Here is a 54,993-nt window from a genome sequence, read left to right as displayed (position 1 = left end):
GCGTTCACAGCCGGGTGTTCTCACCGGGAAAAGATTGCATCGATGGTTTGTCAAAAGCAGGGCGCATCAGCGCGCCGCGTGGGCCGCGTGTTCGCAAACAGGGGGTGCGATGAAAAAAGCTTCGTCCGCCAGAAAGACTGCGCGGACGAAGCAAGGTGCCTCAGTCGAGGGAGGGAGAAACGCAGGGGCCGGGAACTTCAAGACGGAAGTTGGCGGCGCTGCGCAGTCATTCAGAGACCAGGACTGAGGGAGCCAATCACGCTCGCATACGCGTAGCTTGCAGAGGCGGCGGCATCGCCGCGACTGTCTCGGGGCCGGGTCCGGGCTCGCTGGCACTGATCGAGGCCAGCGAGCGGATAGGGCATGGCGAACGTCCGACCGCCTTGCTCAGGCGGCCTTGTTAGGCAGCCTTGGCTTTGGCGACGTGGGTCGCGATCGCGTCCATCAGCGCCGGTGACAGGCAATCATAGGGCTCGAGCCCGATTTCCTTCAGCCGCGAACGGATGCCCGCCATCTGCTCCGGCTTCACGCCCGCTTCGATCACCGAGGAGACGAAGGCGGCGAATTGCGGCGCCTGCGAGCCCTGCTCCTGGAACAGCTCGGGATGAATGAAGTCGAGACCGTAGAACGGGTGGCCCTTGTTCTCGATGCGGCCGTACATGTGGGTGCCGCACGCCTTGCAGGCGTAGCGCTGGATCACCGCGGACGGATCGACGATCTGGAGCTTGTCGCCGTTCTCGAGCACGGTGACGTTCTGGCGCGGCACCACGGCGACGACGGAGAACGTCGCGCCCTGCGGCTTCCAGCACTTGGTGCAGCCGCAGGCGTGATTGTGGGCGACGTCGCCCTTGATGCCGACCTTGACCTGGTGGTCCTTGCATTTGCAAGCCAGCGTGCCGCCGGCGAAGCTGCCGCTGCCCTGTTTGAGGCCGTTGTCGATCGATGGATGGAGTGCAACAGTCATGGGTCGATCCTCCTTGGGGTGACGCTTTCGAGCTAGTAGACGACGACTGAACGGATGGATTTGCCCTCGTGCATGAGGTCGAAGCCCTTATTGATCTCTTCGAGCTTGAGCACGTGGGTGATCATCGGATCGATCTGGATCTTTCCGTTCATGTACCAGTCGACGATCTTCGGCACGTCGGTGCGGCCGCGGGCGCCGCCGAAGGCCGTGCCGCGCCAGTTGCGCCCGGTGACGAGCTGGAACGGGCGGGTGGCGATCTCCTTGCCGGATTCGGCAACGCCAATGATGATCGAGGTGCCCCAGCCGCGATGGCAGGCTTCCAGCGCCTGGCGCATCACCGTGGTGTTGCCGGTGCAATCGAAAGTGTAGTCGGCGCCGCCATCGGTGAGGCCGACGAGGTGCTGGACGATGTCGCCGGTGATCTTCTTGGGGTTGACGAACTCGGTCATGCCGAACCTGCGGCCCCAATCCTCCTTGGAGTCGTTGATGTCGACGCCGATGATCTTGTCCGCGCCGGCCATCTTGGCGCCCTGGATCACGTTGAGGCCGATCCCGCCGAGGCCGAACACGACCACGTTGGAGCCGGGCGTGACCTTCGCGGTGTTGACGACGGCGCCGACGCCGGTGGTGACGCCGCAGCCGATGTAGCAGCTCTTGTCGAAGGGGGCGTCCTCGCGGATCTTGGCGACCGCGATCTCCGGCAGCACGGTGAAGTTCGAGAAGGTCGAGCAGCCCATGTAGTGATAGACCGGCTTGCCCTTGTAGGAAAAGCGGCTGGTGCCGTCGGGCATCACGCCCTTGCCTTGCGTCGCGCGGATCGCGGTGCAGAGATTGGTCTTCTGGCTGAGGCAGCTTTTGCACTGCCGGCATTCCGGCGTGTAGAGCGGGATGACGTGGTCACCCGGTTTCACCGAGGTCACGCCAGGGCCGATCTCGCGGATGATGCCCGCACCCTCATGCCCCAGGACCGACGGGAAAATTCCCTCGCTGTCGAAGCCGTCGAGCGTATAGGCGTCGGTATGGCAGATGCCCGTCGCCTTGATCTCGACCAGGACTTCGCCGGCCTTCGGTCCTTCCAGATCGAGCTCGACGATCTCGAGCGGCTTCTTGGCTTCGAAAGCGACGGCGGCACGTGTCTTCATTGGTAGCTCCTCAAATTCTCGCAAGGTGCCAAGAGGTAGTCTCGGCAGCCTCAGCAACGTTCATTTATGGCCCATGCAGGCGTCTTCCGCCTTGGTGTAGGCCTCCGTTTTCTCCTCCTTCTTGGAGGGACGCTGCCGACCCCATGCTTCGGTGGAGCGGGCGCGCAGATAGACGTACAGATCGTCCATGTAGCAGGCGACGTTCGGATTATCGCCGAAGGCGGGCATGACGTTCTCCTGCGCGGTCGAGATGTTCTTGCGACCGGAGGCGACAACGCCGAGGAAGTCGCCATAGCTCATGGACTTGACGGAATCCTTGAGCGCCGGCGCGTAGGTCGAGCCCATGCCGTCGGGTCCATGGCAGACGTGGCAGTCGGAGTGATAGCGCCGGTATCCGGAATAGGTGAACCAGTCCACGGTGCCGTCGGAAATCTTGTAGGTCGGAGTGCCTTCCTTATCGAGCCACTTTCCGTCGTCTTCCTTCTTCACGGCGGTCGGATCGCCCGGACCGTCCGCGACCGCAATTCCTCCGGACGCAACCAAGATCATCGCAGCAATGACAGAGCAGATTTTACGCAAGAGATTCATCCTCGAAGGAGCCCGGGGGAGACGAGCCGGCGCGTGGAGTTTATTCCACGCGCCGGAGCGATGCTGATGGGCCTAGTTCGGCAGCGCGAACACGGTCAGCGTACCGCCGAGTGCCGTGTAGTTGCTGAGAGCCGCGTAGCCACCGACCGCGCCGAGACCTGCGGTCGGATCGGTCAGGCCTGCCGCCAGACCGATGCCGGCCCAGCCGCCGACGCCGGAGAGCACTGCGACATACTGCTTGCCGCCGTTCTCATAGGTGGTGACGTTGCCGATGATGCCGGAGGGAGTCTTGAACTTGTAGAGCTCCTTGCCGGACTTGGCGTCGACCGCCTTCAGGTAGCCTTCGAGCGTGCCGTAGAACACCACGCCGCCGGCGGTTGCGAGCGCACCCGACCAGACCGAGAACTGCTCCTTGTTCGACCAGACGATCTTGCCGGTCTTGCCGTCCCAGGCGATGAAGTTGCCCATGTGGGTTTCACCCGCCGGCGGATACATCGAGAGCGTCGCACCCACATAGGGCTGGCCCGCGGTGTAGCTCACCTTGAACGGCTCGTAGTCCATGCAGACGTGGTTGGTCGGAACGTAGAACAGCTGCGTGTCCGGCGAGTAGGCTGCCGGCTGCTCGTCCTTGGTGCCGAGCGCGGCCGGGCAGATGCCCTTCACGTTGACGTCCTCGCCCGCCTTGTCGGTCGAAGCTGCGTCGAGCACCTTCGGACGGCCGTAGGTCGGCGAGTTCTTGTCCATGTCGACGCCGGAGGTCCAGTTCACCTTCGGATCGTACTTTTCGGCGACCAGGAGTTCGCCGTTGGTGCGGTCCATGGTGTAGGCGAGGCCGTTACGGTCGAAATGCGTCAGCAGCTTGCGCGGCTGACCGTTGATCGACTGGTCCGAGAGGATCATCTCGTTGACGCCGTCATAGTCCCATTCGTCGTGGGGCGTCATTTGATAGACCCACTTGGCGACGCCGGTATCCGGGTTACGCGCCCAGATCGTCATCGACCATTTGTTGTCGCCGGGACGCTGCTTCGGATTCCAGGTCGAGGGGTTGCCCGATCCGTAGTAGACGAGGTTCAGCTCGGGATCGTAGGAGATCCAGCCCCAGGTGGCACCGCCGCCGATCTTCCACTGATCGCCTTGCCAGGTCTTCAGGCTGGAATCCTTGCCGATCGGCTTGCCGAGCGCGGTGGTCTTGTCGTCGACCAGGAGCTGGTTGTCCGGTCCTTCCGAATATCCGCGCCATGCCAGCTTGCCGGTCTTGATATCGTAAGCCGACATATGGGCCTGGACGCCGAACTCGCCGCCGGAGATGCCGATCAGCACCTTGTCCTTGACGACCATGGGGGCCGACGTGCCGGTCTCGCCCTTGCTCGGATCGCCATTCTTGGCGGTCCACGCAACTTGACCGGTCTTGACATCGAGCGCGACGAGGGTGGTGTCGGCTTGATGCAGGAAGATCTTGCCGTCGCCGTAGGCCAGGCCGCGGTTGACGGTGTCGCAGCACATCACCGGGATGACGTTCGGATCCTGCTTCGGCTCGTACTTCCAGACGATCTTGTTCTCCTGCGAAAGGTCAATGGCATAGACCTTGTTCGGGAACGGCGTGTGGACGTACATCATGTTGCCGATGATCAGCGGGCCGCCTTCATGGCCGCGCAGCACGCCGGTCGAGAAGGTCCAGGCCACCTGGAGCTTGCCTACGTTCTGTGCGTTGATCTGGTTGAGCTTGGAATAGCGGGTATTGGCGTAGTCGCCGGTCGGCATCACCCAGTCTTTCGGGTTCTGCGACATCTTGACCAGCTCGTCATTGGCTGAGGCGCCCCCGACGGCGAGCGCCGCCGCGGAGCCAAGAAAGGTCGCCAGTAGCACCTTGCGCATAGTTATTCCTCCGTTGGTCTCGTTTATTGTTTCCGAAGCAATACTGATTCACCGGGCTTCTCGTCCGGCGTCTGCTCGTGCAGGGCGGTCACGATTGGGACCAGAAACGATGCTGTGCTGTTTCCTCCTCCTGATGAGAGCCACGGGTCCACGTGCAGGAGCGGCCCGTTCTTGTTGTTCCTGCCGCAATCCCTAACGACTTCGTCATCGGGAAACTTGCCCAAGAGAGAAGGCGGTTTGCTTGATAGCGCACGGACGCGAAGATTTTGATTTTGCAGTAGCGAATTCAGCGGCTTCCGCATCGCTTTGACAGTGCCTTCAACGCTCAGGTTCCCCTTGACGGCGCTGCAACTAAGGCGGAGGATTAAGTTTCAAGGGTGGCAATGGAACGATGGCGCTCGTGCCAAAAGACCGCTCAAATTCGAGGTAAACGTCACGCAATCACGGCTGAGGGCTCCGGCAGCGCTGGTTGCGATTCGCGTCTCTCCGGATCAAACCAGTGGCTGGATTAATGTCCGACACCATTCACACGCTCTCGACGACCGGCATGACGCCGAAGCGCCAGATCCAAAGCTGGATCGACGGGCTGACGAGTCTGTGTGGGCATTTCGACGTCGATCCGCTGGAGGCGTCCTCGCTCGAGGGCCGCATCGACTACACCAGCGTCTCGCGCCTGAAGCTCTGCCAGATCGAAGTGAGTCAGCATCGCATCGCCCATACGCTGGCGCGCGCCAAGGCCAACGAGCATCCGTACATCAAGATTCACTTCCAGACTTACGGCGTGTCTTATTTCGAACAAGAAGGCCGCCACATCGAAATCAACCCGGGCGACATCATCGCCTATGACGTCTCCTGCCCGCATTCGATCATCAGCCCGGCCTTCACCCGTCACGACGTCGTGATCGTGCCGAAGGCGCTGCTGCGCGATCGCGGATTCCCCTCGCAGCGGATGCCCGCCTGCAAGCTGTCGTCGAAGACAGGGACGGGGCGGATCGCGCACGATTTCGTTCATGCGACCTTCGACGAGGCGGCAAAGCTGTCGGCAAACAGCGCGGTCGGCGTCGCCGATTCGCTGATCGACCTGTTGCTGCTGCCGCTGCGCGAAGCCGACACGATGTTCGACCGTGTCGGGCCCGAAGCGATGTATGTGCGCGCGCAGTTCTTCATCCGCGAGCACCTGCGCGATCCGGATCTGTGCATCGACCAGATCTCGACCGAGCTCGGCTGTTCCAAGCGCTATCTACACATGCTGTTCTCGGAGCGCGGCACCACGGTGAGCGACTACATCTGGCAGGCGCGCCTGCAGAACTGCCGCCAGGAGCTCGAGGCCCACGCCGGCAAGACCATCACCGACGTCGCGTTCTCCTGGGGCTTCTCCAGCTCATCGCATTTCAGCCGGGTGTTCCGGAAATATTTCGGCGTGGTGCCGTCCTCGATCCACAAGGCGCAGCAGGCCACCGCGAGTTCGGGCGAGCACTAGGCCGGACGCAAGGGGCTGTCAGCGATTGCGATCTCGCTTACGCCGACGTCGCAATATAGGGAATGCTGACCACGAGAGCGACGAGCAGCACCGCGTTGCCCAGCATTCCGCTCCAATGTAGCCTGCGCAACCGACGCGGGGCTTCGGCATCGCCGGCGTCCCTTGCGCTGAGCTGGTCGTCCATCCGCCGCATGAACCAGCTGCGCCCCCAGATTGCCAGGGCAGCGATCATGCCGACGCCCATCGCAGCCGCCAGGCGGCCGTCGAGGAGGAAGGCCACCGTTCCAATCACGGCGGCGATGCGCATCACCAGAAAATGGGCGTTGAACATTCCGCGCAGCAGCTGGGCGACGGGCTGGATATCGAGCTTCACCAGCAGGAAGGCGGGCGATGCCAGCGTGAAATAGCCCATCGGAAAGAGCAGGATGACCATGACGGCGACAGCGACTCCATCCGGTGTCATGCAATCGGCCTTTCCCGTTCCGCCCCGATGAAGGCTCTCGGCGGTGGCGCACAATCATAGCGTGAAATTGCGTTTCCGACACTAGGGCTTTGGTCGGAAGCCGGCCCGGGAAGGACGGCGGGCGCGCTCCGCCGTCCCTCGATCCTCAAGCCGGCTCGAGGCCGAGAGACTTCGCGCTCTCGATCCAGATCGGCAGTTCGCGCTGATACAGGGCGTTGCTCTCCTTGAAGCCGATTGCGGGTTCGAGCACGAAGGTCGTGAGAACTTCCTTCACTTTCGGATCGTTGTTGGCGGCAACGCACAGCTCAGCCAGGCGGTCGACGACCGCTTGCGGCGTCGCCTTCGGCACGGCCCAGCCCGAGAAGCCGCTCACGGTGAAGAATTTCGAGGTCGCGCCCTGCTCCGGGAGGGTCTTGATAGCAGGGATCGCATCGACCTTCTTCGAATGCACCGCGAACACGGTGCCGCGGTCGCTTTGCAGGACCGACTGCGCCGCCGTGTAGCTGCCCATCGCGGCATCCAGCGTGCCTTCGAGCATCCCCGTCCACATCGGGGCTTCGCCGCGGTAATGGACCGGCTCGATGGACAGGCCATACTGCTTGTTGAGCTCGTTGATCGTCATGTGCGGGGCCGAGCCGGCGCTATAGGTGCCGAAGTTCACCTTGCCGCTCTTGCGTGCGAACGCGACGAAATCCTCCAGCGTCTTGACCCCGGTCTTGGGGTTCGCGACCAGCAACAGGCCGGCACCCGGAATGACGCTGACGAGCGCCAAATCCTTGTCCATGTCGTAGCCGGGATTCTTCATCACCACCCGGTTCATGATGTAGGTGGTCGAGATCGAGCACAGCATGGTGTGGCCGTCGGGCTCGGCGCGGGCGACTTCGGCGGTGCCGATCGCGCCGGAGGCGCCGGGCTTGTTCTCGACGACGACAGTCTTGCCGACCTGCTTGGAGATGAACTCACCATAGGCGCGCGCGAGCAGGTCGGTCTGCCCGCCGGCGGGATAGCTGCAAATCATGCGAATCTGCCGCGACGGCCACGCGGCTTGCGCCGAGGCGTTGCGCATGAGGAAGGGCATCGCAAGTGCGGTGGTACCGGCGGCGACGAAGTGGCGGCGATCGAATTTGGCGGACATGATTCCCTCCTGATTTTGGCCGAACCTACTGCATCAGGCTGGCGCCGCCATGGCCGGCGAGCGAGACAGATTGGCGCATTCGACACAGCGGCGAGGTGCCCATTCGCGCCTCACCCGGGGGGCGACCGCGCCTTACGCATGATGCGCAGCCACACGATCTCGGTCAGGGCCACGGCAATGAGGCCAAAGCTGCCGCCGATCAGCACGTTGACGATGCGCTCCTCCGCGATGCCACTGGCGCCGCCGGCAAAGGAGGCCGCCAGCGCGATGAAGAAGCAGCGCAGGCCGAAGCCGAGGATGTAGCGGGAAAACGAGATCAGCGTGAGGGTCGCCGCCAGCACCGCGAGCGCATAGCCGACGCGGCTCTGCGGCAATACGATGCCGGCGAGGAAGCCCAGCGGCACGCCGACGAAGGCGCCGATCGTACGCTGCTTCAGCTTGTCGGTGGACGTCGAGAGATCGCCGACCACGACGCTCGCGGCCGACCACATCACCCATTGCCCCTGCGCAAGGTTCAGGATCTCGACCAGCGCCGCCGCCGCGAACACCGCCATGGCGGTTGCCAGCGCGGGCAGCAACCACTCGGGCGCGGGCGGCCCGAACGAGGTTGCGGCATCGCCTTGCCGCCGCTGGTCGTAAATCCGGATGGCGCAGACCAGCGCCAGCGCGATCGGCGAGGAGGCGATGATCACGCCGGCATGCCGCAGCGCTTCGGCGGCGCTCACGCCCTCGCGCACCTCGCAGGCGAGATAGATGGCGGGGATGAATACCCAATTGCCCAGCGTGCGGAAATGCTCGCCATAGCGGGTCCCTGCCACCGCCAGAAAACCGGCAAGCGCCGTCAGCACCGCGAATAGCGGCTTGATCGGGGCTGCCAGGAAGAGTGCGGCAAAGGTCACGAGGATGGCGAGGTAGTGCCAGACGATGACTTTCGGCGGAAAGTGCTGCCTGAGCGCGGGAATGAGCAACGAGACCGCGACCAGCCCGAGATTGAGCAGCGCCGTTTCGCGCGCGATGAAATAGGCGGCCACCATGGGTCCGACGACAATCAGCGCGCGCAGCAGCTCGGCGGTTTTGATTTCGCGGGAGAGCAGGTCGCGCAGGTTGGTGGCGGACGGGCTGATGGGCGAATTCACGGAGCACCAAAGGGGCGAATGAAAAAGCCAAGCATAGCACGGAATGATGCAGAACTTTGCGTAGGGCCCGACGGCCTCGCCACACCCTCGTTGTCATCGCCCGCCTTGTGCGCAATTGCGCACTGGGGCGGGCGATCCAGTACTCCGTGACGGTTGTGATTGACCCGTTGGGCCGCGGCGTACTGGATGCCCGCCTTCGCGGGCATGACAGCGGAGCGCTCGGAGGTGCTGCCGCTCGCCGCGACCAGCTCTACCGCTGAATGATCTTCATCCAGACATCGCCCAGAATCGCAGGCTCGCGCGGTGGCAGATAGGTGAGCCCTGCCTGCTTGCCGAGTTCTGCGATCCTGCCTTCGGCCGCGAGCCCCGTCAGCGCCTTGTTGACGGCGTCGATCAGCGCGCCATCGCTGCCCAGTCCGACATAGCCGCGATTGGCGCCGATCGGATAATAGTAGCCCGACGCGGTGATCGTCGTGTCCGGATGCGCGGCGCGATGGGCGTCGAAGCGGCCGAGGTCGATCAGCGTCGCGTCATGGTCGCCGCGCTGGAGTGCGCCCAGCAGATCGTCGCGGCCGGGGACGAGATGGGTGATGTTGTCGATCAGCCGCCCCTTGTCGAAGGTCATCAGGATGGCGTCGCCGAGCGAGCCGCTTTCGATGACGAGACGAAGGCCGGCGAGATCGCCGATGTCGCCGATCTTGCGGCCGCTTGCCTTCGGACCGAGCACGACCGTCATCGGCGAATAGACGTAAGGCTGGCTCGGCGCGAGCACGCCGAGTGCGACGCGGCGCCGCCGATCGTCGCGCGTGGCCCCGGCGAAGTCAGGCAAGCGCGCCGTCTTCATCCCGGGGGCGACGAGCGAATCCTTCGTCAGCGCGTAGCCGCCGACGAGCGAGCAGCGGCCATCCGAGAGCAACGCATTGGCCTCGAGCTGGGGACTCGAATCCTCGTCCAGCTTGCTCTCGAACCACTGGATCGTCAGCTTCCGTCCGAGCCGCTCCGCCATTGCCTGCGCCAGCAGCACGTCGAAGCCGGCATCCGGCTTGCCGCGGTGGTGCATCGAGAACGGCGGCCGGTCCTCGTCGAGACAGATCTTCAGGGGATCGTCGGCCGCAAGGGCGACCGACGCCATCGTCGAAAGGAGGGCCGCAATGCTCCATGCAGCACGCCGGCCCCTCATGGCTTCCTCCGGCTGGAGATGAAGGCCCAGAGGGAGCCGATCTCCTCGTCGTTGAGGATATCGCCCCACGGCGGCATCTTGTTGTTCTTGCCGTTCTTCACTGTGGTGATGAAGCGGGTCTTGTCGTCGGGGATGGCACGCAGGTCCGGCGTGATCGTGCCGGAGTTCATCAGATTGGGGCCGTGGCAGTGCGAGCATTTCGAAGCATAGGTCGACTTGCCGTGGTCGATCTGTGCCTGCATGGGATTGCCGGTTGCGTCGTCCGCGGCGCGAACGGTCGCCGCAAGCGCGACCGTCAACCCCGCGACGGCGGCGAGGACCGCCGCCGTCTTGTGAGATGGTTTTCTCAGCATCATGCCGTGGATTACTGCTTGACCGCAAAGACCCACAGCGAGCCGCCGGGCGGCACGTTGGCAAGCCGCTCGTCGCCCGAGAACAGCGAGTAGACGCCGCCATAGCCGCTGGTCACCGCGACATACTGCACGCCATCCTGCTGCCAGGTCACCGGCTGGCCCTCGATGCCGGACCCGGTCTGGAACTGCCAGAGCTTCTTGCCGGTGTCCGCATCGAAGGCCTCGAACTCGCCGGTCAGGGCACCCGAGAACACGACGCCGCCCGCGGTCGACAGCACGCCCGAGAAGCGTGGAATGTCGCTCGGCGCTTCCCATTTCGACTTGCCGGTCATGGGATCGATCGCCTTGAGATGACCGCGCGGCCCGTCGCCGTACTCCCAGAGGTCGGTCAGGTCCATCCCGAGATACCATTCACCCTGCTTGAAGGTGACGGGCTCAGTCTTGTACCTGCCGCCGAAGGCGAGTGTGTTGGCATAGGCAAGGCCGGTCTGCGGGTTGAAGGACATCGGCTCCCAGTTCTTGCCGCCGAGGATCGACGGATAGACCGTGACCTTCTTGCCCTCGCGCGCGTCCTTCGACACGTCGGTCTCGATCGGACGTCCCGTCTTCATGTCGATGCCGGTTGCCCAGTTGACCTTCACGTAAGGGTTGGCCGCGAGCAGCTTGCCGTTGGTGCGGTCGAGCACGTAGAAGAAGCCGTTGCGGTTGGCGTCCATCAGCACCTTGGTCGGCTTGCCCTCGACATTCATGTCGGCGAGGACCATCTCGGCCACGCTGTCATAGTCGAACGGATTGTTCGGCGAGAACTGGTAGTGCCACTTGATCTTGCCGGTCTTGGGATCCATCGCCAGCACCGAGCAGGTGTAGAGATTATCGCCGGGACGCACCGCCGAGTTGAACGGTCCGGGATTGCCGATGCCCCAATAGATCGTGTTCAGCTCGGGGTCATAAGACCCCGTGATCCAGGTCGAGCCGCCGCCGAGCTTCCAGGTATCGCCCTTCCAGGTATCGCCGCCGGGCTCTTCCGGCGAGGGGATCGAATGGGTGCGCCACAGATGCTTGCCCGTCGCAGGATCCCAGCCGTCGATGAATCCCCTGGTGCCGAATTCGGCGCCGGAGATGCCGGTGATGACGACGCCGTCGGCGACCAGCGGGGCCACCGTCATGGAGTAACCTTCCTTGATGTCGGCCGCCTTCTGCCGCCACAGCTCCTTGCCGTTCTTGGCGTCGAGCGCGATCACGTTGGCGTCGAGCGTGGTGCGAAACACCTTGCCGTCATAGAGCGCCGCACCGCGGTTGATGATGCCGCAACAGACGATGCGCGGCGTCTCGGCGGGATATTCGACCTTGGTCTTCCAGATCTGCTTGCCGGTCTTGGCGTCGACCGCCATGGTCGCGTTGTGCGAGGTCACGTAGATCACGCCCTGGTACACCAGCGGCTGCGATTCCTCGCTGCGATCGTCGTTGAACGAGTAATTCCAGACCGGGACGAGGTTCTTGACGCTGTCCTTGTTGATCTGGTTCAGCGTCGAGAAGCGCTGCAGATTGTAGCCCATCCCGTAATTGAGAACGTTCGATGTATCGGTCGCGCCCTTGACCAGTTGCTCGGTGGTCTGTGCGCTTGCACAAGTCGATGCAAGCATGACGAGGCTCGCGGCCATCGCAAAGCGTTTCATCCGTTCCTCCCAATATGCGCGCCTTTTGACGCTGCGGGAGCAACACTCCGTCGGAAACCAAAACGCGTCAATACGAAAGTCATAAGTGTCGCGTCGATATCGTTGAACAGGCGCCGGTCACCTTACGGAAACCTGACGGCAACCGAGTCCCACTTGTGCGGAGACGCTGAAAAATCCCGCGACGCGACGCAGCTCCGGGCGTCGGTCGTTCGGGGGCGCAAGCCGGGTTCCCCGGGGTTGTCGCGCGCGCAAGTTGCAGTTACGGACTTGAACCTGGGACCGCTTGTGGATTTATTTCGTTGTGTCCCGCCCGAACCGGGGCTCTTCATCTGGGAGGTCTTGATGATTTCGCGTCGCTCAGTTGCGCTTGCACTCACCATTGCATTGTTGTCCGGTCCGGCGTGGTCTGCCTCCGGCAGCGCAGTCAAGTTGTTCGACACCGACAATGACGGCACGCTCGATCTTGCCGAGGTGAAGAAGGCGGCCGCCGCAACGTTCGCAAAGCTCGATCCCGATCGTGACGGCACGCTCGACGCGCGCGAATTGCGTGGGCGGTTGACGGCGAAAGAGCTTGCCGCGGCCGATCCCGATCGCGATGGGACCCTGACGCTCGACGAATATCTCGCCGTGGTCGAGCAGCGCTTTAACGCGGCCAATCCCGACAAGGACGGAACGCTGGATGCGAAGGAGCTGAATTCGCGCGCTGGCCGGTCGCTGCTGCGATTGTTGCGGTGAACGGTAAATCGGAACAGACGAGGGGGCGTTTGCGGGCATTTCCGCTCCGACACTCGGAACATCAGGCTGTTCGGCCTGTTCTCTTCGCGAGTCCTGCTCGGCGCCGGGGCAGCGCGGCGGGAGAAGAGGAGATGCAGATGAACACGAAACGTTCCATTCTTGCTGCCTGCGCGATCCTGGCGTTGAGCGCCGGCGTCGCCGTCGCCGGCCCGTGCAACACGGGCAGCGCCAGCACTGACAAGGATGCCGGTTCTGGTCCAGTGACGGTGGGCGCAGCGCAGTCGCACTCGTCCAGTTCAGCGGGCGACACCAGCCAGCATCCGCCGACCAGCACGATGAATCGTGCAAGTGGCGAAACGCCGGCTTCATCCGAAGATGCGCAGCGGCAGATGCAGAGCCAGCCGACGGCGGCTCAGCGCGCCGAAGGTGCCAAGCCGGACGCCGCAATGGCCGATAAGGGCTGCTGACGGCGACGGTGCCATTCGTGTCGATTCGACGTGCGGTGCGTCGCACAAGACGGTGTCTCGCAGGTCGTGTTTGACCAAGAGGGAACTGGCTTTGTCCGAGAGAGAAATGCAGCCGCGAAGAATCGACACGGACGCGCTCGGCAGGCGAATCGAGGCTTGAACTGCACCTAACGCAGCCCTAGGTTTTGCGCCGCGCGATGTCGCGCTCAATACCTTGGGGAGACCCCGAATGGCTTGGAAAGCTCCGAAGATCGTGGAAGTGCCGGTCGGCATGGAAATCAACATGTACGCCTGCGCTGCGCGCAAGTAAGACTGACGACCTGCCGCGGCTTCGACGGTGAACGCCGTCGAAGCCGTGGCAGTGTCGGATCTCAGGCCTGGCATCGTTGTGCTCTGCGTCTTGCCATCGACGCGATGACACGCCTGCGCAGGCTTCAATCATCTTCCATCAAAATCTCGAACACGCTCTTGCTGCAGTGTGTTACGCTGATGGCCGGTCAGCGCTGCTGCCGCATCAAAGCGGCGCGCGCCTTCGGGGCATGGGGATGCGCGGCGGAGCTCGCAGATTTCTGATGGTGCTTGCCTGCGCGGTCGCGCTGACACCGACGCATGGGCGTGCCGAGGAGGGCTTCGATACCGAGCACATCTTCGGCTTCATGATCGGCACCGATGTCGGCAATCCCGGCGAGCGCGAATTCCAGAGCCAGACGACGGGGCGCTTCGGCAAGGGCGGCGGGACCTATCGCGCTCTTGAGAAAGAGGTCGAGATCGAGATCGTGCCGCTGCCGAACTTCCGCATCGAGGTCGGCGCCAACGCCAGCTTGCACGACATCACCGGCGTCCCTGATATCGACGACCGCCGCCAGATCAACTTCCAGGGCGCCTCGCTCGACCTGCGTTATCGCCTGCTCAACCGCGAGCACGCCCCGTTCGGCCTCACCATCGCCGCCGAGCTCCATGGCGACCGCATCGACGAGACCAGCGGCGCGAAGGGGCGGATGTACGGCACCGAATTCACCCTCGCTTTCGACCGCGAGCTCATCCCCAACTTCGCCATCGGCGCCCTCAACCTGATCTATCAACCGGAATGGGCGCGCTTCGAGGTGGCGGGGCAGTCCGAGAAGAGTTCGACGATCGGTGCCGCGTTCGCCGGCCTGGTGCGCGTGCGGCCCAACATGCTGCTCGGCGGCGAGCTGCGCTACTTCCGGCAATACGAAGGCATCGGCCTCGGCGAGTTTTCAGGCCAGGCCCTGTTCGTCGGCCCGACCGCTTATTTCCAGCTCTCCGAGCGCTCGCGGCTGACCTTGAGCTGGAGCATGCAGGCCTGGGGGCGCCCGGCCGGATCGGGCGGCAATCTCGACCTCGTCAATTTCGAACGCCACCAGGCCCGGATGGTGTTCGGGGTTAATTTTTAGCAGAGAGCGTCGTCATGCCCGGGCTTTGCTTTGCCCGGGAGCACGGGAAGAGCCCAGTTCCGGCCCCATTTCTCGCCCGGATCTGAAACTTCCGCTTCCGTGGAACGTAACCTTTCGTGCTAATCTTGACCGCCCCTTGCGAGAGGATCCCGGCATGAACCCGATTGACCTGGTGGTGACTGTGTGTGCGGTGCTCTCGCCTGCGACCTGCGAGGAACAGCATCTGATGTTCAACTATGGCGGGTCGCCGCGGCAATGCGCGATGGCCGCGCCCCCCTATATCGCGCAATGGGTCGGCGACCATCCGAAGTGGCAGGCGGTGCGGTGGCGCTGCGAATATCCGCACCCGAACGACAAGGCGTAAGGCGTCTCGCTACTTGCTGCAGTCTTTCAGATCCTTGTCGGCGATCGAGAACACCGCGTCCGCCCTGATCTCGATGTCGCGAACGACGCATTGCCGCGCATTGGGATAGCTGACCTTGGCGTCGTAGCGGCCCGGCTCGACGCCGGTGATGCGCAGCCGCTCGTCGTGGTCGACCTCCTTGTCCTTGTCGTTCAAGCACTGGTTCGGGCCCCAGTCGGTCTTGCCGGCGGGTGAGAGCTGGAAGCCGGAGATCGTCTCCGTCGTCAGGTTCCAGAGCCTTATGCCCTTGCCCTTGGCCTGCGCGGCGGCTTCGCCGGCAAGCGTCAACGACGCGATCAAAGCTAGAACCCAACGCATCAGCCAGTCCTCCCAAAGGCGGGCCATCATTCCCTGATCAGGCGCTCGCGGTTCTTTGCCTTGTCGAAATTTTTGGCGCGGTCAAGGCCATTCAGTGCGATCAGCTTCGTCGAGACGAGATCGGCGCCGTCGAAATCGGCGTCGATGACGATGGCGCCCGTCAGATCGGCTCCGCCGAGTTGGGCGTTTTTCAGTGATGCGCCGCTCAGATCGGCGCCCCTGAGGACTGCGAATTCGAGGTCGACGCGCGACAAATCGGCGTTGCGCGCGTTCACCCGTTCCAGATTGGCGGATCTCAGCACCGCGCGCATCAGCCCCATCGACTGGTTGCGATATCGGCGCCCAGATTCGCGTCCGCGATCGAAGCGCCGACCAGGCTTGCGCCGGTGAGATCGGCAGCGATGCGCGCTCCTGACAGGTTCGCGCCGTCGAGACGCGCGCGGGCCATTTGCGAGGCGAACAGATTGGCGCCCTTCAGGCTTGCGCCGGTAAGATCCGCATCCAGCAGCCACGCCTGATCGAGGATTGCACGGTCAAGCCTGGCGTCTCGGAGTATTGTCTTGTTGAGCCGCGCGGCGCGGAAGACCGCGTTGGACAGGTCCAGCCCCGAGAGATCGAGGCCCGACAGGCGTTTGCCGGTGAAATCGGCAGGCTGCGCGGCGCTCGCTTTGGCCAGCACGGCCTCGACCTCTGGCCTGGTCATTTCGGACGAGACCATCGCGGGGGAGGTGAGGTCGACGTCGCGCATCATGTCCTGCGCGCCCGCCGTCATCGTGACGAGTGCAAGACCAAGCGTTGCCAGCGTTGAGAGGGCGACCGTCCGCGTCATCATCGACTCCGCCGCCGGCCCAGCCTAGCACGTCCGCCAGGCGACCGGCTATGAGACATCTCGCTCGGTGCGGTCGCCTTGAGTTCGTTGGGCGAGGCCGGCCTTGATCGCCGCAATCTCGGCTTCGCCGCGTCTGTCGCGCGGGATGCCGATAGGCACCTCGGCCACGATCCGCGCTGGCCGCGGCGACAGGAAGAACAGCCGGTCGCCGAGGCGCACTGCATCGTCCAGGCTGTGTGTCACCAAAAGCGTCATCACCGGACGGCTGGCCACCAGCGTCGCGATCTCGTCGCGCAGGCGGCCGGCGAGCGCATCGTCGAGCGAGGCGAGGGGCTCGTCGAGCACCAACAGATTGGGCTCGACTGCGAAAGCGCGCGCGAGCGCGACGCGCCGGGCAAGACCGAGCGACAACTCGCCGGGAAAGTGGCTTCGATGCGCTTCCAGCTCCAGAATCCTGAACAGCTCCGACAGCATCGCCTCGGTCACGTCGGGCGCAGCCAGCCGCACATTCTGCTCGACCGAACGCCACGGCAACAGCCGCGGCTCCTGGAACACCATGCCGATCCGCGCCTGCGGTGGCCGCGCAACGTGGCCCCTGAAATCGCTATCGAGCCCGAGGATGATGCGCAGCATCGTGCTCTTGCCGCAGCCGGAGGGGCCGATGAGCACACCGACCTCGCCGGGGCAAAGCGCGAATCTGAGTGGCGCGAGCACCTCGTGCGTCCCGCCCGCGGCACTCCTGAACGTCTTGCCTGTGATCTCGACCTCAAGCCGCACGGGGCCGCCACCGTGTTGCGCGGGCTTCGAACGGCTGCACCAGCAAGGTTTCGATCACGAGCACGACCGCGGCGAAGGTCAGCGAATAGGCCAGCAGCCGCGGCGTGTCGAACAGCTGGAAGGCGACGCCGATCTCGAAGCCGACGCCGTTCGGACGGCCCAAGAGTTCGGCGACCAGCACGATCTTCCACACCAGCGACAGTCCGGAGCGGGCGGCGGCGGCGATATAGGGCGCAAGCTGCGGCAGCACGACATGGCGGAACGCGCGCCAGCGAGGCATCGCGAACACGCTCGCCATCTCGTCGAGCGAGCGGTCGAGCGCCCGGGTGCCCTCGCGCAAGGTGACGACTGCGGTCGGCAGCTTGTTGATGGCGATCGCCGCGATCGCGGCAGCCTCGGTGAGACCGGCCCAGATATAGGCCAGCACGATCACGACCAGCGCCGGCAAATTGAGCAGCAGGATCAGCCAGGGATCGCCGAGCTTATCCGCAAGCCTGACCCGTCCCATCAGGTAGCCGATGGCGCTGCCGAGCGACATCGCCAGCACGAAGGCGAGGGTGACGCGCGCCAGCGTGGCGCCGAGATGCAGGAACAGCGCGCCGGATGAGGCTTCCGCGATCATCACCTCGAGCACGGCCGGCGGGGAGGGCAGCTTCGCGCCGCCGACGAACAGCGCGGCAATCCACCAGATCGCGAGAAACAGGGCGAACGACAGAAGACGCAGCACCTCAATCTCCGGGGACCGCGTGATAGAACGTGCCCGGATCGAGCTCGGCCGCCGGGCCGACGAGGTCGCGGCCGCCGATCTCGGCCAGCACGCGGTAGAGCACGCGCGCGTCTTTCTCCTCGTCGTCGATGCTCCGGCGCGGAATGCCGTCGCGATAGCGGTCGCGATAGGTCTTGAGCATGGCTGCGTCGGACGTGCCGGTCAGCGGCGCGATCTTGCCCCAGGCCGCATCCGAGTTCACCAGCAGCTCCTTGGCCCTGCGCGTCATTGCGATGAAGCGCGCCACGGCGTCGCGATGGCTCGCCGCCCAATTCTCGTCGAAGACATAGCCGACCGCGGAGACCGCGCCTTTGGCACCGAGCTTCGGCAGAATGTCCTCGATGCCGGCGAGGCGGCGAAATCCCTTGGCCTCGAGCTGGGCACAGAAATTCCAGAAATTGAGGCTCGCCTCCATCTCGCCGTCGAGCGCCTTGGCGGCGATCAGGGGCGGGGCGCCGTAGGCGATGGTCGCCTCCGACTTCAGGTCGATGCCGTCCTGCTTCATGCTCGCCTGGAGCAGCAGCCAGCTCTTGTCGATCGCCCCGCCGGCGACCGCGAGCTTGCGCCCCTTCAGGTCGGCGAGCGTCTTGATCGGAGAGGATGCGGGTACCATCACCGCGCCGAGCGCGCTGGAGTAGGGATAGAAGGTGAGCTTGGCACCGAGCGCGCGCTCGCGCGACACCCACAGCCAGTCCGACAGGATGATGTCGGCGCTGCCTGCGCGCATCGCGATCTTGCCGGCCTCGGTGCTCGCGAGCTCGGTAACCTCAAGCGAAAGGCCCGCCTCCTTGTCGAGCCCGCTCGCGCGGATCGCGGCCAGCTCCCAGGAAAATGTCCCGGTTTTCTGCACCGCAAGGCGGATCGTATCCGCGGCGCGGCCGGGCGCGGCCAAGGTCAGCGTCAGCGTCGTCGCCAGCGCCAATGTGCGACCAAGTGCCCTTATCACGCCAAATGCTCTCATCACCTTGTGAGCCGTTTCCTCTGACAGAGTGCTTTTCAGGACAATACGCATAGCATAGCTTTGCTCGCAACCCGCGGGAGGATGCGCATGAAACTGGCCGGACAGCTACGACCGATTGTCGCCGCATTGACGGTGTTGGCGGCGACCGCGTGCGTGGCGCGGGCCGAGGAGGCCAATGATTATCCGACGTCGGCGCGCGCGGAGTACGTCTATGGCTGCATGAAGGCCAATGGCGAGAGTCGGCAATCGATCGAGCAATGTTCCTGCTCGATCGATGTGGTCGCCTCGATCGTCACCTATGAGCGCTACGTGACTGCCGAGACCGCGCTCAGCATGTCCCAGGTCCGCGGCAATCTCGGCGTCCAGTTCCGCACCTCCGAGCAGGCGAACACGGCAGTGAACGATTTGCGGCGCGCGCAGGCGGAAGCCGAGGTGAGGTGTTTTTGATGATAGCGGCGATGTCTTACCCTTCCCTGGAGGGGGAGGGTCGATCGCGCGCAGCGCGAGCGGGGTGGGGTGATCTCTCCACTCGGCAGTGTCGGATGTGGAGAGACCGTCACCCCACCCCGTCTCACATTTCCCTGCGCTCCATGTGAGCCGACCCTCCCCCTCCAGAAGAGGGTGATCCGCCTCTCACGTCCCCGGCTTCTCTACATCCCACTCATTCCGGAACACGTGCCCATCCGTGTCCTTTGCTTCCGCGCGGAAACGCTTGGCGCCGTTGGAGACGTAGGTGAAGCGCAGATTGGGATCTTCCGAGATCGAGATGCCGCCTTCCATCGATAGCACCGGGCTGTCGTCCTGCGTCAGCTTCAGCTGGTTGACGAAGAAGGCGGGAATGTAGAGCTGCGTGACCTGGTCCATCTGCAGGCCGGAATTGTTGGGATGGCCGATCATGATCTGCGCTTCGCGGATGCGGCTCGCGGGCGCTTCCTCGCGCGCGAACTGCCGGTAGCGCATCTGGCCGAGCCGGTTTTGCGCCCCCTCGGCGTTCTTTCCTGCCGGCGCCGAGCAGCCGCCCGAGGCCTTCACATAGACTTTCGAGACATAGAGCTGGCCGTCGCTGAGCTCGGCCACCGCGTGCACATCGGTGTAATTGTTGACACGCACGCGCGTCGAGATCTCCGTGACATTGGCATCGGAGCCGAGCTCGAACTTCGCGGCCATTGGCGCCGGGTTACGGTCGATCACGAGCGTGATCGAACGGATACGGCGACTGTCTGCGGGTGACAGCTTGCTACGCAGGGTCACCGGCACGATCGCCGCGTCCTCTGCGCGATACGGCATCTCGATGCCGATGACGGCGCTGCCGTCATTCATCGCACGGCTGTTGAAGATGTCCTGCACCAGGCCCGGCCAGGGATCGTCGGCTTCTTCAGCCTGCACTGGTGCGGCGAAGGCGATGCCGAACAGGGCGGCGATCAAGGGCAGGTGGCGTGTCCATCGGGTCATGGTCATGGTCCCCGGAGTCAGCGAGGCTGATCTCCTGCACCTATCGTAGCGCGCCTGCTACTCCCATTCAATTTCCGAAAATGCTGCAGTTGCGTTTCGGGCATTGTAATCGCCGAACAACTCCCAGCGCGGTCGCTCCTGTGCAGCCGCCTTGTCGGCGGCGGTTCGGATCGGCTCGCCATTCTTGTTCAGCGTGCGCACGTCGGACAACAGCGTTGACAGGTAACGCCGCTCATCGGCCAGCGCGGCAGGCCAGTCGCTCACGGGGCCGTGACCGGGAACGACGCGTTGCGCCGGGATGGTCTCCAATTCCTTCAACGCGTCGAGCCAGCCGCGGATACTGCCGTCCATGACCGGAATGTGGCGAAGAAAGACGAGGTCGCCTGCGAACAGGGTTTTCGTCGTCTCGTCGTACACGGTCAAATCGCTGTCGCTGTGCCCGGTCCGCCAGGCGCGCAAGGTCAGGCGACGCGACCCGAGATCGAGCGTCATCGTGTCCGAAACCAGGAGGGTCGGGGCAACGATCTTCACGGGATCGATCAATTCGCTGCTCATGATGCGGCGAAAATTGTCGAGATAGTAGGGTCCGCGCGTCGCGAGCGCTTGCGGCAGCTTGCTGTGACCGACGAAGCTGGTGTCTCCGGCGGCGAAGGCCGCGTTGCCGAAGACGTGGTCGGGATGGCCGTGGGTGTTGATGACATAGCGAATCGGCTTGGGCGTGCGGGCCCGCACCGCGGCCAGCAGGGCCTCGCCTTCGCGGAGGCTGCCGCCGGTGTCGATGACGGCTACGGCATCATCGCCCACGATGAAGCCGACATTGGCAATGTCGCCCTCGTTCTCGCGGGTCATCAGGGCAATGGCCCCGGAGTGTACGAAGATTCCCGGTGCGACTTCGCTCACAGGCAATTCGGCCGCCCCGGCCCGTGCTAGCGTTACGATCCCCAGCAGGGACAAGGCTGCGATCACTCGAGCGATGCGAGACACTTTTCCGCCTCAGTTCAAAGGGTTGCTGCATTGCACTGCAACAAAGCAAAGCCAGCGAAGTCTGGCAAAACATGGCGCGTCATGCGTTGCATGGATAGCATTCAAACAAAACGAGGAGGAAGCGCGATGACGGAGGCCGGACGACATCGTCGCTGGTTGTTTTCACTGGGGGTCCTGGTTGCGTCCTGTGCGTTCGGCGATGTCGCCATCGCACAGACCAGCGACAGCGGCGACCTCTCGTTCGAGCTGGTCGACCCGAACGTGCTGCGCGTCTGCGCCGATCCGCGCAATCTGCCGTTCTCGAACGAGAAGGGCGAGGGGTTCGAGAACAAGCTGGCCGAGCTGTTTGCCGACAAGCTCAAGAAGAAGCTCGACTACGTCTTCTTCCCGCAGGCCACCGGCTTCGTTCGGATGACGCTGGGCGCGCATCGCTGCGACGTCATCATGGGCTTTCCGCAAGGCGATGACGTCGTGCAGGGCACCAATCCCTACTACCGCACGTCGTACGCCCTAGTCGCCAAGGCCGGCAGCGGGCTCGAGGACGTCGAAACGCTCGAGGATCCGAAGCTGAAGGGCAAGCATGTCGGCATCGTCGCCGGAACGCCGCCGGCGACCAACATGGCCATTGCCGGCCTGATGAGCGATGCAAAGCCCTATCCGCTGATGATCGACACGCGCTACGACAATTCGGCGCAAGCGATGGTCGATGACCTCGCCGCCGGCAAGATCGACGCCGGGGTGCTGTGGGGACCCATGGCCGGCTACTACGCGAAGAAGGTCGGCTCGCTTCACGTCACGCCGCTGGTGAAAGAAACCACGGGGCCGAAGCTGGTCTATCGCATCGGCATGGGCGTGCGTCCCGCCGACCAGAACTGGAAGCGACAGCTCAACAAGCTGATCCAGGAGAACCAGGGCGAGATCAACAAGATCCTGGTCGACTTCGGTATACCGCTGCTCGACGAGAGCGATCGGCCGCTCAGCGCGGAGGCGGCCAAGAAGTCGCCATGAGGCGGCGTCTTGCCGCTGCGCTCGTCGTTGCCGCGTTGGCGGTGCCGGCATCCGCGCAGCAGCAGGAGCCGTTCGAGCCCGAGGGTTATCGCGCCGACAATTACCGCGCACCGGTGCCGGCGACGCTCGTCGGCGCGCGCGTGCTTAACACGGTGCAAGCCGAAGCGATCTGGCGCGCCAGGAGCGGTGCGTTCGTCGACGTGCTGCCGCGCCCGCCGAAGCCGAAGAACCTTCCAGCAGGCACGGTGTGGCGCGATGCGCCGCGCAAGAACATTCCAGGCAGCATCTGGCTGCCGGATACCGGCTACGGCAGTTTGCCGCCGGCGATGGACGATTATCTCCAGCGCGGCCTCGCACAGGCCTCGCGTGGCGACAAGGCCGCGCTGCTGGTGATCTATTGCCTCGCCGACTGCTGGATGTCCTGGAACGCCGCCAAGCGCGCGCAGGCGTATGGCTACACCAACATCGCCTGGTACCCTGACGGCACCGACGGCTGGGAGCGCGCCAAGCTGCCGACGGAAGAGGTGCAGCCGGAGCCGCGGCCGGAGCAGTAGACGAGTGAACGCAGGTCTGCTCCCTCGCCCCGCTTGCGGGGAGAGAGTTGGGGTGAGGGGGACTCAGAGTTGGACTCGCGGAGACTCCCCCTCACCCGGATTGCATCTTCGATGCAATCCGGCCTCTCCCCGCAAGCGGGGGAGGCGAAGCGCCTACTGCTTCTGCAGCTTCGTCAGCGTGCCGGTGCCGTTGTTCTCGGTTGCAGAATAGTTCACCCTGTCGCCGGCATGAACGGCCTCCAGCATCGCGGCGTCCTTGGTTTTGTACTCCTGGAGCGCGCCGGCGCCGCCAGCGCTGCCACCGACGGTGCCCTTCTGCGTCTGCTGGATCGAGATCGTGCCGTTGAGCCGGTCGATCCGCATGACCATTCCGGTCATGTCGTCAGCAAGAGCGCTGGTTGCGAGCATGCTGAGGGCCGCAGCGCCCGCACAGATGAATCTTGTGGTTCCCATCGAGGCCTCCCGACGTCTTGGAGTTCACTTCGACAAGCCATCCTAGATCGATTTGGTTCCGGCAGATAGCAGGGCAAAGGTTAACCGGGCCGATCCGGGAACCTGTGGTGGGCGCCAGCGAGGCGGGCGCTATTCCATTTCCTGCTGGATCACGCGGCCAAGTGCGAACAGGCGCTGGTCGATCGTGGTGGGAACCTCGCAGACGAATCGCACGACCTTGTGACGGTCCTCGAAAATGCGGGTCTTCCAGATCAGCTCGTTGCCGAGCGCCTCGACCTTGGCCTCGTCGCGCGGCGTCGCGCCCTGCAGCGCATGAAGGGCGATCGTCTCCTCGCGAATCTTGTCGGCGGCCTCGCGCTGCTTGCGGCTGACGCGTTCGAGCCCGGCCATCACCTGCGAGCGCTGGGCATTGAGCGTGTCGAACAGGCCGGCGAACAGGAGCTTTGCCTTCGCGGTCTTGTCGGTGGCGGAGGCGGCCAGAAATTCCTTCACGGACTTTTCGGCCTCATCGAGCGGCGTTTTGCGCGCCGATAGTTTTGCGACCAGCGCGCTGACCTTGGCGTCGTCTTTCCATGTGTTCTGGACGTCGTCGAGCGCCGGGCCGGCCCAGACGGCGGCAAGTGAAATCTCCGGCACCTTGGCTTGCGTGCAGGGCCAGTCGGGATAGCGCGGATCGGCCGCGCGCGCGGCCGTGCCCGACAGCGCCAGCGCCACAACAGCCATTGCCAGAACCTTCATCCTTCGCCTCCTGCGGGCCCCCGTCGCGCCAGCCCACGCGAGGGATCATAGGCCAGAATTGCGCCGATCATGAAGACGATTGTGCAAGCCGCGACCACTGCCAGCGAGGCCCAGTTGATTTGCCCGTAGAGTGCAAAGCGTATCAGCTCGACCGCATGGGTGAACGGATTGGCCTCGCACAGATAGTACAGATAAGGGCTGCCCTCCTGCACCCGCCACAGCGGATAGAGCGCGGACGAGGCGAAGAACATCGGGAAAATGACAAAATTCATCACCCCGGCGAAGTTCTCGAGTTGCTTGATGCCGGAGGAGATCAGCATGCCGAGCGAGCCCAGCATCAGCCCGGACAGGATCAGCGCCGGCAGCACGGTGAGATAGCCTGACGACGGCGGAGTGATGTCCCAGAACCAGGCGATCAGCAGGAACGCATAGACCTGGAGCAGCGACACCGCGGTGCCCGCCAGCAGCTTGCAGAACAGCAGGAACCCGCGCGGCAGCGGGCTCACCAGGAGCGTGCGCATGTTGCCCATCTCGCGGTCGTAGACCATCGAGAGCGAGGACTGCATGCCGTTGAAGAGCTGGATCATCGCCATCAGCCCGGGCGCGATATAGACCTCGTAGAGGATGTAGGTCTCGTAGGGCGGGATGATGGAGATGCCGAGCACCTGACGGAAGCCGGCGGCGAAGATGAACAGCCACACCAGCGGCCGGACCAGCGCCGAGACGAAGCGTTCGCGCTGATGCAGGAAGCGCAACCCCTCGCGCCAGACGATTCCGGTGAGGCAGGTCAGGTACTGCTGGACCGAGAAGCCGCGCGGCACCTCGCGCGTGGTGATGCTGCTCATGCGCCGCCTCCCGGCATGGTTTGCGCGCCGGTCAGGCGCATGAAGGCGGTGTTGACGTCCTGCGCGCCTGCCTCGGTGACGACGCGGTTCATCGGCCCCTGCGCCAGCACCTTGCCCTGGTGCAGCACCACGAGGGCGTCACTTGGCATGATCTCGTCGAACAGATGCGTGGCCCAGAGCACGCCGATGCCTTGCTCCGTCACCAGCTGGCGGACCTGGCTGATGATGTCGGCGCGCGCCTTGACGTCGAGGCCGACGGTCGGCTCGTCCAGCAACAGCAGCCGCGGCCGGTGCAGCAGCGCCCGGGCGATCTCCAGCCGCCGCATCTGTCCGCCCGAGAGATCGCGCACCTTGCTGCCGGCGCGGTCAGCGAGCCCGATGCGGCCGAGCAGCTCGGCGCTGCGTGCGGCGGCCTCGCTCCGGCTGATGCCGTGGAGCGCGGCGTGATAGAGCAGGTTCTGCGTCAGCGACAGGTCGAGATCGAGCGTACGCGGCTGGAATACGACCCCGAGCAGCCGCAGCGCCTCGCCGGGGCTCTTGCTGATGTCGTGGCCGAAAATGCCGACCCGGCCGCTCTGGATGCCGAACAGGCGCGTGATCAGCGAGAACAGCGTGCTCTTTCCGGCGCCGTTGAGGCCGAGCAGGGCGGTGAAGCTCGCCGGCTGCACGTTGAAGGAGACGTCGATCAACGCACGCCGCTGCCCATAGGCATGACTGACGCCGTCGATCGACAGCGCCGGCACCGCCGCCGCTTCCAGCTTCGGCGCCTCCTGTGGCTCGGGAATCGGAGCTGGGCTGGTCATGGCGCGATCGTGATGCCCCAGGGCAGTTCGCCCACCTGAATCGTCTTGATCACCTTTTGCGCGGCGACGTCGATAACGGAGACGTCGTTCGACACGCCGTTGGTGGTGAGCAGGTATTTTTCATCGGGCGTGAACGCCATGTGCCAGACCCGCTGACCGACCAGCAGGTATTTCGTCACCTTGCGCGAGGCGACGTCGACGACGGCGATGCGATTGGCGGGGCCGAGCGCGACGAAGGCGGTCTTGTCGTCCTTGGTCATGCCGATGCCGACCGGCTGGATCGCCTCTTTCCGCAGGCCCGGAATTTCGAAAGTGACCTTGCCGATCACCTCGTGCTTCTTCGGGTCGATCACCGAGACGGTGCCGCCGATCTCGGAGGAGACCCACACTTCGGAAGCATCGTGCTTGAACTCGGCAAAGCGCGGCCGTGCATCGACCAGCACGTTGGCGACGATCTGGCGCGACGCCGTGTCGATGAAATGCGCCATGTTGGTCGTTTCCGACGTGTTGATCAGCGTCTTGCCGTCGGGGCTGATGGTCATGCCCTCGGGCTCGACGCCGACCTGGATGTCGCCGAGCCGGGCGCGCTTCTCGAGGTCGATCACGGTCACTGTGTTGTCGTTCTCGTTGGCGACATAGAGGATCTTGCCGGCCGCATCCTGGGCGAACAATTCCGGGTCGGGTCCGGAGGGCAGGCTGTCCACCACGGCTTGCGTCTTGGCGTCGATCACCTGGATGGTGTCGTCGTCGCCGACGGCGACCATCACGAACTTGCCGTCGCGCGTGAAATCGATGCCGCGCGGGCGCTGGCCGACCTTGATGGTCTTGGTCACGGTCCAGCTGTCGGTGTCGATCACCGTGACCGTATTGCTCTTCTCGTTCGAGACATAGGCGATGAATGCATGGGCGGGCGCTGCCGCGAGCGCCAGTCCGGACAGGAGCCCCACACGCCACATGCGCAACATCTGCATCCTCACTTCAGCTTGCATTTGCTCTCCGGACGATCGTAGCCGAGCGTGTCGAGCTCGGAGACCTGGTGCAGGAAACCCTCCTGCGGCGAGACCGACACCACCATGCGGCCATCGACCAGCAGGATCGGCTGGCGCAATTGCCAATTCCAGTCGCGCAGGGTCAATCGCGTGCCCTTGAAGGCGGCGACCGAGAAGTCCGGGCCCTTGATGAAGTCGGTGACTTTCTTGACGTCGCCGGAATTGGTGCGCGAGGTTGCCTCTCCAATTATGCGCACTGCGGTCCAGGCCTGCATGTCGAGCGCGGTCATGCGCCGCGAGTTCAGCTTGACGAAGCGGTTCTGCATCTGGATCGCGCCCCACTGGTCTTGCGCGGCGTCCCAGCTTCGCGGCACCAGGCCGGCCGAGCCTGCAACAGGGCGGGGATCCCAGGTGCGATAGGGCAGATAGGCGCCGAACACCTCGCTCTCGTCGGCGGCGACCAGCACGTCATAGGCAGGCGCGCCTTGCGTGAACACGGGCATCTGGCGCTGGATCAGCGTCACGCCGCTATCGGTGCGGCGCGCGCCGCCTTTGTCCTCGAAGGTTTTTTCCTGGACGATCTTGGCGCCGAACCGCGCGGCGGTGCGCCGGAGCGCATCGGCAAACAGCTTGTCCTCGTCATGCGAGCCGACCACGAGCAGCCAGCGCGACCACTTTTTCCAGACCAGATATTGTCCGAGCGCATCCGCCAGCATCGCCCGTGTCGGCGCGGTGTGGATCACGTTGGCACGGCAATCGGCCTCGCGCAGCCGCTCGTCGATCGCGCCTGCGTTGAACAGCAGCGTGCCACGGTCGCGCAAGGCGTCCGAGACTTTCAGCAGCGCGTCGGCCGGCAGGTCGGTGATGATGAAGCTGTTCTTCTCGGCAAGGGCAGCCGCAGCCTGGACGACGTCCTCGCCTTCCTTGATGCGGCGCTCCTCCAGCGCGAAGCGCTGGCCCAGGAATTTACCGGTGGTGTTGTTGTCCTCGATCGCGAGGCGCGCGCCGGCGACGCCGTCATTCTCCGCGGGCTGCTCGACCAGCGACAGTGTGGATCTGGTGCCGGCGAGGCCGAGATAGCCGACGCCGATCAGGGCAGGCTCCGCCGCGAGCGCGCTCGTCGCGGCAAGAGCAAAGCCGATCAGGCCGGCCAACCATCGGATCATGTTTCCTCCGAACGATCTCCCCGGCTTGACCGCAGGTGGAGAATTGTCTCTGCTTCGAGCATGACCGATTTGGCAGGGCATGCAACCCCGCATTTCGTCCCTGCGCGCGCGAGGCCTGGAATCACGATCATGCGAGCATTGATGATGATCGCCGCTTTGCTGTTGACGCCTTCGCTCGCGCGCGCCGATCCACCGAAACTGGCCGTGTTCGATTTCGAGCTGATCGACACCAGCCTGCCAGGGGAGTTCTACGGCTCCAGGCCCGAAGAGGCGCGGCTCGTGCTCATCAGCGAGCAGTTGCGCAAGGAATTGAGGGAGTCCGGCAGGTTCCAGGTGCTCGACATCGCGCCGGTCAGGGATGCCGCCCGTCACGCCAACTTACAGGCCTGCGGCGGCTGCGATCTCAAGCTCGCCGGCGAATTGGGCGCTGACCTCGAGATCACCGGCATGGTGCAGAAGGTCTCGAACCTGATCATCAATCTCAACATCTATTTGCGCGACGTGAAGACCGGCAACATGATCGCCGCCGCCAGCGCCGACATGCGCGGCAACACGGATGAAGCCTGGACCCGCACGATGAGCTATTTGATCCGCAACCGGCTATTGGCGCCGAATTACGGCAAGCGGGAGTAGGATATTCTCTCAGCGAATTGGGAATCGTAGGGTGGGCAAAGGCGCACTTGCGCCGTGCCCACGATCAATCAATGATTCGAGAGAAATCGTGGGCACGCTTCGCTTTGCCCACCCTACGATACTGCGCGCGCGGAGAGATATCCCTCATCACGAGGGGAGAAGAAAGCCGATCACCCCTTCAATTTCTCCGCATGCCAGTGCAGGTGATCGCCCATGAAGGTCGAGATGAAATAATAGCTGTGGTCATAGCCCGCCTGACGCCGCAGCGTGAGCGGGATGCCCGCCTTTGTGCAGGCGGCTTCGAGCAGCTCCGGCTTGAGCTGTTCTTTCAGGAAATTGTCGGCCTCGCCGACATCGACCAGGAAGCCGGGAAACTTCGCGCCGTCCTCGATCAGCGCCACCGTGTCGTGGCCACGCCAGGCGTCCTTGTTCGGTCCGAGATAGCCGGTCAGCGCCTTGGTGCCCCAGGGCACCAGCGAGGGCGCCACGATCGGCGCGAACGCGCTCGCGGCGCGAAAACGGTGCGGGTTGCGCAGCGCCACCGTCAGCGCGCCATGGCCGCCCATCGAATGGCCCATGATCGATTGCCGCTTGGCGTCGACGGGAAAATTTCCCGCTATGAGCTTCGGCAACTCGTCGGTGACATAGCTCCACATCCGATAGTTGCGCGCGAAGGGCTCTTGCGTCGCGTCGACATAGAAGCCGGCCCCTAAGCCGAAATCATAGGCGTTGTTGGCGTCGCCCGGCACGTCGGCGCCGCGCGGTGAGGTGTCCGGCGCGACGAAGATCAGGCCGAGCTCGGCGCAGGCTTTGCGGAATTCGCCCTTCTCGGTGACGTTGGCATGGGTGCAGGTGAGCCCGGACAGATACCAGACCACCGGCAGCTTGGCGCCGTCGGCATGCGGGGGAACATAGACCGAGAACACCATGTCGGTTCCGGTCGCCTGGCTCGCATGGCGATACACGCCCTGCACGCCGCCGTAGGATTTGTTGGTCGAGACAGTCTGAATCGTCATGCCTTCACTCCGTGGCATCTCACCACATCAATATTGCAACGCTTGTGTGACCGAATTTGTGGCGGCTGCCTGCGTCAGGCAACACCGCTGTCGATCGCCAGCCGCACCAGCTCGACCGAGGTCTTCACCCCGAGCTTCTGGCGCATGATGGACGAGGTGTTGGCGACCGTCTTATAGGACGATTGCACCAGCCAGGCGATCTCGGACAGACTTTTGCCGGCGCTGAGCAGCCGCAGGATCTCCATCTCGCGCGCATTCAGCTTCGACAGCGGGCTTTGCGCCAGCGTTGGTCCTGCGAAGGCGATGCTGCGCGCGATCGCGCTCGGCAAATACGTGCCGCCGCCGCCGACGGCGCGGATCGCCTCGACGAGGTCGTCGGGGTCGCCGGTCTTGGAGACGTAGCCCTTGGCACCGCACTCGATCGCGCGTGCGGCAAAGGCCGGGTCGTCGTTCATGCTGAACATGATGATGCGGGCCTCCGGCGCGCGCTCAAGGATGCGGCGCGCGAGCTCGAAGCCGGAGACGGTCGGCAAATTGATGTCGATGATGCAGAGGTCGGGGCGTTCGACGATGAAGACGCACTCGCCGTCTTCGGCGTCGGCGGCCTCCAGAATCTCGATCTCGCCCTCGTCGGCCAGCACGGCACGGCAGCCGGAGGCGACAATGGGATGATCGTCGACGATCAGAATGCGCATAGGCGTTTCCTTGTGACAGCGTCGGCCTGTTTCGCGCCCGGCCGGGATTGCTGTACGCTTCCGATTAGATATCGGGCGCTTCGCCGCTGTCAACGTCATCGGACAGCGGCAGGCGAGGCTTCGCGAGGCACGGGCTACACCAATGTGGCAAAATCTATCCTTGCGCGGGCGCATCAACCTCTTGCTGGCGCTGCTGCTGGCGCTGGGGCTCGCAGTCAATATCGGCCGCCAGGTCGCGGAGGCAGGTCCCCGCGTGCAGGCCGAGGATCAGAGCGTGATCCGGCTCGCCCGCGAATTCATCGAGATGATCGTTGCCGATCTCAACGAGGCGCCAGATCCGGATGCCAGGCTGAACCAGATCGCGCGCGATCTCAGCCGCCTGCGCCATGTCAGCATCACGCTTCGGGACACCGGAGGCAATGCGCAGACGCCGCCCCGGCTTGACACTGACGCCGACACGCGCGGGCCGCCGGCCTGGTTCGTCAGCCTGGTCCATCCCGAGCAGACCGCGGTGAGCGTGCCGGTCTCGATCCGTGGCAAGCCCGGCTCGCTCCTGATCACCTCGCATCCCGATGACGAGATCGCGGAAATCTGGGACGGCATCGTGACCCAGCTCGAGGTCGGCACGGCGATCGCGCTGGCGCTGTTTTTCCTGATGATGAAAGTGGTCGGCCGGGCGCTGGCCCCGCTGCAGTCTCTGGCCGAGGCAATGGGGAAGCTCGAAGGCGGACATTCCGAGGCCCGCGTCGCACCGGGCGGCGCGCCGGAGCTCGCTGCAATCTGCACCAAGCTCAACCACCTTGCCGCAACCCTCGGTGAGGCGGTCGAGGACAAGCGGCGCCTCGCCGAGCGGGCGGTGTCGCTCCAGGACATCGAGCGCAAGGAAATCGCGCGCGAGCTCCACGACGAGTTCGGGCCGTATCTGTTCTCGCTGCGCGCGCATGCCGGCGCGCTGGCGAAGCAGGCGGATGGACGCGTCCCGAGTGCGGAGGCCGTGCGAAAACACGGCAGCGCCATGCTGGAGCAGATCAACGCGCTGCAGCAGTTCAACCGCCGCGTGCTGGAACGGCTCCGGCCGGTCGGCCTCGCCGAACTCGGGCTGCGCCAGGCGCTCGAATCGCTGTCGCGGCTGTGGCGGGAATCGCATCCCGATGTCGCCATCGAGACCACGATCTCGCCCGCGCTGGGCACGACCGGCGAGACCGCCGACCTCACCATCTACCGCATCGTGCAGGAGGCGCTCACCAACGTGTTCCGCCACGCCGGCGCGACCTCGGTCAATGTCGTCATCGAGCCGGCGCAGCAGACGGCGCAGGACGGCCGCTTTTGCGCGCGGGTGCGGGTCAGCGACAATGGCCGCGGCATGGAGCCGGGCCAGAAGCTCGGCTTCGGCCTCGTCGGCATGCGCGAGCGGATTCTGGCGCTGGGCGGCACGCTCAACGTCGTCTCCGGCGACGGCGGATTGACCGTGGAAGCGCTGGTTCCGACCGCGGCCGCCTGACCGCTCCCGAAGCGATCGGGAATAATTCCCGATTTCGTCGGGAAAACGGGAGCCGATATTGCCCGACCTTTTGTGGCTGGCGGGATTGCGACTGCCGAATACACTCGTTCCGACCAATCGGCGAAAATCAAAACAGCCGGTGGTCACGGATGGGAAGGCGGGGATGGGCAAGGTTCTTTCGTTCAGGCGTCGTTTGTTGATGGCCTCGGTGTCGACCGGTCTGGTGTCCGGGGTGGTCTTGGCGAGCCCCGCCGGCGCCGCGCAGGACGAGGAGACCAACGTCCAGAATCTGCCGCCGGTCGAAGTGGCGGCGCCGCCGCCGTCGGTGGCGAGGCGTACCGCGCCGACGCGGCCGGTCGCGCATATCGGGGCGGCCTCGTCCGCCAGTCCCCGGACCCGCATCTACGTCTATCCGACCGCGCCGGGCACCGGCCGAGGTCTCGATGTCGACAAGGTCCCGTCGGCGATCAACGCCGTCGATGCCAGCCAGATCAAGCGCACCGGCTCGCCGAACGTCACCGACGCGCTGCGCGACAACATCGCCGGCGTCAACATCACCGAGGTCACCGGCAATCCGTTCCAGCCGGATGTCGAATTCCGCGGCTTCGTGGCTTCGCCCGTGACGGGCACGCCGCAGGGCCTTGCGGTGTACCAGAACGGCGTCCGCATCAACGAGGCCTTCTCGGACGCGGTCAATTGGGACCTGATCCCGACCGCCGCAATCAGGTCGGTGACGCTGGTGACCAACAATCCCGCCTTCGGCCTCAACGCGCTGGGCGGCGCCATCAATTTGCAGATGAAGGACGGCTTCACCTATCAGGGCGCCGAGATCGACGTGATGGGCGGCTCGTTCGGCCGCGTCCAGGGCTCGGCGCAATGGGGCAAGCAGGTCGACAAGAACTACGGCGTCTATGCCGCGCTCGAAGGCCTGCGCGACAACGGCTTCCGCAATTTCTCGCAATCAACCGTGCGGCGCTTCTACGGCGACGTCGGCTACAAAGCCGGCGACAGCGAATTCCACGCCAATATGGGCGTGGCCAAGAACGATTTCGGCGCCAGCGCCACCGTTCCAGCCGAGCTGCTCGACAAATATTGGGGCGCGACCTACACCACGCCGCAGACCACCTCCAACCGTGTCGGCTATCTCAACCTGACCGGAAAGGTCGATCCGACGCCGACCTGGACGCTCGAAGGCACCGCGCATGTGCGCAGGTACGAGCAGAAGCTCGTCGACGGCAATCCGACCGACGTGCAGGAATGCGCCGCCTTGGGGCTGTTGTGCTTCGGCGATGATACGACGCCGGCGAATGGCACCAACGGCGCGCAGCTCGTCAATCCGTATCCGTTGGGGACCATCCTCGGCGAGATCGACCGGAGCACGATCCGCTCGACCAGTTTCGGCGTGTCAGGGCAGGCCACCAACACCGATCAACTGTTCGGGCATGACAATCGCTTCGTGATGGGCGCGACTTACGATGCCAGCGTGACGCGCTACAACGCCACCGCCGAGATCGGCTCGATCGGTGAAAACTACGTCGTCAGCGGCAGCGGCCTCTTCCTGGGGCCGACCGGTCAGCCGGAAACAATTGCCGGTCCCGTCTCGCTGCGGACCGTCAACCAATATAACGGCCTGTATGCGATGGACACGTTCAACGTCACGGACGCCTTCGCCATCACCGGCGGCGGCCGTTTCAACGTGGCGCGCATCAAGCTGGAGGATCAGCTCGGAACCGATCTCAACGGCGATCATACCTTCACCCGCTTCAATCCGGTGATCGGGGGCACGTACAGGATCACGCCGGGGCTGACCGCCTATGCCGGCTATTCCGAGGCCAACCGCGTGCCGACGCCACTCGAGCTCGGTTGCTCCGATCCAGCTCGGCCCTGCCTCATTGCGGCGTTTCTGGTCTCCGATCCGCCGCTCAAGCAGGTCGTGTCCAGGACCGTCGAAGCCGGCCTGCGCGGCTCCAAGGAGCTGAACATTGGCACGCTCGGCTGGAAGATCGGCGGATTCCGCGCCACCAATAACGACGACATCGTCGCGATACCCGCGGTAGGACGGACCGGCTTCGGCTATTTCTCCAATGTCGGCCGTACCAGGCGGCAGGGTCTCGAGGCCGAAGTCAACATCAAGTCTCCCACGCTCCAGTTCCAGGCGAGCTATGCGTTCGTCGACGCGCGCTTCCTCGATCCGCTCGAGCTGGGCTCGGAAAGCCCGTTTGCCGATCCGGCCACCGAGACCATCCGGGTCTCACCCGGCAACCAGATTCCCGCGATCCCGCGCCACCGCATCAAGGTCGGCATCGACTATGCCGTGACCGACGTCTGGAAGGTCGGCGGCAACGCGCTGTTCGTCTCCAGCCAATACCTGGTCGGCGACGAATCGAACCAGTTCGCGAAGCTGCCGTCCTATACCGTGTTCAATCTCCACACCTCCTACCAGGTGACGAAGAACATCCAGCTTTATGGCAAGATCGACAACATCTTCGACAAGCGCTACGCGACCTACGGACAGTTCTTCGACCGCGAGGCCCTGCCCAACTTCACCAACGGCGGCGCCGAGTTCACCGACCCGCGCTCACTGAGCCCGGCGAGGCCCCGTGCGTTCTACGCGGGGATGCGGGTGACCTTCTAGGCGCGGGTGCCGTATCCAAGGCCAGCGGCGAAGCATCGGCTCCGAGTGCCGCGGCCGGAGCCAGCGCCTCTTGTTCCGCTCGCTGAGCTTGCAGAATATCCCGCCTCCGGCATGATGGGCTCGGAGGCTCGCTTTGCTGTGGCGTTGAAGAATCCGGATGCCGTCGCTGCTATCGTTTCAGCACTTCGGCACGTCTACGGTGACGAGGTCGCGCGACTTATGCTCGTCGAGGGCATGAGCCTCGCCGACCTGATCGATGCGATGTTTTCTGCGCCTTTGACGCATCGCGAGGCCGTTCGAGACATCACCGACGGATTGGACGATTTTGTCATTTCACCGGACCTGGGTCCCATGTGGCACCTCAGGTACATCTATGGAGACGAGCCCGGCTCTCTACACGTCGTGGACATGGAGATCGCCACGCCGAATGGCACGCTGGCAAGCAGAGACATCTGGCTTCGTCTGGTCTCCTAGAGAGGCCGCCCTTGGACGGTTGGGCCCGGCGGCTGCGTCGTCTTTACCAACCGGAAACCATGTCAAATGATCTGAAAATTTTAATGCAACTGCCTGGCTGTCTCCGCGTCAGTTCGTCGGAGGGCCCATGTGATGACAGAGCACCAATTGATGGAGCAGGAGTGCCGGATCGCACGTTATCGGCGCTTGGAGCGGGAGGTGACGGATCCGCTTGCCGCGTGCTTGCTTCACGGCATCGTCGAGGAGCTTGAAGCCGAGCTGCGCAAGGAAAGGCCGGATTGGCACGGGCCGCGTGATTAACGGTTCCTTAGCGCTAATCATGCGGATTATCGTGCGGGAATGGCCAAGGGAGACTGCTCCCATGCTGAAGGACGGCACATATGCGGCGTGGTACAAGACGCCGATCGACCAGGGCACCGGGATCGTCCATGTCGCAGACGGGCAGATCTGGGGCCGTGACAGCCTGATGACTTATCACGGCTCGTGCCGGGTCGACGGAGATCGCTTCACCGCCACCGTATCAACGAAGCGTCATACCGACGGGCGTGCGACGGTCTTCGGCGTGGAAGACGAGCTCACCCTGGACATCGAGGGAAACTGCCCCGGCAAGATCGCGACTTACACCGCGACGGCCCAACAGGTGCCCGGAATGATCCTCCAGGGCACGCTCATTCTGACCGAACAGCAGCCGCCGGCAGATGAACGAACCGAGCAGTTCCCGGCATTCAATCCCGACAAGCTGCCAAAGCTGCCGAAGCGCTCGCGCTGAAAATTCTCTATCGCGACGCGTGACGTCACGAGCCAGCTGGCAGGCCGCTCCAGCGAGGTGAGGGATATCATTTTTCCTCCGGCCAGCCCCGGGCGAGTATCGCGGCTTGTTGCAAGGTGATGCTTCGGACCAGCGGATCGGCATGACGGTGCACGAGTTGCCAATCCGTGCCATCCTTGCGGTAGACCTCGGTCACGCGCAGCGACCAGTCTTGAGCCGGCAATCCGCCCACTTCGGCCCGCTGGTGTTCGATCATGACGAGAACGACGAGCGCGTCCGATGCATAGGTTTGCAAGACATCAAGCTCGGTTTCGCCTTCCCTGAAGTATCGCGACAGGTCGGCCAGGCGTCTGGGGCTTGCGTCGAATCCGCGACTGGCAGGCCCGCCGAAGGGCTGCATCAACGTGAAATCCGGCGCGATGCGGACGAGCTGGAGCCAGCGATCCATGTCGCCACGCATGAAGGCGGCATTTTTCGCGCGGGCACGTTCGACGAGGCCGGCTATCGCGTCGTTTGCGACGGCCTCATCTGCTGAAAGCTGAACGGACAGCGGAATTGCAGCCGTGGCGGCCATCATCGAGCGCCGCGACATCTTCTCCTGCCGGTCCGGCCAATTGTTCACGCCGGGCGGTCTCTGGGTCATTTCACGTCTCCTGGTCGAACGACGAACGACCCATCCATGAGACTTTGAACTTGATGAATCCAGCGATATGATTTCAGCATCATGCTGAACCAAATTGATCTATCCAGAATCGATCTGAATCTCCTCGTGCTCTTCCGCGTTGTTCTGGAAGAACGTCATGTCGCGCGTGCTGCAGGCCGGCTGAACCTGACGCCGTCGGCTGTCAGCCATGCGCTTGGCCGGCTCCGTCTCCTGCTGAACGACCCGCTGTTTCTGCGGACACCAAAGGGCGTCGTTCCAACGGCGCGGGCCTTGGAGCTCGAGGAGCCCGTGACCGAGATCATCGCGCGGATCGAACAGCTGATCGGCTCGGCTGCACCGTTCGACCCCGCGAAGAGCCGCCGCCGGTTCACGATTGGCGCCCCCGATGCCGTACTGGTCTCGACATCCGTGCAGCTCCTGCGATCGATCGCGACTGCGGCCCCCCATATCGACCTCGCCCTGATCCACCTGATGCCTGCGCCACGCGGCGGCGCGATCGGGGAGCCCTGGCACCAAAGCCTCGATATGCTCGAAAGACGCGAGCTCGATGTCGCAATGCTGCCGCTCCCGACGGTATCGCCGCGATTCGAGGCGCGCAGGCTCTACGACGAGGATTTTGTCCTGGCCATGCGCAAGGGGCATCCCCTCGCAAAAGCGCCAACCCGTGCTGCATTCTCGCAATCACAGCATCTGCTGGTGTCTCTCAGTGGTGAAGCGCGCGGTTTCGTCGATCAGATGTTGGCAAAACGCGGCCTCGAGCGCCGCATCGCCTTGACTGTCCCGAATTTCATGATGGCGCTCGTCCAGCTTTCAGGATCTGATCTGATCGCAGCATTGCCGCGAAGATTGGTGGAGCACCACGCCGGCCGTTTCGGCTTGGTGTTCGTCGAGCTGCCTTTTGCGCGTAAACCGGATGCGATCCGCGCGATCGCAACCAAAGCGGCGATGCGAGACGCCGGCATCGCGTGGCTCATGCAGGTCGTGGTCGGCGCAATCGGGGCAGGTCGGCCCTAAAGCCGCCCCTCTGGCGCTGAAAGGTCTTCATTCGACGCCGAAAAGTGACGTTATTGCGTCTGCCGATCCGCGCCTTACCGAAGAGCAGGGTTGGAGGTTTACCTAACGAAGAGAGCAACCAGCAATATGGCGACCGGCAGAAGCCCGAAACAGGTCACAATAATCGCAAAGACCGTCTCGTTCGCGAAAGTCTGTCGGAGATGCCGACGCATGAGCGATGTGCTCCAGCTTAACACAGCTTCATTTGCGGCCGAAGCATGCGCCAGCTAAACACAATCGCGAGCGAAGACAATGGTGGCGAAAATGGCCGGAGAAATCCCAAACAATTCAGATGCAGCAGTGACGAAGCGCGAGAAGCAATCGGCTATTGTCGGCAGGTTGTTGGTGACGTGCTTCGTGGCGATGCGCAGCGGCTATCCTCGCAAGCACCTCGGCGCGGTGTTTGAAGAACTGCTGGTCGCGATGATGATTCGCGTGAGCGACGAGCTCGGCGCTCCGCCGCGTACGGCCTCCGACGTTTCCAAATATCTCGGGCTCCCGCGCTCGAACGTCCGGCGCTGCCTCAACGTGCTGATCAGCGAAGGCGTGATCCGCAAGGTGAATGAGCACGGCCATACGGGCGAGCTGGATTGGCTCGCGTCGCGGATCGATGCGGAATATTTCGTCAAGATTCGGGGTGCGATCATCGCTGCGGCTGACGAGTTAAAGGCGCTGGACGCTGCATGACGCGGAACGCGCCGGCCCGTGGATCGGGGTGGCCCTTTCCGTGCCTCTTCAGGCATATCGATACAGAGGTGGCCACGCCCTTTTTGGCTTCGAAGCCCTATTTCTGGTGTCCGTCGACGGTTTGACACCGCAATTCCGCATTCTGCTACCCTGAAACCTCGCTTCTCAAACTGCCTCGCCACCCGCCATTGTGCGGCCGCAGTAATTATCTCGGACAAGCTCTCGCGTCTGCGACAAATCGCGCGACCTAATTCGTGCCAATAAAGAAGAATTACGCTCCAGTGATTGATAGCTCCGTATATTCGTACCGGCTGAGCACTGGCCAGAACCGATGATCCTGCTTCGATCCGAATGTCCTCCGATCCTGGTTCCCAGGGGTCGGATCAATCGTTCTCTGCGCCCACGACACGTTGTTGGGTTGCTGCCGCCGGAAGGTCAGCGCTCGCTCGGCGCCTTCGCTGAGCTGCCGACCGATCGATCATCAGGGCGCTGAGGGCTGGGCAGGCGATGGCGGGTCCGGAAATCACGTTTGGACCGTTTCGTTTCAGCTTGGCCAGACGCTTGCTGTTGCACGGTGAGACTCACGTCAGGCTCGGCTCGCGCGCGGCCGCGATTCTGGGCGCCTTGCTGGAAGCTCCGGGTGAGCTCGTTTCAAGGGCCGTGCTCTACGATCGCGCATGGCCCGGGCGAACCGTGACCGAGGACAACCTGAAGGTTCAGATCTCCGGCCTGAGAAAGGCTCTGCTTGAATACGGAGACCTGATCCGCGCAGAGGCGTCCTTCGGCTACCGCTTCGTCGGAGACGTCGGCGTCTATCACCCATCGAAGCGCCGATCGCGCGCGCCCGGCGCGATGCATGCGCCGATCGGCCGCGCTGCGGTGATCGGCGACATCAGCGAGCTTCTGCAGAACGACCGGCTCGTCACCATCCTTGGGCCCGGCGGCATCGGCAAGACGACCGTCGCGCTTGCCGTGGCGAGCGAGCTTGAGAAATCCTATTGCGACGGAGTCTGCCTTGTCGAGCTCGACCGTATCACTGACGGAAGTCAGATCTATGCGGCCGTCACCGGCGCGCTTGATCTGCCGGTTCAGATGGCTGCAAGTCTCGATCAGGTCCTGCTTGCCCTTCATGGCCGGCGTCTGTTGCTTGTCCTGGATTCCTGCGAGCATGTCTCCGAGAGCGTCGCGCTCCTCGTTGAAAGCGTGCTCAGCGGCACCCGCGACGTCCATATTCTGGTGACGACCCGCGAAACCCTGCGGATCGAAGGCGAACTTGTCTGGCGTCTCGATCCGCTCGAAACCCCGCCGTCGTCTGTTCCGGTGACAGCCGGAAACGTTCAGGATTATTCATCGGCAGAATTGTTCACGCGAACCGTCTGCCGGAGAACGCCGAACTTCGCGATCGATGATACCGTCGCGGCCGCGATCGCGGATGTTTGCCGGCGCCTCGACGGGATGCCCCTGGCGATCGAACTCGCGGCGTCGATGGTCGACGTCCTCGGCATCGAAGAGGTTCGTCGCGGGCTCGACGAACGATTCTCCCTGCTCTGGGTGGATCGTCGGACCGCAATTCCGCGTCATCGCTCGCTCGCCGCAACGATCGACTGGAGCTACAATCTTCTTCCCAAAAGGGAGCGGGTGGTGCTCGGGCGCCTCTCCATTTTTGCCGGGCCTTTCACCCTCGGTGCTGCAATTGCGGTTGCAGGCGATGACGATCTGGACATGGGAGGTGTCCGCGAAGCGGTTGCCGCATTAGCGAGCAAGTCGTTTCTGAGCCTCGATCATCGGGCCGCGCCGCTGGAATATCGCTTGCTGGAGATCACCCGGGCCTACGCCACTCGGGCATCGGACGCGGCAGACGATCGGGAACGGGTGCACGAGCGCCATGCGCGCTATTTCCTCGACATGCTGGAGCGGAGGGATTGGGATGCCTGCGATTCCGTCGCGGACAGTGCACAGCTGCGTGGTTACATCGACGAGGTTCGCGTCGCTCTCGATTGGGCGTTTTCCGTCAAGCCCGGCCTCGGAATCGCGCTGGTTCTTGCAGCCGAACGTCTATGGCTCGAGTTCACCTCACTCGCGCAAGGCGTTCCTCATCTGGAGCTGGCGTTGCGCTTTGCCGACAGCAGTCCCGATGTCGGACCCGCCGTGAGATCTCGCGTGCTGGTCGCGCTCGCGGCGGCGCAGGTCTATGTACCGGGTCTTGAGGGTGCGAGCCTCTACGAGCACGCCTGGCGCGCAGCACAAATCGCGCGCGACGATCTCCTGGAGATGCGGGCGCTCTACGGCATCATCCAGAACATGCTCCTGACCAGGCGTCCCGCCTCGCCCTACATCGATGCGTTCGCGGCGGTATGCAGGAGATCGAACGATGCCGTGATGTCGAGGCTTCTCCTGCGCTGGTCCGCCTTCCAGGCCTTTGAGGCCTCCGATATGACGCTGGCGCACCAGAAATTCGAGGCGTTCTTGAATGACCGATCGGCGATTCCCCGGAGAGTTTCGCTCTATTTCGGCGGCATCGACTCGATCATCTCCTGCAAGGTCGGGCTCGGGCTTACGAAGTTCTATTTAGGTTATCCCGATCAGGCGCGGTCTCTGCTGGCATCTACCGTCAGCCAAGCGGAAAGCCAGGGCCACGTGACGACCCTGTACTTCGTGCTCGCGCAGGGAGCTATCTGGGCTCATCTTGCATCTGGCGATTTTGAACGTGTCAGACTCTATCTGCGGAAGCTCGAAGCTGTGTCCAGCCTCTATCGTCCATGGCGCGTTCTGGTCGATGTCTTTCAGGCTCTTCTGATCCGCGAGGAAGCCCGTGACCTGGAAGCGGCAGAACGCAGCCTGACTCACAATCTGCAGGACAGATTCATCCTGAAGACAGGGACGCTTCATCCGACCCTTTGGATTGAGCTCGCGGATACGCGACGCAGGCTGGGCGATCTGGATGGGGCGGAGGCTGCGGCAAAGCAGGCAATGACACAATGTCTCGGTGATCGGGACGGCCGACTCATTGGACGGCATCACCCCGTCCTCGCAAGGATCCTGATGGCGCGGAATCGGCCGGGCGATCTGAGCGCCGCAAGGAGCCTGTTCAGGGGCGCGATCGAGTTGACGCGCGCTCAAGGTATCTATTTCCATGAATGCGATGCCAGTGTCGGTCTCGCCGAACTGGAGTTGATGGCCGGACGGGCGGAAGTCGCGCACGCCGTGCTCAAGGAGCTGTTGGGGCGTCTCGGCGATCGAGAGTGTGTGCCCGGACTTGACCGGGCACGCGAGATTCTTGACGAGCCCACAGCGGGGTCGATCGCCCGGCGGCAGATTGCCCGCTTGTCCTGAAGGTAAATTCAGCAATCAGGTTCAAGCGCTCGCCGCGGGCTCGCTGCGACGGCGAGGCGCGACTTCAACCTCCGTTGTGGCCGAGTATCTCCAGCCGCCTGACCACGACGCCCCCCTCGGCGAGCTCGGGGAGCCGGCCGAACCACTGCTGGACGTAGGGCATGGCATTGTGGGCCTCGAAGTCGTCGCGGCTTGCGAAGATCTCATAGAAGATGAAGCGTCCTGGTGTCTCGCGGTCCTCCTGGAAGAAGTAGACCAGGTTCTTGGGATCGCTTCGGACAAGCGCGACAAGCGGCAGCGTTGCCTCTCGAAGCGCGCGTTCCTTGCCCGGTTTGGCGCGGACTTCGGCGACGACCGAATAGGCGCCATCGGGAATGGTACGATAGCGAACGCCGTCGCGTTCCTGAGCGGTGGCTGATGCTGCGCCGGCCAGTGAAGCTGTGGCGACGAGGGCCAGGATCATTCGTTTCCGTGACATCATGGAGATCGTCCTTCTCTGCGATAATTGCTCTAGCCCCGCTGCTGGCGGGCGGCGAGCGCGTCGCTGAAGCGCTTCTTCACTGGACCCAGAGCCTTGACGAACTCGAGCTGCTCTCCCTCTGGGCCCTTGCAATAAATCAGCTCCCAGCCTTCCGAGAGGCCCTGCGTGATGCGATTGGTGTTCGCCTCCATCGGGGCGGCGCGGCGCTGCTGCTCTGATGTCACGGTGATCACACGATTGGCCCGCACCTGGGTCATGCCGCGGCGCGCCGATTCTGCCTCCAGGTCGTGGATGAACTTGTTGAAGTCGACGTCATCCCTCACATAGAAGCAGATGTGCATGGAGCGCGGAAACGCCGGGCTCATGTGGTCGCGCGCTTCTGCGAAGCTGTCGCCGCTGCCCGATGGCTGGCCAGCGTCGCGATACTGCAGAAGCTCGATCACGACGTTGTCGAACTGGACGAAGCGTACGTCCAAGCGTTGTGTGCCTCCCCTGAGATCGGGAACCCCGATCGTGCGCGGGTTGACATGGCGTTCGCGCGCTTCGATTTCCTGATCGGTCAAAAGCGTGTTGTGGATCGGTTCACCCTGGAAATCTCCGTCGCGGAAAATCTCGGTGCCGCCGAGCACTTCGGTGTAGAACTCGAAGGCGCGATTCATGTTTTGCACGGTCACGCCGAAATGCTGAACGCCTTGCAGCCGCGCGCCGAGTGGCGCGGAATCGCGAGCAACCGAAGCGGGGCGCGGAGCGCCTTGGGCATTTGCAGCCGCCGGGTTGGTTGCCGCCATTCCTGCCAGCATGGCCCCTGCCGTAAGGAGAACATCCCGGCGTCCAATGCCGGTCGTCTCAAAGTCTGTCTCTTCGCTCATCTTCCGTCTCCATCGCTTGACCGACATGGCGCGACGTAGAACTTGCTGGAGAACGGAGGGTTTTGCAGGTTAATTGAAGTAAATTCTGTCGTGGGTCGGTGTGCCACAATTCTGCATCCGCAAATCCCGACCCCACGGCTTCTCAAACCGCCTGCGACGCGCCATTGTGCCGCAGCATCAGCATCACCCTTGGAGCAGCATTACCATGTCGGACAAGGTCTCGCGTCGCCAGTTTGCCAAGCTGGCGGGATTGTCCGCGGCCGGAATAGCAAATCCTCTGGAGGCAGCCGACGCCAGGCCGGCATCGCCGCCGCGCAGCGGCGGCGGTTTCCCGGCGGGCTTCGTCTGGGGCACGGCGACCTCGTCCTATCAGGTCGAGGGCGCGGTCAACGAGGACGGGCGAGGGGCCTCGATCTGGGACAAGTTCGTGCGCATCCCCGGCAAGATCGAGGACGGCACCAATGGTGACCGCGCCAATGAGCACTATCACCGCTACAAGGAGGATATCGCGCTCATCAAGGCGCTCGGCTGCAAGGCCTACCGCTTCTCGGTGGCCTGGCCGCGGCTGTTTCCGGACGGCGACGGCAAGCCCAACCCGAAGGGGCTCGACTTCTACAATCGCCTCGTTGACGAGCTCCTGAAGAACGGCATCGAGCCGTGGCTGACGCTCTATCATTGGGACCTGCCGCAATCGCTGCAGGATCGCTTCGGCGGCTGGCGCTCGACGGAAACCTGCAAGATCTTCGGCGACTACGCCGCCTATGTCGCCGAGCATCTGACCGACCGCGTCAAGAACGTGTTCACGCTGAACGAGAGCGGCCGCTTCGTCTATTTCGGTTACGGCATCGGCATCGACGCGCCGGGCGTGACGCTGCCGCAAGCCGAGGTCAACCAGATCAGGCACAACAGCGCGCTCGCGCACGGGATCGCGGTGCAGGCGGTGCGCGCCCATGGCCGCCGCGGCACCAGAGTGGGGCCGGCCGAGAACATCGATGCCTGCGCGCCCGCGATCGACACGCCGGAGAACGTCCGTGCCGCGGAGATCGCGCTGCGCGAGATGAATGCCGGCTATCTCAACGTCATCATGACGGGCCGCTACACCGACGCCTTCCTGCAATTCGCCGGCCCCAACGCGCCGAAATACACCGATGCGGAGCTGAAGATCATCTCCTCGCCGGTCGATTTCCTCGGCCTCAACATCTACGCGCCGCAGAACTATGTGGTGGCCTCCGACCAGGGCGCGGGCTTCATGCCGCTGCCGATCCCGAAATCGTTCCCGCACATGAACTCGGACTGGCTGCGCGTCGGACCGGAGACGCTCTATTGGGTGCCGAAGCTGGCGGCAAAGATCTGGAAGACGGATGCGATCTACATCAGCGAGAACGGCGCCTCCGGCGACGACGTCGTCACGCCGGACGGCAAGATCTACGACACCGACCGCATCATGTATCTGCGCAACTATCTCGCCCAGCTCCAGCGCGCCACCGCCGAGGGCGTGCCCGTGCGCGGCTATTTCCTCTGGAGCCTGATGGACAATTTCGAGTGGGTGTACGGCCTCAACAAGCGTTTCGGGCTGTACCACGTCAATTTCGACACCCAGGTCCGCACGCCGAAACTCAGCGCCAGCTTCTACCGCAACGTGATCGCGAAGAACGCGGCGGGGGCGTGATGTCTTCGCCTCTCCCCGCGCGCGGGGAGAGGCTGGAATTTGCGACAGCAAATTCGGGGTGAGGGGAACTCTCCGCGAGTCCATCTGCCTCCGTCCCTGCCCCTCACCCGGATTTTCCGCTGCGCGTAAAATCCGACCTCTCCCCCGCAAGCGGGGAGAGGTGAAGTGGGCGCCGCGCATTGACTCTCTTCTCCCCCTTATTCAGAACCATCCGCAACAACCCACAACAAGAGGACAACGCCAATGGCTGACGCGCTGATCATCGATGCCTGCCGGACCCCGCGCGGCGTCGGCAAGGCCGGCAAGGGCGCGCTTTCGGGAATTCATCCGCAGCAGCTCGGCGCCACCGTGCTGCGCGCGCTCGCAGACCGGACCGGCATCAACACCGCCGATGTCGACGACATCGTCTGGGGCTGCAGCGCGCAGGTCGCGACCCAAAGCGGCGATCTCGGGCGGATGTCGGCGCTCGATGCCGGCTATGACGTGCGCGCCAGCGCCGTGACGCTCGACCGGTTCTGTGGAAGCGGCATCACCAGCGTCAACATGGCGGCATCCTCGATCATGGCGGGCGCGGAAGACCTCGTCATCGCCGGCGGCTGCGAGATGATGTCGATGGAAGGACGCCGCGGCGGCGGCCCGATGATGATGGACTCCGGCAATCTGCGCTTGCGCGCGCGGCATCCGCAATCGCATCAGGGCGTCTGCGCGGATGCGATCGCGACGCTCGAAGGCATCACGCGAAGGGATGTCGACGCGCTCGGGCTGGAGAGCCAGAAGCGCGCAGCGTATGCCATGGCGAACGGCCACTTCGACAAGAGCCTCGTGCCCGTCCATCGCGAAGACGGCAGTCTGGCGCTCGACCACGAGGAATATCCGCGGCCGCAGACCACGATGGAGGGCCTCGGCAGCTTGAAGCCGGCCTTCCCGGCGATCGCCGACTATGCGCTCGACGACAAGGGCACGACCTATCGCGGCCTGATCCTGCAGAAATATCCTGATCTCGAGATCGACTTCATGCACCACGCCGGCAACTCGTCCGGCGTCGTCGACGGCGCCGCCGCGATCCTCTTGGCCTCGCCCGCCTACGCCAGGGCGCATGGCCTTAAGGCCCGCGCCCGTGTCGTCGCCATGGCGAACATGGGGGACTCGCCGACCCTGATGCTGAACGCGCCGGTGCCGGCCACGCGCAAGGTGCTCGCGAAGGCGGGGCTGACCGTCGACGACATCGACCTGTTCGAGATCAACGAGGCGTTTGCAGTGGTGGCGGAAAAATATATCCGCGACCTCAAGCTCGATCGCGCCAGGGTCAACGTCAATGGCGGCTCGATCGCGCTCGGCCATCCCATCGGTGCCACCGGCTCGATCCTGATCGGCACCGTGCTCGACGAGCTCGAACGGCGCGACCTCAAGCGTGGTCTCGTCACCATGTGCGCCGCTGGCGGCATGGCGCCGGCCATCATCATCGAGCGCATCTAGCGCGAGCGAAGCTCGCCGCGCCCCTGTGGGAATAGGGTGAGGGAGCGGGTGAGACGTCCCAACGCGACGATCTAGCCTTATTTTCTAGGGCGAAACGCGCTTCTCCGCGCACAAAGAGGCACCTCGTCGCTTGTCGAAAGCGGCGAATCAGCTTTAGCAAGGTTGCGTGCGGGCCTTTGAAACAAGGTAAAATCCGCTGCCCGAGGCTTCTCCCGCTCCGGAAGTAGCTAAAAAGCAGGGTTTTTTGCCGCTGAGGGCCAAAAAAGCCCGTAAAACCGCGACAAAACTGTGCAGAAGGCTATAGGCCTTCGCCGGTTGGTCTAATATGCAACCGGCAACGAATCAGAGGAGACACGATGCCAACCCAAATGTCCAAATCGCAGTTGATCGAAAAGATTGCGACCGCCACCGAGCTTTCCAAGCGCGACGTCAAGAACGTCATGGAGACGCTGACCGACGTCGGTCACAAGGAGCTCAAGAAGAACGGCCTGTTCCTGGTGCCGGGCTTCGCCAAGTTCGTGGTCATCAAGAAGCCCGCGACCAAGGCGCGCAAGGGCACCAACCCGTTCACGGGTGAAGAGATGATGTTCAAGGCCAAGCCGGCCCGCAAGATCGTCCGCGCCCGCCCGGTCAAGGCGGCCAAGGACGCCGTGGGCTAACAACGCAAAGGCCCCCTCGGTCGGAGGGGGCCTTTTGATTGGGGCAGCCGCGAGGGCCTGAGACGGAGGGCTCAACCCTTGCGGCGCTTCACCCGGACCGGAATGGGTTGAAGCTGCGGCTTTGAACCCAGTCCTGGCGCCGCCAGTCCATCGTGAACCCGGTCGCGCGATCGAGCAACTGGCGCAGCCGCTGTGTCGTCCGCGATCTCTTCGCTTTCTTCAGCAGTTTCTTCATCGCAGTCACTCCGCCGCTTCGACCTTGACCTCGACCGGCTCGAGCGCCGCGGCGATGGCTTCGTCGACGCGCTCCAGCCAGATGAATTCGAGGTTGTCCCGCGCGCTCTTCGGGATGTCGTCATAGTCCCGCTTGTTGCGCGCCGGCAGCATCACCCGCTTCAGGCCCGCCGCCGCGGCCGCCACCACCTTCTCCTTGATGCCGCCGACCGGCAGCACCAGGCCGCGCAGCGAGATCTCGCCGGTCATCGCGGTGTCGCTGCGCACCGTGCGGTTGGTGAGCAGGGACGTCAGCGCCGTGAACATCGCAACGCCCGCGCTCGGTCCGTCCTTCGGGGTTGCGCCCGCCGGAACGTGAACGTGGATGTCGCTCTTCTCGAACACCGACTGATCGATGCCGAGCTGCGTGGCCTTGCTCTTCACCAGCGTCAGCGCAGCCTGCACGCTCTCGCGCATGACCTCACCGAGCTGGCCGGTCAGGATCATGCCGCCCCGGCCGGGCACTCGCGAAGCCTCGATGAACAGGATGTCGCCGCCAACAGGCGTCCAGGCAAGGCCGGTGGCCACGCCCGGAATGCTGGTGCGCTGCGCGATCTCGCCCTCGAACCGCGGCTGGCCGAGCACGGTGGCGATGTCCTTCGCTCCCACCACGACCTTCACGGCGGTGCCCTCGGCGACCTGCACCGCGGCATGCCGGAACAGCTTGCCGATCTCGCGCTCGAGGTTACGCACGCCGGCCTCGCGGGTGTAGCCCTTGACCACCAGCTTCAGCGCCTCCGGCTCGATCTCGGCCTGCTCGGCGGTCAAGCCGTTGGCCTCGAGCTGACGCCGCACCAGATAGCGCTTCGCGATCTCCAGCTTCTCCTCTTCGGTGTAGCCGGCGAGGCTGATCAGCTCCATGCGATCCAGCAGCGGACCCGGGATCTGGTCCAGCATGTTGGCGGTCGCGATGAACACCACGCGCGACAGGTCGAAGGGCACGCCCAGGTAATTGTCCCGGAACGTCCCGTTCTGCTCGGGGTCGAGCACCTCCAGCATGGCAGCTGACGGATCGCCCTGCACGCCTCGGCCCATCTTGTCGATCTCGTCCAGCATCATGACGCAGTTGCGGCTGCCAGCCTTCTTGATGCCCTGGATGATGTTGCCGGGCAGCGCGCCGATATAGGTGCGCCGGTGACCGCGGATCTCGGCCTCGTCATGCACGCCGCCTAGGCTGACGCGCACGAAGGGGCGATCCATCGCACGCGCGATGGACTGGCCGAGCGAGGTCTTGCCGACGCCGGGCGGACCGACGAAGCACAGGATCGGCGCCTTGCCCTGCGGGGCCAGCTTGCGCACCGCCAGATATTCGATGATCCGGCCTTTGATCTTCTCCAGGCCGAAGTGATCAGCGTCGAGGATGGCTCGCGCTTCCTTGATGTCGATCGGCTTCTCCGCGGGCAGCGCCCAGGGCAGCTCGATCAGCCAGTCGAGATAGGTGCGGACCATGCCGGCTTCGCCGGCGGCCTCCGGCATGCGCTCGTAGCGGCGCAGCTCCTTCCTGGCGTGCGCGTCCGCCTCCGGCGGCATGTTGGCCTTGGCGATGGCAGACGTCAGCTCGGCGACCTCGGCCGCCTTGCCGTCGCCTTCGCCGAGCTGGCGCTGGATGGTCGCCATCTGCTCGCGCAGGATCGCCTCGCGCTGCCGCTCGTCGAAGCTGGCGCGGGTCTTCTGGCCGATTTCGTTGCTGATGCGCAGCACCTCCAGCCGCTCGGCCAGATGCTTGGACACCTTCTCGACGCGCAAGGCGAGGTCGATGGTCTCCAGCACCTCCTGCTTGTCCTGGGGCTTGATGTCCATGAACGAGGTCGCCAGATCCGCCAGCGCGCCGGGCGCGGTGGTGCCTTGGAACATCGCGGCGAGCTCGGGCGGCGCCTGCGGCAGCAGCTCGATCGCCTCGATCGCCTGGCGCTGCAGGTTCAGCGCACGCGCCTCGATCTCCGGCGAAGTCGTGGTCGGCTCCGGAATCTGCTGGATGCGCGCGGCCGGGAACGGTGTCCCCGGCAGGAAGTCGAGGATGCGCGCACGCTGCACGCCCTGGCAGACGATGTGATGGGTGCCGTCGGGCGCGGTGATGTAGCGCACGATGTTGGCGATGGTCGCGACCCGGTAGAGGTCGTCCGGCGTGGGATCGTCGACTTCGGGATTGCGCTGCAGGACGATGCCGATAGGCCGCTGCTCGCGCAGCGCTTGTTGCGCCGCCGCGATCGATTTCGGTCGCGCGATCGCGATCGGCCCGATCGCGCCGGGAAACAGCACCATGTCGCGTACGGCGACGATGATCAGCGCGTCTTCGGGGATCTTCACGTCGTTATTGGTCTGTTCGTTGTTCATCTGTTCGGTGGCCATGATCGACCTCAGGATTTGGCGAGGCGTAGCGCGACGCAGCCGTCCATCACGAAGCGGCTGATGGCGTAGCGGCCGAGGGGCAATGCAATGCGGCGCTCAAAACGCCCCTGCGGCAGCTCGAGCCGGTGGATGCGGGCGTTGCGAAGCTCCGGCGGAAGCGTGCGCTGGCCGGAGACGACGAGCACGCCGTCATGAATCACCGTCTCGACATTGTCCGGATTGACGCCGGGAAGCGCGACCAGGATCAGCAGCTCATGCTCGGTTTCGAGCACGTCGATCGGCGGCTCCCAGCAGGCTTCCTGGCGGCCGAACTGCTGGCGCAGCCGGTCGGCGCGCGTCAGCTGGTCCAGGGCTTCGGACAGCATCCAGTCGAGGGGATTTTTGGGTTGCATGATGCGGGCTCAGGGGTGGGAAAGCCTGCATATGGGGCTGGTTCCCGGGAAATCCAGTGCAGTGGCGCTGACGTGCCATGCGCCGTCGTGCGATCGCAAAAGCAAACGCCGCGGCTTTGGCCCAAAATGCAAACGCCGCGGCTTTGGCCGCGGCGTTCCGTCATCGGCAGGGGCGCGGGTCAGGCCGCGGCGCGGTAATCTTCTTCCGCCTCGAGGTTGATCACGGACGTCGCCAGCTCGGTCAGCGTATGGTCGGTCGCCTCTTCTTCCTCCAGCGTCGCCTGAAGCAGCCTTGCTGCGTCCTGCATGCCGAGCTCCTCGGCCCAGGTGCGCAACGTGCCATAGCGGGAGATCTCGTAGTGCTCGACCGACTGGGCGGCCGCGAGGAGCCCCGCATCGAGTGCAGGTGCGCCCTTGAACTCCTTCATGATCTCGGCGCCCTCGTCGGTAATGCCGTTGATGGCCTCGCAGGGCTTGCCGCGTGCCGGCTTGCCCAGCATCTTGAAGATCTGGTCCAGACGCTTGACCTGGGCCTGGGTCTCACGCAGGTGCTTGTTGAAAGCGGCCGCCAGATCCTTCGATTGCGCGGCCTTGGCCATCTTCGGCAGCGTCTTGATGATCTTGTTCTCGGCGAAATAGATGTCCTTCAGCGTCTCCAGAAACAGGTCGCTGAGCATTTTCGGCGCCTGACGCGGTCGGCGCGCGGCGGTCTTCTTGGGTGCGCGTTTCTTCGCTCGTTTAGCCATATGTCCTCCTCTTGAGGTGACACGGGAAGGCATCTCCTTCCCCAATCCTCAGGCGTTCAAAGCCGGTTGGAGAACGAAAGTTCCAAACTGCAACCGGCGCGCGCGGCAACCGTTCAGGTCGGGCGCTTGTAGGGATCTTCCTGGCGCTGCCGTGCCTCGGTATTGCGATCGAGCTGCGCCCGCTCGCTGCGCCTGAGGTGGCCGGCCTTCATCACGCCATAGACGAGGACCCCGCCGAGCACGAAGGCTCCGATGAACCAGAGCCAGAGCAGGTTGGCCGAGAGCTGGCCGAGAAGCATTCCGATTCCACTGTCGCTCATTGTCGCCTCCAGTGATTTCCAAAGCGGCTTTGCTGGGCTAAGTCAGCCCGGCAGCCATCGTTCCAGCGTCCAAGGATCCCACCGACACATGCTCGACTTCGCCCTGTCCGCCTTCGTGACGCTGCTGCTGGTGGTCGACCCGGTTGGCCTTGCGCCGGCCTTCCTGGCCGCGACGGGGGGCATGCCCGACAAGGTCAAACGAACCATCGCGCTGCGCGCGCCGCTGATCGCGGCCTCGATCCTGGTGGTGATCGCGCTGGTCGGAAACTGGTTGCTGCGCCAGCTCGGGATCGGGATCCCCGCCTTCCAGATTGCCGGCGGGTTGCTGCTGTTCGGCGTGTCCTACCAGATGATCTTCGGCGATCGTCCGCATCGCGAGGCCCGCGAGGCCGACAAGGCGACGTCCGAGCACGCCTCCGATGTCGCGGTGTTTCCCCTGGCCATCCCCATGATGGCCGGCCCCGGCGCGATTGCGACCACGCTGCTGCTTTCCGGCGATGCCGGCTATGGGGCGAGACTCGCGGTGATCATCGCGGTCGTCCTCTCGGTCTGCCTGCTCTGCATGCTGTGCTTCGTCTCGGCACATTTGATCGCGACGACCCTCGGACGCACCGGAAATGCGGTGCTGTCGCGCGTCCTCGGCATGCTGCTCGCGGCCTATTCCGTGCAGTTCGTGATCAACGGGATTGCGGCCGTCCGCTTGAGCCTGTCATAGGGCTGCGACAATCTGTGAATTTGTCGATTTTGCCGTCCATATCGTGGTTTGGCGGGAGGGGCGACAAGGTGGCACCGGATCCGGGCCGCTTTCGCTTGCACTGCCATGTTGCTTTGACGTACTTCCGGTCTAACAAGTCCATCGATCAGGAAATCGGGATGTCGATGACAGCGGACGAGCCCGCCAAGAGACAGGCCATCATCGACGCCTGCCGGCGCATGAACGCGCTCGGCATCAACCAGGGCACCTCGGGCAATATCTCTGTCCGGCATGTGGACGGGCTCCTGGTCACGCCGACCAGCGTGCCCTATGAGGCCATGACGCCGGACCAGATCGTCTTCATGGCCATGGACGGCACACATGCGCCCGATCAGAAGCCGTCGAGCGAATGGCGCTTTCATCGCGACATCCTGAAGTCGAGGGGGGACGTCAACGCCGTCGTGCACGCCCATCCGACCTATTGCACCATCCTGGCGATCATGGGCATGGAGATTCCGCCGGTGCACTACATGATCGCGGCGGCCGGCGGCGACAGCATCCGCTGCGCGCCCTATGCGACGTTCGGAACCGTGGAGCTGTCCGAACATGCGGTGCGGGCGCTGGAGGGGCGGCTTGCCTGCCTGCTGGACCATCACGGCATGATCGCGATCGGCAAGACGCTGGACAAGGCGATGTGGCTCGCCGTCGAGGTGGAAACGCTGGCGCGGCAATATCACGGTTGCCTCCAGATCGGACAGCCGCCGCTGCTTCCCAGCGCCGAGATCGAGCGGGTCCGCCAGCGCATGGCCGGCTACGGCCTGTCGGAAGGGTAGGGCAGGCAGAAGGTGTTCGTGCGGATCAGGCATCTCGTGGATCGCAAGGGGACGAACCGCACCATGGTTCGGCTGCGCGCCCTCTTGCGCAGCAACGAGTTCTACCTGATCCCGCTGGCGCTGGTGATCGGCACGCTGGCCGGCGCGGTGGTGACGCTGATGGCGCATATCGCGCAGATCGCGCACGTGGTGATCTATGGAATTCCCGTCGATGTCCACTTGTCGGCCCACGCGAGCGTCAGCCCGTGGGCGGCACTGATCGCGCCGGCGCTGGGTGGGCTTTCGCTTGGCATCATGGAGTGGTCGCGGCGTCGGATGAAGATTTCGAATGCGGTCGATCCGATCGAGGCGAACGCGCTGCGCGGCGGCAATCTGTCGATGCGGGACAGCGTCATCGTGTCGAGCCAGACGCTGATCTCCAACGGCTGCGGCGCCTCGGTCGGCCTCGAGGCGGGCTATACCCAGATCGGCTCGGGGATCGCCTCGCTGTTCGGCAAGTTCTTCAATCTGCGCCGCAACGATCTTCGCCTGATGGTCGGCTGCGGCGCGGCGGCTGCGATCGCGGCGGCGTTCGGCGCGCCGATCACCGGGGCCTTCTATGCCTGTGAGTTGATCGTCGGCGTCTATTCGGTCGGCAGCGCCGCCCCGATCCTGGCAGCCTCGCTCGCCGGCGCGCTGACCGCGCAATGGCTCGGCGGCGCGCCATACTCGCTGGAGATACCCAAGGTCAGCGCCGTCGGCGTCGAGCAATATCTGGCCCTGATCGGACTTGCGCTCATCACCAGCGGCGTCGGCATCGCCGTGATGCGCTCCTCGCCGATGTTCGAGCGCCTGTTCGCCTGGCTGCCGATCTGGCTCCGGCCGGTGATCGGCGGCCTCATCGTCGGCGGCTTTGCCATCGTGACGCCGCAGGTGCTGGCGGCCGGCCATGGCGCCATGGTGCTCGATCTCTTTCACGACATGACGATCGGCCTGATCGCGCTGATCATCGCCCTGAAGGTGACGGCCTGCCTGGTCTCGCTCGCCTCCGGCTTCCGCGGCGGTCTGTTCTTCGCTTCGCTGTTCGTCGGCAGCCTGATCGGAAAGTTCTTTGCCGCGGTGCTGCTCTTGATCAGCCCGAACTTCGCGATCGATCCGCTGGTGGCGATGCTGACGGGCATGGCGACGCTCGGTGTCGCCATCGTCGGCGGCCCCCTGACCATGTCGTTCCTGGTGCTCGAGATGACCCGCAATGTCGACGTCACCGCGGTGGTGCTCGCCGGCTGCATCGTCACCTCGATCTGCGTCCGCTTCATGTTCGGCCACTCCTTCTCGACCTGGCGCCTGCATCTGCGCGGCGAGACCATCCGCAGCGCCAACGACGTCGGCTGGCTGCGCAATCTCACCGTCGAGCGGTTGATGCGCTCCGACGTCGGCAAGGTGCCCTCGACCACGACGATCGCCGCGGTCCGCCGCGAGTTCGCGCTGGGATCGCGGCCCGGTATCGTCATCGTCAACAATTCCGACGAATATGTAGGCCTGGTCCTGCTGCCGGACCTGTTCTCCAGCGACCTCGACACCATCGCCGACGACATCCAGGTGATCGAGCTCGCCCGCCTGATCGACATCGTGCTGATCCCGGAAATGAACGTGAAGTCGGCGATGGCGGTGTTCGACGAGGCCGAAGCCGAGATGCTGGCGGTGGTGGATTCCACCGACAGCCGCAAGGTGGTCGGCTTCCTCACCGAAAACTTCGCCCGCCGCCGCTATGTCGAGGAGATCGACAAGGCGACGCGCGGCGTACTTGGGGCGCTGTCGTAGGCGCCTTCTATCGGCCTGGTTGAGGCGGGGCTGCGACGAGGAGCGTCACGATCCGCCGCACCATCGGCAGCACCACCAGCAGCGTCGGAAAGGCGACCAGCCAGGACAGCGCCCAGGCGCCCGGCCAGGTCGCGAGGAACGCCGGTGTCGCCCCTAAGCTCCGGAGCGTCGAAATGACCGACACCACGGCCGTCATGAGGATGGACAGCACGAACGGCATCACGATCGGCGCATAGCGCGCCGGCAGTTTGCGAACCACAATCATCTGATTTCTCTTGGAAAAGGACGCGTCGATCACGTTGAACCCTGCAAATGGCATCGATCCCGACGGCGTCGGTTGATGCGTTGGTTCACGTGAAACGCTTACGGCGACCGAAAAACGGCGCGGCTGTTCATTATCCGCTCAGGTTCGATGGTTCAAGCTGTGAGTTGGTCGTTCGGTTTACAATCGTTCAAAGCGTGGCAGATTGCCGCGAACATGAAACCATCTCAACGGTTTGCGCATTGAATCCGGTTTGCACATCCCTACGTTTGGCAAGAGCATCGGTAAGATTATAGGAAGGTCAAAATGACTGTGAGACCCATGATTTCCGCAGCCGGCCGCAACATGGTGCTGGCCGCGTTCGCAAGCCTGGCATTGGTCGCAACCTCCGCATCGCCCTCGGCTGCGGCGTCCCCCGGGGCGGTGTCTGGAAAGCCCGTCACGGCAGGGCAGGGCTCCTCCGACGTCACCGATTTCAGCGCCCGGCGGCGCCACTATTATCGGGGCGGGTCGAACGCCGCAGGCCTCGCCTTCATGGGCGCCGCGGCGGGGATCATCGGCGGGGTGATCGCCGAGCAGCGGCGCCGCGACTACTACGAGAACCGCTATTATTATGGTTCGCGTCCCTACTACGGCGGTCCCGGCTATTATGGCGGTCAAGGCTATTACGGCGGCGGCAGTCCGTTCTATTACGATCCGGGCTACTGAGCGGCTGTTTTCAACGCGGCCCGGATTGGGTTGCGCGAAAAGGGCGGTACTTTGTGCCGCCCTTTTTTGATGCGTCGGTACCCTCGTAGCCCGGATGGAGCGACTTGTCCGCCATAGCTCGAAGAGCGACGGCGGAAGCGCAATCCGGGTCCGCCCGCCCGGCATCTCGCACCGTCCCGGATTACGCTGGCGCTCCATCCGGGCTACGCGACCGAGCCTGTGTCGCCCGCTGTCAATCCACCTCGCTAAAAATATTCCACTTTACCGAAATTCGGTTTCGGCGTATGTGTCGTCCATCCCGGCACCCAAGAGGGTCGATCATGTGTCGTCACGCATCGCGAGCCGGG

58 protein-coding genes and 1 pseudogene are annotated in these 54,993 nt (G+C 64.1%); 25 read left to right on the top strand and 34 right to left on the bottom strand.

Translation table 11 applies throughout. From position 1 onward, the window contains the following. Positions 1-400 precede the first annotated feature (400 nt). The 4 genes from gfa to xoxF5 all read right to left on the bottom strand — a co-directional run bounded on the left by gfa (position 401) and on the right by xoxF5 (position 4,569). The gene (gene gfa, locus A3AS_RS0127430; RefSeq protein WP_018320737.1) at positions 401-964 is read right to left on the bottom strand and encodes an S-(hydroxymethyl)glutathione synthase; all 564 of its coding nucleotides are present in this window, start codon (positions 962-964) and stop codon (positions 401-403) included. A gap of 32 nt (positions 965-996) precedes the next feature. After that, the gene (locus tag A3AS_RS0127425; protein ID WP_018320736.1) at positions 997-2,106 is read right to left on the bottom strand and encodes an S-(hydroxymethyl)glutathione dehydrogenase/class III alcohol dehydrogenase; all 1,110 of its coding nucleotides are present in this window, start codon (positions 2,104-2,106) and stop codon (positions 997-999) included. 60 nt (positions 2,107-2,166) lie between these two features. After that, positions 2,167-2,655 (bottom strand): c-type cytochrome, methanol metabolism-related, encoded by a 489-nt coding sequence (locus A3AS_RS0127420; RefSeq protein WP_018320735.1) that lies wholly within the window; start codon positions 2,653-2,655, stop codon positions 2,167-2,169. Between the two features lie 111 nt (positions 2,656-2,766). Beyond that, positions 2,767-4,569, bottom strand: a complete 1,803-nt coding sequence (gene xoxF5 / locus A3AS_RS0127415) for a lanthanide-dependent methanol dehydrogenase XoxF5 (RefSeq protein ID WP_018320734.1) — start codon at positions 4,567-4,569, stop codon at positions 2,767-2,769. Between the two features lie 511 nt (positions 4,570-5,080). Here xoxF5 and A3AS_RS0127410 point away from each other — a divergent pair. After that, on the top strand, positions 5,081-6,049 hold the full coding sequence (locus A3AS_RS0127410; RefSeq protein ID WP_018320733.1) for a helix-turn-helix domain-containing protein: 969 nt from the start codon (positions 5,081-5,083) through the stop codon (positions 6,047-6,049). A 37-nt stretch (positions 6,050-6,086) separates the two neighbouring features. On the opposite strand, the gene A3AS_RS0127405 is transcribed toward A3AS_RS0127410, so the two are convergent. From A3AS_RS0127405 to A3AS_RS0127380, 6 genes are all read right to left on the bottom strand, one after another. Beyond that, complete coding sequence (locus tag A3AS_RS0127405) at positions 6,087-6,512, bottom strand: hypothetical protein (RefSeq protein ID WP_018320732.1); 426 nt, start codon at positions 6,510-6,512, stop codon at positions 6,087-6,089. Positions 6,513-6,657: 145 nt separating this feature from the next. Further along, positions 6,658-7,647: a tripartite tricarboxylate transporter substrate binding protein gene (locus A3AS_RS0127400; protein WP_018320731.1), complete on the bottom strand. Its 990-nt coding sequence runs from the start codon at positions 7,645-7,647 to the stop codon at positions 6,658-6,660. Positions 7,648-7,757: 110 nt separating this feature from the next. Then, positions 7,758-8,783 (bottom strand): FUSC family protein, encoded by a 1,026-nt coding sequence (locus A3AS_RS0127395; RefSeq protein WP_018320730.1) that lies wholly within the window; start codon positions 8,781-8,783, stop codon positions 7,758-7,760. Between the two features lie 250 nt (positions 8,784-9,033). Then, the gene (locus tag A3AS_RS0127390; protein WP_018320729.1) at positions 9,034-9,963 is read right to left on the bottom strand and encodes a transporter substrate-binding domain-containing protein; all 930 of its coding nucleotides are present in this window, start codon (positions 9,961-9,963) and stop codon (positions 9,034-9,036) included. Continuing rightward, entirely contained in the window at positions 9,960-10,316 is a 357-nt protein-coding gene (locus tag A3AS_RS0127385) for a cytochrome c (RefSeq protein ID WP_026202411.1), read from the bottom strand. Before A3AS_RS0127385 ends, A3AS_RS0127390 begins: the two co-directional genes overlap by 4 nt. 11 nt (positions 10,317-10,327) lie before the next feature. Further along, positions 10,328-11,992, bottom strand: coding sequence for a methanol/ethanol family PQQ-dependent dehydrogenase (locus A3AS_RS0127380; RefSeq protein ID WP_018320727.1), 1,665 nt, complete (start codon positions 11,990-11,992; stop codon positions 10,328-10,330). Positions 11,993-12,334: 342 nt separating this feature from the next. Between A3AS_RS0127380 and A3AS_RS0127375 the strand changes: the two genes are divergently transcribed. The 5 genes from A3AS_RS0127375 to A3AS_RS0127355 all read left to right on the top strand — a co-directional run bounded on the left by A3AS_RS0127375 (position 12,335) and on the right by A3AS_RS0127355 (position 14,973). Beyond that, a complete protein-coding gene (locus tag A3AS_RS0127375; RefSeq protein ID WP_018320726.1) occupies positions 12,335-12,727 on the top strand; it encodes an EF-hand domain-containing protein in 393 nt (130 codons plus the stop codon). Positions 12,728-12,858: 131 nt separating this feature from the next. Then, complete coding sequence (locus tag A3AS_RS0127370) at positions 12,859-13,194, top strand: hypothetical protein (protein ID WP_018320725.1); 336 nt, start codon at positions 12,859-12,861, stop codon at positions 13,192-13,194. Between the two features lie 229 nt (positions 13,195-13,423). Continuing rightward, positions 13,424-13,504, top strand: a complete 81-nt coding sequence (gene pqqA / locus A3AS_RS43865) for a pyrroloquinoline quinone precursor peptide PqqA (protein ID WP_012029362.1) — start codon at positions 13,424-13,426, stop codon at positions 13,502-13,504. A 262-nt stretch (positions 13,505-13,766) separates the two neighbouring features. Next, positions 13,767-14,609, top strand: a complete 843-nt coding sequence (locus A3AS_RS0127360; RefSeq protein ID WP_157644394.1) for a hypothetical protein — start codon at positions 13,767-13,769, stop codon at positions 14,607-14,609. A 154-nt stretch (positions 14,610-14,763) separates the two neighbouring features. After that, on the top strand, positions 14,764-14,973 hold the full coding sequence (locus A3AS_RS0127355) for a hypothetical protein (RefSeq protein WP_018320724.1): 210 nt from the start codon (positions 14,764-14,766) through the stop codon (positions 14,971-14,973). Between the two features lie 9 nt (positions 14,974-14,982). On the opposite strand, the gene A3AS_RS0127350 is transcribed toward A3AS_RS0127355, so the two are convergent. The 5 genes and pseudogenes from A3AS_RS0127350 to A3AS_RS0127330 all read right to left on the bottom strand — a co-directional run bounded on the left by A3AS_RS0127350 (position 14,983) and on the right by A3AS_RS0127330 (position 18,663). After that, on the bottom strand, positions 14,983-15,330 hold the full coding sequence (locus A3AS_RS0127350; RefSeq protein ID WP_026202409.1) for a hypothetical protein: 348 nt from the start codon (positions 15,328-15,330) through the stop codon (positions 14,983-14,985). A gap of 26 nt (positions 15,331-15,356) precedes the next feature. After that, positions 15,357-16,159: pseudogene (locus A3AS_RS0127345) on the bottom strand (pentapeptide repeat-containing protein). Between the two features lie 48 nt (positions 16,160-16,207). Then, complete coding sequence (locus tag A3AS_RS0127340; RefSeq protein ID WP_018320722.1) at positions 16,208-16,936, bottom strand: ABC transporter ATP-binding protein; 729 nt, start codon at positions 16,934-16,936, stop codon at positions 16,208-16,210. After that, entirely contained in the window at positions 16,926-17,663 is a 738-nt protein-coding gene (locus tag A3AS_RS0127335) for an ABC transporter permease (RefSeq protein WP_018320721.1), read from the bottom strand. The genes A3AS_RS0127340 and A3AS_RS0127335 overlap by 11 nt, the downstream gene beginning before the upstream one ends. A 1-nt stretch (position 17,664) precedes the next feature. Continuing rightward, complete coding sequence (locus A3AS_RS0127330; protein ID WP_049815003.1) at positions 17,665-18,663, bottom strand: ABC transporter substrate-binding protein; 999 nt, start codon at positions 18,661-18,663, stop codon at positions 17,665-17,667. 87 nt (positions 18,664-18,750) lie between these two features. Here A3AS_RS0127330 and A3AS_RS0127325 point away from each other — a divergent pair, with 87 nt between their 5' ends. Continuing rightward, the gene (locus A3AS_RS0127325) at positions 18,751-19,110 is read left to right on the top strand and encodes a hypothetical protein (protein WP_026202407.1); all 360 of its coding nucleotides are present in this window, start codon (positions 18,751-18,753) and stop codon (positions 19,108-19,110) included. Positions 19,111-19,296: 186 nt separating this feature from the next. Here A3AS_RS0127325 and A3AS_RS0127320 read toward each other — a convergent pair whose 3' ends face one another. Both A3AS_RS0127320 and A3AS_RS0127315 read right to left on the bottom strand, forming a co-directional pair. After that, a complete protein-coding gene (locus tag A3AS_RS0127320; RefSeq protein WP_026202406.1) occupies positions 19,297-20,115 on the bottom strand; it encodes a quinoprotein dehydrogenase-associated SoxYZ-like carrier in 819 nt (272 codons plus the stop codon). A gap of 57 nt (positions 20,116-20,172) precedes the next feature. Beyond that, positions 20,173-21,099, bottom strand: a complete 927-nt coding sequence (locus tag A3AS_RS0127315) for a quinoprotein relay system zinc metallohydrolase 2 (protein WP_018320717.1) — start codon at positions 21,097-21,099, stop codon at positions 20,173-20,175. A 126-nt stretch (positions 21,100-21,225) separates the two neighbouring features. Here A3AS_RS0127315 and A3AS_RS0127310 point away from each other — a divergent pair, with 126 nt between their 5' ends. Both A3AS_RS0127310 and A3AS_RS0127305 read left to right on the top strand, forming a co-directional pair. After that, entirely contained in the window at positions 21,226-22,107 is an 882-nt protein-coding gene (locus A3AS_RS0127310; protein ID WP_018320716.1) for a substrate-binding domain-containing protein, read from the top strand. Further along, positions 22,104-22,661: a PQQ-dependent catabolism-associated CXXCW motif protein gene (locus tag A3AS_RS0127305; RefSeq protein WP_018320715.1), complete on the top strand. Its 558-nt coding sequence runs from the start codon at positions 22,104-22,106 to the stop codon at positions 22,659-22,661. Before A3AS_RS0127310 ends, A3AS_RS0127305 begins: the two co-directional genes overlap by 4 nt. Before the next feature lie 153 nt (positions 22,662-22,814). Here the strand turns inward: A3AS_RS0127305 and A3AS_RS0127300 are convergent, their stop codons facing one another. From A3AS_RS0127300 to A3AS_RS0127275, 6 genes are all read right to left on the bottom strand, one after another. Then, positions 22,815-23,114 (bottom strand): copper-binding protein, encoded by a 300-nt coding sequence (locus A3AS_RS0127300; protein ID WP_018320714.1) that lies wholly within the window; start codon positions 23,112-23,114, stop codon positions 22,815-22,817. 129 nt (positions 23,115-23,243) lie between these two features. Continuing rightward, the gene (locus A3AS_RS0127295) at positions 23,244-23,852 is read right to left on the bottom strand and encodes a hypothetical protein (protein WP_018320713.1); all 609 of its coding nucleotides are present in this window, start codon (positions 23,850-23,852) and stop codon (positions 23,244-23,246) included. Continuing rightward, entirely contained in the window at positions 23,849-24,697 is an 849-nt protein-coding gene (locus A3AS_RS0127290) for an ABC transporter permease (protein ID WP_018320712.1), read from the bottom strand. The genes A3AS_RS0127295 and A3AS_RS0127290 overlap by 4 nt, the downstream gene beginning before the upstream one ends. Continuing rightward, the gene (locus A3AS_RS0127285) at positions 24,694-25,500 is read right to left on the bottom strand and encodes an ABC transporter ATP-binding protein (protein WP_018320711.1); all 807 of its coding nucleotides are present in this window, start codon (positions 25,498-25,500) and stop codon (positions 24,694-24,696) included. The genes A3AS_RS0127290 and A3AS_RS0127285 overlap by 4 nt, the downstream gene beginning before the upstream one ends. Next, positions 25,497-26,489 (bottom strand): YVTN family beta-propeller repeat protein, encoded by a 993-nt coding sequence (locus tag A3AS_RS0127280; protein WP_085964176.1) that lies wholly within the window; start codon positions 26,487-26,489, stop codon positions 25,497-25,499. Before A3AS_RS0127280 ends, A3AS_RS0127285 begins: the two co-directional genes overlap by 4 nt. Then, a complete protein-coding gene (locus A3AS_RS0127275; protein WP_018320709.1) occupies positions 26,474-27,655 on the bottom strand; it encodes an ABC transporter substrate-binding protein in 1,182 nt (393 codons plus the stop codon). Before A3AS_RS0127275 ends, A3AS_RS0127280 begins: the two co-directional genes overlap by 16 nt. A gap of 60 nt (positions 27,656-27,715) precedes the next feature. On the opposite strand from A3AS_RS0127275, the gene A3AS_RS0127270 reads away from it, so the two are divergent. Then, positions 27,716-28,288 carry a DUF3280 domain-containing protein gene (locus A3AS_RS0127270; protein ID WP_018320708.1) on the top strand — a complete coding sequence of 191 codons (573 nt, stop codon included), beginning with the start codon at positions 27,716-27,718 and terminating at the stop codon, positions 28,286-28,288. 170 nt (positions 28,289-28,458) lie between these two features. Here A3AS_RS0127270 and fghA read toward each other — a convergent pair whose 3' ends face one another. Both fghA and A3AS_RS0127260 read right to left on the bottom strand, forming a co-directional pair. Next, entirely contained in the window at positions 28,459-29,304 is an 846-nt protein-coding gene (fghA, locus tag A3AS_RS0127265) for an S-formylglutathione hydrolase (RefSeq protein WP_018320707.1), read from the bottom strand. Between the two features lie 74 nt (positions 29,305-29,378). Next, on the bottom strand, positions 29,379-29,999 hold the full coding sequence (locus A3AS_RS0127260) for a response regulator transcription factor (RefSeq protein WP_018320706.1): 621 nt from the start codon (positions 29,997-29,999) through the stop codon (positions 29,379-29,381). A gap of 142 nt (positions 30,000-30,141) precedes the next feature. On the opposite strand from A3AS_RS0127260, the gene A3AS_RS0127255 reads away from it, so the two are divergent. From A3AS_RS0127255 to A3AS_RS0127235, 5 genes are all read left to right on the top strand, one after another. Then, complete coding sequence (locus A3AS_RS0127255; protein WP_026202404.1) at positions 30,142-31,500, top strand: histidine kinase; 1,359 nt, start codon at positions 30,142-30,144, stop codon at positions 31,498-31,500. Between the two features lie 163 nt (positions 31,501-31,663). Then, positions 31,664-34,135 (top strand): TonB-dependent receptor, encoded by a 2,472-nt coding sequence (locus A3AS_RS0127250; RefSeq protein WP_026202403.1) that lies wholly within the window; start codon positions 31,664-31,666, stop codon positions 34,133-34,135. Positions 34,136-34,246: 111 nt separating this feature from the next. Continuing rightward, on the top strand, positions 34,247-34,609 hold the full coding sequence (locus tag A3AS_RS0127245) for a hypothetical protein (RefSeq protein ID WP_018320703.1): 363 nt from the start codon (positions 34,247-34,249) through the stop codon (positions 34,607-34,609). A gap of 132 nt (positions 34,610-34,741) precedes the next feature. Then, positions 34,742-34,909: a hypothetical protein gene (locus tag A3AS_RS48530; protein WP_018320702.1), complete on the top strand. Its 168-nt coding sequence runs from the start codon at positions 34,742-34,744 to the stop codon at positions 34,907-34,909. 61 nt (positions 34,910-34,970) lie between these two features. Then, positions 34,971-35,378, top strand: coding sequence for a hypothetical protein (locus tag A3AS_RS0127235; protein ID WP_018320701.1), 408 nt, complete (start codon positions 34,971-34,973; stop codon positions 35,376-35,378). Between the two features lie 67 nt (positions 35,379-35,445). Here A3AS_RS0127235 and A3AS_RS0127230 read toward each other — a convergent pair whose 3' ends face one another. Further along, positions 35,446-36,021 carry a nuclear transport factor 2 family protein gene (locus A3AS_RS0127230; protein WP_018320700.1) on the bottom strand — a complete coding sequence of 192 codons (576 nt, stop codon included), beginning with the start codon at positions 36,019-36,021 and terminating at the stop codon, positions 35,446-35,448. Positions 36,022-36,102: 81 nt separating this feature from the next. Between A3AS_RS0127230 and A3AS_RS0127225 the strand changes: the two genes are divergently transcribed. The 3 genes from A3AS_RS0127225 to A3AS_RS0127210 all read left to right on the top strand — a co-directional run bounded on the left by A3AS_RS0127225 (position 36,103) and on the right by A3AS_RS0127210 (position 41,115). Beyond that, positions 36,103-37,056, top strand: coding sequence for a LysR family transcriptional regulator (locus A3AS_RS0127225; protein ID WP_018320699.1), 954 nt, complete (start codon positions 36,103-36,105; stop codon positions 37,054-37,056). A gap of 291 nt (positions 37,057-37,347) precedes the next feature. Next, complete coding sequence (locus A3AS_RS0127215) at positions 37,348-37,782, top strand: helix-turn-helix domain-containing protein (protein WP_018320697.1); 435 nt, start codon at positions 37,348-37,350, stop codon at positions 37,780-37,782. 507 nt (positions 37,783-38,289) lie between these two features. Beyond that, on the top strand, positions 38,290-41,115 hold the full coding sequence (locus tag A3AS_RS0127210; RefSeq protein ID WP_018320696.1) for a winged helix-turn-helix domain-containing protein: 2,826 nt from the start codon (positions 38,290-38,292) through the stop codon (positions 41,113-41,115). 64 nt (positions 41,116-41,179) lie between these two features. Here A3AS_RS0127210 and A3AS_RS0127205 read toward each other — a convergent pair whose 3' ends face one another. Together A3AS_RS0127205 and A3AS_RS0127200 are read right to left on the bottom strand one after the other, a co-directional pair. Continuing rightward, complete coding sequence (locus A3AS_RS0127205; RefSeq protein ID WP_245283294.1) at positions 41,180-41,596, bottom strand: putative quinol monooxygenase; 417 nt, start codon at positions 41,594-41,596, stop codon at positions 41,180-41,182. 29 nt (positions 41,597-41,625) lie between these two features. Further along, positions 41,626-42,465: a VOC family protein gene (locus A3AS_RS0127200; RefSeq protein ID WP_026202401.1), complete on the bottom strand. Its 840-nt coding sequence runs from the start codon at positions 42,463-42,465 to the stop codon at positions 41,626-41,628. 205 nt (positions 42,466-42,670) lie between these two features. On the opposite strand from A3AS_RS0127200, the gene A3AS_RS0127195 reads away from it, so the two are divergent. The 3 genes from A3AS_RS0127195 (at position 42,671) to A3AS_RS0127185 (ending at position 46,269) form a co-directional block, all read left to right on the top strand. Continuing rightward, a complete protein-coding gene (locus A3AS_RS0127195) occupies positions 42,671-44,134 on the top strand; it encodes a GH1 family beta-glucosidase (RefSeq protein ID WP_018320693.1) in 1,464 nt (487 codons plus the stop codon). A gap of 243 nt (positions 44,135-44,377) precedes the next feature. After that, the gene (locus tag A3AS_RS0127190; protein ID WP_018320692.1) at positions 44,378-45,610 is read left to right on the top strand and encodes an acetyl-CoA C-acetyltransferase; all 1,233 of its coding nucleotides are present in this window, start codon (positions 44,378-44,380) and stop codon (positions 45,608-45,610) included. Between the two features lie 356 nt (positions 45,611-45,966). Beyond that, positions 45,967-46,269, top strand: coding sequence for an HU family DNA-binding protein (locus tag A3AS_RS0127185; RefSeq protein WP_018320691.1), 303 nt, complete (start codon positions 45,967-45,969; stop codon positions 46,267-46,269). Between the two features lie 88 nt (positions 46,270-46,357). Here A3AS_RS0127185 and A3AS_RS48525 read toward each other — a convergent pair whose 3' ends face one another. The 5 genes from A3AS_RS48525 to A3AS_RS0127165 all read right to left on the bottom strand — a co-directional run bounded on the left by A3AS_RS48525 (position 46,358) and on the right by A3AS_RS0127165 (position 50,349). Further along, positions 46,358-46,504, bottom strand: coding sequence for a hypothetical protein (locus tag A3AS_RS48525; RefSeq protein ID WP_198293730.1), 147 nt, complete (start codon positions 46,502-46,504; stop codon positions 46,358-46,360). 5 nt (positions 46,505-46,509) lie between these two features. Further along, positions 46,510-48,891, bottom strand: coding sequence for an endopeptidase La (gene lon / locus A3AS_RS0127180; RefSeq protein ID WP_018320689.1), 2,382 nt, complete (start codon positions 48,889-48,891; stop codon positions 46,510-46,512). A gap of 8 nt (positions 48,892-48,899) precedes the next feature. Beyond that, positions 48,900-49,283 (bottom strand): Hsp20/alpha crystallin family protein, encoded by a 384-nt coding sequence (locus A3AS_RS0127175; RefSeq protein WP_018320688.1) that lies wholly within the window; start codon positions 49,281-49,283, stop codon positions 48,900-48,902. Between the two features lie 179 nt (positions 49,284-49,462). Further along, complete coding sequence (locus A3AS_RS0127170; protein WP_018320687.1) at positions 49,463-50,029, bottom strand: ferritin-like domain-containing protein; 567 nt, start codon at positions 50,027-50,029, stop codon at positions 49,463-49,465. Positions 50,030-50,142: 113 nt separating this feature from the next. Then, positions 50,143-50,349 (bottom strand): hypothetical protein, encoded by a 207-nt coding sequence (locus A3AS_RS0127165; protein WP_018320686.1) that lies wholly within the window; start codon positions 50,347-50,349, stop codon positions 50,143-50,145. An 88-nt stretch (positions 50,350-50,437) separates the two neighbouring features. Here A3AS_RS0127165 and A3AS_RS0127160 point away from each other — a divergent pair, with 88 nt between their 5' ends. From A3AS_RS0127160 to A3AS_RS0127150, 3 genes are all read left to right on the top strand, one after another. Then, entirely contained in the window at positions 50,438-51,064 is a 627-nt protein-coding gene (locus A3AS_RS0127160; protein ID WP_018320685.1) for a MarC family protein, read from the top strand. 158 nt (positions 51,065-51,222) lie between these two features. After that, positions 51,223-51,876, top strand: a complete 654-nt coding sequence (locus tag A3AS_RS0127155; RefSeq protein WP_018320684.1) for a class II aldolase/adducin family protein — start codon at positions 51,223-51,225, stop codon at positions 51,874-51,876. Between the two features lie 12 nt (positions 51,877-51,888). After that, positions 51,889-53,676 (top strand): chloride channel protein, encoded by a 1,788-nt coding sequence (locus A3AS_RS0127150; protein WP_018320683.1) that lies wholly within the window; start codon positions 51,889-51,891, stop codon positions 53,674-53,676. Positions 53,677-53,683: 7 nt separating this feature from the next. Here the strand turns inward: A3AS_RS0127150 and A3AS_RS0127145 are convergent, their stop codons facing one another. Further along, positions 53,684-53,941, bottom strand: coding sequence for a DUF2798 domain-containing protein (locus A3AS_RS0127145; RefSeq protein ID WP_026202400.1), 258 nt, complete (start codon positions 53,939-53,941; stop codon positions 53,684-53,686). A gap of 303 nt (positions 53,942-54,244) precedes the next feature. Between A3AS_RS0127145 and A3AS_RS0127140 the strand changes: the two genes are divergently transcribed. Beyond that, positions 54,245-54,646: a hypothetical protein gene (locus tag A3AS_RS0127140; RefSeq protein ID WP_026202399.1), complete on the top strand. Its 402-nt coding sequence runs from the start codon at positions 54,245-54,247 to the stop codon at positions 54,644-54,646. The last annotated feature ends 347 nt before the right edge of the window (positions 54,647-54,993 follow it).

It is taken from the genome of Bradyrhizobium sp. WSM2793 (assembly GCF_000379585.1).
GTDB lineage: Bacteria > Pseudomonadota > Alphaproteobacteria > Rhizobiales > Xanthobacteraceae > Bradyrhizobium.
Note: the sequence above shows the minus strand (reverse complement) of the source record. Positions and strands in the feature narration are given on the sequence as shown.

Coding starts and splice junctions, on each gene's coding strand:
- A3AS_RS0127420 (WP_018320735.1), bottom strand. CDS start 2,655: ATGATCTTGGTTGCGTCCGGAGGAATTGCGGTCGCGGACGGTCCGGGC.
- lon (WP_018320689.1), bottom strand. CDS start 48,891: ATGGCCACCGAACAGATGAACAACGAACAGACCAATAACGACGTGAAG.
- A3AS_RS0127260 (WP_018320706.1), bottom strand. CDS start 29,999: ATGCGCATTCTGATCGTCGACGATCATCCCATTGTCGCCTCCGGCTGC.
- A3AS_RS0127250 (WP_026202403.1), top strand. CDS start 31,664: ATGGGCAAGGTTCTTTCGTTCAGGCGTCGTTTGTTGATGGCCTCGGTG.
- A3AS_RS0127205 (WP_245283294.1), bottom strand. CDS start 41,596: ATGATGTCACGGAAACGAATGATCCTGGCCCTCGTCGCCACAGCTTCA.
- pqqA (WP_012029362.1), top strand. CDS start 13,424: ATGGCTTGGAAAGCTCCGAAGATCGTGGAAGTGCCGGTCGGCATGGAA.
- A3AS_RS0127330 (WP_049815003.1), bottom strand. CDS start 18,663: ATGAGAGCATTTGGCGTGATAAGGGCACTTGGTCGCACATTGGCGCTG.
- A3AS_RS0127215 (WP_018320697.1), top strand. CDS start 37,348: ATGGTGGCGAAAATGGCCGGAGAAATCCCAAACAATTCAGATGCAGCA.
- A3AS_RS0127305 (WP_018320715.1), top strand. CDS start 22,104: ATGAGGCGGCGTCTTGCCGCTGCGCTCGTCGTTGCCGCGTTGGCGGTG.
- fghA (WP_018320707.1), bottom strand. CDS start 29,304: ATGACGATTCAGACTGTCTCGACCAACAAATCCTACGGCGGCGTGCAG.
- A3AS_RS0127185 (WP_018320691.1), top strand. CDS start 45,967: ATGCCAACCCAAATGTCCAAATCGCAGTTGATCGAAAAGATTGCGACC.
- A3AS_RS0127360 (WP_157644394.1), top strand. CDS start 13,767: ATGGTGCTTGCCTGCGCGGTCGCGCTGACACCGACGCATGGGCGTGCC.
- A3AS_RS0127350 (WP_026202409.1), bottom strand. CDS start 15,330: ATGCGTTGGGTTCTAGCTTTGATCGCGTCGTTGACGCTTGCCGGCGAA.
- A3AS_RS0127290 (WP_018320712.1), bottom strand. CDS start 24,697: ATGAGCAGCATCACCACGCGCGAGGTGCCGCGCGGCTTCTCGGTCCAG.
- A3AS_RS0127175 (WP_018320688.1), bottom strand. CDS start 49,283: ATGCAACCCAAAAATCCCCTCGACTGGATGCTGTCCGAAGCCCTGGAC.
- A3AS_RS0127225 (WP_018320699.1), top strand. CDS start 36,103: ATGCTGAACCAAATTGATCTATCCAGAATCGATCTGAATCTCCTCGTG.
- A3AS_RS0127375 (WP_018320726.1), top strand. CDS start 12,335: ATGATTTCGCGTCGCTCAGTTGCGCTTGCACTCACCATTGCATTGTTG.
- A3AS_RS0127325 (WP_026202407.1), top strand. CDS start 18,751: ATGAAACTGGCCGGACAGCTACGACCGATTGTCGCCGCATTGACGGTG.
- A3AS_RS0127275 (WP_018320709.1), bottom strand. CDS start 27,655: ATGATCCGATGGTTGGCCGGCCTGATCGGCTTTGCTCTTGCCGCGACG.
- A3AS_RS0127165 (WP_018320686.1), bottom strand. CDS start 50,349: ATGAGCGACAGTGGAATCGGAATGCTTCTCGGCCAGCTCTCGGCCAAC.
- A3AS_RS0127270 (WP_018320708.1), top strand. CDS start 27,716: ATGACCGATTTGGCAGGGCATGCAACCCCGCATTTCGTCCCTGCGCGC.
- A3AS_RS0127370 (WP_018320725.1), top strand. CDS start 12,859: ATGCAGATGAACACGAAACGTTCCATTCTTGCTGCCTGCGCGATCCTG.
- A3AS_RS0127355 (WP_018320724.1), top strand. CDS start 14,764: ATGAACCCGATTGACCTGGTGGTGACTGTGTGTGCGGTGCTCTCGCCT.
- A3AS_RS0127230 (WP_018320700.1), bottom strand. CDS start 36,021: ATGACCCAGAGACCGCCCGGCGTGAACAATTGGCCGGACCGGCAGGAG.
- A3AS_RS0127140 (WP_026202399.1), top strand. CDS start 54,245: ATGACTGTGAGACCCATGATTTCCGCAGCCGGCCGCAACATGGTGCTG.
- A3AS_RS0127200 (WP_026202401.1), bottom strand. CDS start 42,465: ATGAGCGAAGAGACAGACTTTGAGACGACCGGCATTGGACGCCGGGAT.
- A3AS_RS0127295 (WP_018320713.1), bottom strand. CDS start 23,852: ATGAAGGTTCTGGCAATGGCTGTTGTGGCGCTGGCGCTGTCGGGCACG.
- A3AS_RS0127145 (WP_026202400.1), bottom strand. CDS start 53,941: ATGATTGTGGTTCGCAAACTGCCGGCGCGCTATGCGCCGATCGTGATG.
- gfa (WP_018320737.1), bottom strand. CDS start 964: ATGACTGTTGCACTCCATCCATCGATCGACAACGGCCTCAAACAGGGC.
- A3AS_RS0127310 (WP_018320716.1), top strand. CDS start 21,226: ATGACGGAGGCCGGACGACATCGTCGCTGGTTGTTTTCACTGGGGGTC.
- A3AS_RS0127190 (WP_018320692.1), top strand. CDS start 44,378: ATGGCTGACGCGCTGATCATCGATGCCTGCCGGACCCCGCGCGGCGTC.
- A3AS_RS0127385 (WP_026202411.1), bottom strand. CDS start 10,316: ATGCTGAGAAAACCATCTCACAAGACGGCGGCGGTCCTCGCCGCCGTC.
- A3AS_RS0127255 (WP_026202404.1), top strand. CDS start 30,142: ATGTGGCAAAATCTATCCTTGCGCGGGCGCATCAACCTCTTGCTGGCG.
- A3AS_RS0127400 (WP_018320731.1), bottom strand. CDS start 7,647: ATGTCCGCCAAATTCGATCGCCGCCACTTCGTCGCCGCCGGTACCACC.
- A3AS_RS0127280 (WP_085964176.1), bottom strand. CDS start 26,489: ATGCAAGCTGAAGTGAGGATGCAGATGTTGCGCATGTGGCGTGTGGGG.
- A3AS_RS0127380 (WP_018320727.1), bottom strand. CDS start 11,992: ATGAAACGCTTTGCGATGGCCGCGAGCCTCGTCATGCTTGCATCGACT.
- A3AS_RS0127425 (WP_018320736.1), bottom strand. CDS start 2,106: ATGAAGACACGTGCCGCCGTCGCTTTCGAAGCCAAGAAGCCGCTCGAG.
- A3AS_RS0127195 (WP_018320693.1), top strand. CDS start 42,671: ATGTCGGACAAGGTCTCGCGTCGCCAGTTTGCCAAGCTGGCGGGATTG.
- A3AS_RS0127170 (WP_018320687.1), bottom strand. CDS start 50,029: ATGGCTAAACGAGCGAAGAAACGCGCACCCAAGAAGACCGCCGCGCGC.
- A3AS_RS0127285 (WP_018320711.1), bottom strand. CDS start 25,500: ATGACCAGCCCAGCTCCGATTCCCGAGCCACAGGAGGCGCCGAAGCTG.
- A3AS_RS0127405 (WP_018320732.1), bottom strand. CDS start 6,512: ATGACACCGGATGGAGTCGCTGTCGCCGTCATGGTCATCCTGCTCTTT.
- A3AS_RS0127235 (WP_018320701.1), top strand. CDS start 34,971: ATGCTGAAGGACGGCACATATGCGGCGTGGTACAAGACGCCGATCGAC.
- xoxF5 (WP_018320734.1), bottom strand. CDS start 4,569: ATGCGCAAGGTGCTACTGGCGACCTTTCTTGGCTCCGCGGCGGCGCTC.
- A3AS_RS48525 (WP_198293730.1), bottom strand. CDS start 46,504: ATGAAGAAACTGCTGAAGAAAGCGAAGAGATCGCGGACGACACAGCGG.
- A3AS_RS0127160 (WP_018320685.1), top strand. CDS start 50,438: ATGCTCGACTTCGCCCTGTCCGCCTTCGTGACGCTGCTGCTGGTGGTC.
- A3AS_RS0127300 (WP_018320714.1), bottom strand. CDS start 23,114: ATGGGAACCACAAGATTCATCTGTGCGGGCGCTGCGGCCCTCAGCATG.
- A3AS_RS0127410 (WP_018320733.1), top strand. CDS start 5,081: ATGTCCGACACCATTCACACGCTCTCGACGACCGGCATGACGCCGAAG.
- A3AS_RS0127390 (WP_018320729.1), bottom strand. CDS start 9,963: ATGAGGGGCCGGCGTGCTGCATGGAGCATTGCGGCCCTCCTTTCGACG.
- A3AS_RS0127245 (WP_018320703.1), top strand. CDS start 34,247: ATGATGGGCTCGGAGGCTCGCTTTGCTGTGGCGTTGAAGAATCCGGAT.
- A3AS_RS0127155 (WP_018320684.1), top strand. CDS start 51,223: ATGTCGATGACAGCGGACGAGCCCGCCAAGAGACAGGCCATCATCGAC.
- A3AS_RS0127320 (WP_026202406.1), bottom strand. CDS start 20,115: ATGACCCGATGGACACGCCACCTGCCCTTGATCGCCGCCCTGTTCGGC.
- A3AS_RS0127210 (WP_018320696.1), top strand. CDS start 38,290: ATGGCGGGTCCGGAAATCACGTTTGGACCGTTTCGTTTCAGCTTGGCC.
- A3AS_RS48530 (WP_018320702.1), top strand. CDS start 34,742: ATGACAGAGCACCAATTGATGGAGCAGGAGTGCCGGATCGCACGTTAT.